Source organism: Parabacteroides sp. CAG:2 (assembly GCF_000436315.1).
GTDB lineage: Bacteria > Bacteroidota > Bacteroidia > Bacteroidales > Tannerellaceae > Parabacteroides > Parabacteroides distasonis.
The window spans coordinates 11,209-68,879 of sequence record NZ_FR885305.1 but is presented as its reverse complement, the minus strand read 5'-3'; the positions used below and the strand labels follow the sequence as shown (position 1 = coordinate 68,879).

55 protein-coding genes and 3 tRNA genes (1 of these 58 running past the window's edge) are annotated in these 57,671 nt (G+C 43.7%); 29 read left to right on the top strand and 29 right to left on the bottom strand.

The window, feature by feature from the left end:
- The 5 genes from aspT to QVP94_RS11660 form a co-directional block, all read left to right on the top strand.
- A protein-coding gene (gene aspT, locus QVP94_RS11680) for an aspartate-alanine antiporter (protein ID WP_022192660.1) crosses the window boundary here: on the top strand, nucleotides 1–739 show its 3' end. 959 nt of this gene lie to the left of the window's left edge; only the last 739 of its 1,698 coding nucleotides appear in the window; its start codon lies off the left edge, out of view; the stop codon is at nucleotides 737–739.
- Between the two features lie 12 nt (nucleotides 740–751).
- Nucleotides 752–2,401 (top strand): bifunctional aspartate transaminase/aspartate 4-decarboxylase, encoded by a 1,650-nt coding sequence (locus QVP94_RS11675; protein WP_005862319.1) that lies wholly within the window; start codon nucleotides 752–754, stop codon nucleotides 2,399–2,401.
- A gap of 270 nt (nucleotides 2,402–2,671) precedes the next feature.
- A complete protein-coding gene (locus tag QVP94_RS11670) occupies nucleotides 2,672–4,921 on the top strand; it encodes an aconitate hydratase (protein WP_022192659.1) in 2,250 nt (749 codons plus the stop codon).
- A gap of 24 nt (nucleotides 4,922–4,945) precedes the next feature.
- Complete coding sequence (gene icd / locus QVP94_RS11665; protein ID WP_005856984.1) at nucleotides 4,946–6,223, top strand: NADP-dependent isocitrate dehydrogenase; 1,278 nt, start codon at nucleotides 4,946–4,948, stop codon at nucleotides 6,221–6,223.
- 5 nt (nucleotides 6,224–6,228) lie between these two features.
- The gene (locus QVP94_RS11660) at nucleotides 6,229–7,572 is read left to right on the top strand and encodes a citrate/2-methylcitrate synthase (RefSeq protein ID WP_008772165.1); all 1,344 of its coding nucleotides are present in this window, start codon (nucleotides 6,229–6,231) and stop codon (nucleotides 7,570–7,572) included.
- Nucleotides 7,573–7,684: 112 nt separating this feature from the next.
- Here the strand turns inward: QVP94_RS11660 and QVP94_RS11655 are convergent, their stop codons facing one another.
- On the bottom strand, nucleotides 7,685–7,960 hold the full coding sequence (locus QVP94_RS11655; RefSeq protein ID WP_005856980.1) for a putative quinol monooxygenase: 276 nt from the start codon (nucleotides 7,958–7,960) through the stop codon (nucleotides 7,685–7,687).
- A gap of 101 nt (nucleotides 7,961–8,061) precedes the next feature.
- On the opposite strand from QVP94_RS11655, the gene QVP94_RS11650 reads away from it, so the two are divergent.
- Nucleotides 8,062–8,442 (top strand): GtrA family protein, encoded by a 381-nt coding sequence (locus QVP94_RS11650; RefSeq protein WP_005856979.1) that lies wholly within the window; start codon nucleotides 8,062–8,064, stop codon nucleotides 8,440–8,442.
- 146 nt (nucleotides 8,443–8,588) lie between these two features.
- Here the strand turns inward: QVP94_RS11650 and QVP94_RS11645 are convergent, their stop codons facing one another.
- Nucleotides 8,589–10,247: an amino acid permease gene (locus QVP94_RS11645; RefSeq protein WP_022192658.1), complete on the bottom strand. Its 1,659-nt coding sequence runs from the start codon at nucleotides 10,245–10,247 to the stop codon at nucleotides 8,589–8,591.
- 114 nt (nucleotides 10,248–10,361) lie between these two features.
- Between QVP94_RS11645 and QVP94_RS11640 the strand changes: the two genes are divergently transcribed.
- Nucleotides 10,362–10,694, top strand: a complete 333-nt coding sequence (locus QVP94_RS11640) for a DUF3795 domain-containing protein (RefSeq protein ID WP_008779878.1) — start codon at nucleotides 10,362–10,364, stop codon at nucleotides 10,692–10,694.
- Between the two features lie 34 nt (nucleotides 10,695–10,728).
- Here QVP94_RS11640 and QVP94_RS11635 read toward each other — a convergent pair whose 3' ends face one another.
- On the bottom strand, nucleotides 10,729–11,460 hold the full coding sequence (locus tag QVP94_RS11635) for an SDR family NAD(P)-dependent oxidoreductase (protein ID WP_008779879.1): 732 nt from the start codon (nucleotides 11,458–11,460) through the stop codon (nucleotides 10,729–10,731).
- 96 nt (nucleotides 11,461–11,556) lie between these two features.
- On the opposite strand from QVP94_RS11635, the gene QVP94_RS11630 reads away from it, so the two are divergent.
- The 7 genes from QVP94_RS11630 to QVP94_RS11600 all read left to right on the top strand — a co-directional run bounded on the left by QVP94_RS11630 (nucleotide 11,557) and on the right by QVP94_RS11600 (nucleotide 16,655).
- Nucleotides 11,557–12,702, top strand: coding sequence for an acyltransferase (locus tag QVP94_RS11630; protein ID WP_008779880.1), 1,146 nt, complete (start codon nucleotides 11,557–11,559; stop codon nucleotides 12,700–12,702).
- A 142-nt stretch (nucleotides 12,703–12,844) separates the two neighbouring features.
- Nucleotides 12,845–14,200 carry a dipeptidase gene (locus QVP94_RS11625; RefSeq protein ID WP_009017450.1) on the top strand — a complete coding sequence of 452 codons (1,356 nt, stop codon included), beginning with the start codon at nucleotides 12,845–12,847 and terminating at the stop codon, nucleotides 14,198–14,200.
- A gap of 11 nt (nucleotides 14,201–14,211) precedes the next feature.
- The gene (locus QVP94_RS11620) at nucleotides 14,212–15,468 is read left to right on the top strand and encodes an amidohydrolase (protein WP_022192657.1); all 1,257 of its coding nucleotides are present in this window, start codon (nucleotides 14,212–14,214) and stop codon (nucleotides 15,466–15,468) included.
- Nucleotides 15,469–15,479: 11 nt separating this feature from the next.
- Nucleotides 15,480–16,307: a purine nucleoside phosphorylase I, inosine and guanosine-specific gene (locus QVP94_RS11615; RefSeq protein WP_022192656.1), complete on the top strand. Its 828-nt coding sequence runs from the start codon at nucleotides 15,480–15,482 to the stop codon at nucleotides 16,305–16,307.
- Between the two features lie 78 nt (nucleotides 16,308–16,385).
- Nucleotides 16,386–16,458: transfer RNA gene (locus QVP94_RS11610), tRNA-Gly, on the top strand.
- A gap of 16 nt (nucleotides 16,459–16,474) precedes the next feature.
- Nucleotides 16,475–16,558, top strand: a tRNA-Leu gene (locus QVP94_RS11605).
- A gap of 13 nt (nucleotides 16,559–16,571) precedes the next feature.
- Nucleotides 16,572–16,655, top strand: a tRNA-Leu gene (locus QVP94_RS11600).
- Nucleotides 16,656–16,793: 138 nt separating this feature from the next.
- On the opposite strand, the gene QVP94_RS11595 is transcribed toward QVP94_RS11600, so the two are convergent.
- Nucleotides 16,794–19,352 carry an ATP-dependent Clp protease ATP-binding subunit gene (locus QVP94_RS11595; RefSeq protein ID WP_005856963.1) on the bottom strand — a complete coding sequence of 853 codons (2,559 nt, stop codon included), beginning with the start codon at nucleotides 19,350–19,352 and terminating at the stop codon, nucleotides 16,794–16,796.
- Nucleotides 19,353–19,556: 204 nt separating this feature from the next.
- Here QVP94_RS11595 and gyrA point away from each other — a divergent pair, with 204 nt between their 5' ends.
- Both gyrA and QVP94_RS11585 read left to right on the top strand, forming a co-directional pair.
- On the top strand, nucleotides 19,557–22,169 hold the full coding sequence (gene gyrA / locus QVP94_RS11590; protein WP_022192655.1) for a DNA gyrase subunit A: 2,613 nt from the start codon (nucleotides 19,557–19,559) through the stop codon (nucleotides 22,167–22,169).
- 42 nt (nucleotides 22,170–22,211) lie between these two features.
- Nucleotides 22,212–23,429 carry a tetratricopeptide repeat protein gene (locus QVP94_RS11585; protein WP_009017452.1) on the top strand — a complete coding sequence of 406 codons (1,218 nt, stop codon included), beginning with the start codon at nucleotides 22,212–22,214 and terminating at the stop codon, nucleotides 23,427–23,429.
- 297 nt (nucleotides 23,430–23,726) lie between these two features.
- Here the strand turns inward: QVP94_RS11585 and QVP94_RS11580 are convergent, their stop codons facing one another.
- From QVP94_RS11580 to QVP94_RS11555, 6 genes are read right to left on the bottom strand one after another with little or no spacing between them, the layout of a single operon-like run.
- Nucleotides 23,727–24,260: an ATP-binding protein gene (locus tag QVP94_RS11580; protein WP_005862300.1), complete on the bottom strand. Its 534-nt coding sequence runs from the start codon at nucleotides 24,258–24,260 to the stop codon at nucleotides 23,727–23,729.
- The gene (locus tag QVP94_RS11575) at nucleotides 24,253–24,999 is read right to left on the bottom strand and encodes a PHP domain-containing protein (RefSeq protein WP_008779888.1); all 747 of its coding nucleotides are present in this window, start codon (nucleotides 24,997–24,999) and stop codon (nucleotides 24,253–24,255) included. Before QVP94_RS11575 ends, QVP94_RS11580 begins: the two co-directional genes overlap by 8 nt.
- Nucleotides 24,996–25,340, bottom strand: a complete 345-nt coding sequence (locus tag QVP94_RS11570; RefSeq protein WP_022192654.1) for a DRTGG domain-containing protein — start codon at nucleotides 25,338–25,340, stop codon at nucleotides 24,996–24,998. Before QVP94_RS11570 ends, QVP94_RS11575 begins: the two co-directional genes overlap by 4 nt.
- Nucleotides 25,327–26,706, bottom strand: a complete 1,380-nt coding sequence (locus QVP94_RS11565) for a [Fe-Fe] hydrogenase large subunit C-terminal domain-containing protein (RefSeq protein ID WP_022192653.1) — start codon at nucleotides 26,704–26,706, stop codon at nucleotides 25,327–25,329. The genes QVP94_RS11570 and QVP94_RS11565 overlap by 14 nt, the downstream gene beginning before the upstream one ends.
- A 3-nt stretch (nucleotides 26,707–26,709) precedes the next feature.
- Nucleotides 26,710–27,135 carry an ATP-binding protein gene (locus tag QVP94_RS11560; RefSeq protein ID WP_005856948.1) on the bottom strand — a complete coding sequence of 142 codons (426 nt, stop codon included), beginning with the start codon at nucleotides 27,133–27,135 and terminating at the stop codon, nucleotides 26,710–26,712.
- 18 nt (nucleotides 27,136–27,153) lie between these two features.
- Nucleotides 27,154–27,498, bottom strand: coding sequence for a hypothetical protein (locus tag QVP94_RS11555; RefSeq protein WP_005856945.1), 345 nt, complete (start codon nucleotides 27,496–27,498; stop codon nucleotides 27,154–27,156).
- A 112-nt stretch (nucleotides 27,499–27,610) separates the two neighbouring features.
- Between QVP94_RS11555 and QVP94_RS11550 the strand changes: the two genes are divergently transcribed.
- Nucleotides 27,611–28,984: an aminopeptidase P family protein gene (locus QVP94_RS11550; protein ID WP_005856943.1), complete on the top strand. Its 1,374-nt coding sequence runs from the start codon at nucleotides 27,611–27,613 to the stop codon at nucleotides 28,982–28,984.
- 99 nt (nucleotides 28,985–29,083) lie between these two features.
- On the opposite strand, the gene QVP94_RS11545 is transcribed toward QVP94_RS11550, so the two are convergent.
- Together QVP94_RS11545 and QVP94_RS11540 are read right to left on the bottom strand one after the other, a co-directional pair.
- The gene (locus QVP94_RS11545; protein WP_005856941.1) at nucleotides 29,084–29,764 is read right to left on the bottom strand and encodes a hypothetical protein; all 681 of its coding nucleotides are present in this window, start codon (nucleotides 29,762–29,764) and stop codon (nucleotides 29,084–29,086) included.
- 241 nt (nucleotides 29,765–30,005) lie between these two features.
- On the bottom strand, nucleotides 30,006–30,506 hold the full coding sequence (locus QVP94_RS11540) for a thioredoxin family protein (protein WP_005856939.1): 501 nt from the start codon (nucleotides 30,504–30,506) through the stop codon (nucleotides 30,006–30,008).
- A gap of 694 nt (nucleotides 30,507–31,200) precedes the next feature.
- On the opposite strand from QVP94_RS11540, the gene QVP94_RS11535 reads away from it, so the two are divergent.
- The 5 genes from QVP94_RS11535 to QVP94_RS11515 are packed head-to-tail and all read left to right on the top strand — an operon-like array spanning nucleotide 31,201 to nucleotide 35,897.
- The gene (locus tag QVP94_RS11535; RefSeq protein WP_022192652.1) at nucleotides 31,201–32,028 is read left to right on the top strand and encodes an ABC transporter ATP-binding protein; all 828 of its coding nucleotides are present in this window, start codon (nucleotides 31,201–31,203) and stop codon (nucleotides 32,026–32,028) included.
- A 13-nt stretch (nucleotides 32,029–32,041) separates the two neighbouring features.
- Nucleotides 32,042–32,758 carry a hypothetical protein gene (locus QVP94_RS11530; protein ID WP_022192651.1) on the top strand — a complete coding sequence of 239 codons (717 nt, stop codon included), beginning with the start codon at nucleotides 32,042–32,044 and terminating at the stop codon, nucleotides 32,756–32,758.
- Nucleotides 32,755–33,123 carry a GntR family transcriptional regulator gene (locus tag QVP94_RS11525; protein WP_022192650.1) on the top strand — a complete coding sequence of 123 codons (369 nt, stop codon included), beginning with the start codon at nucleotides 32,755–32,757 and terminating at the stop codon, nucleotides 33,121–33,123. The genes QVP94_RS11530 and QVP94_RS11525 overlap by 4 nt, the downstream gene beginning before the upstream one ends.
- 8 nt (nucleotides 33,124–33,131) lie before the next feature.
- Nucleotides 33,132–33,539 (top strand): hypothetical protein, encoded by a 408-nt coding sequence (locus QVP94_RS11520; protein ID WP_005856931.1) that lies wholly within the window; start codon nucleotides 33,132–33,134, stop codon nucleotides 33,537–33,539.
- Nucleotides 33,540–33,584: 45 nt separating this feature from the next.
- A complete protein-coding gene (locus tag QVP94_RS11515) occupies nucleotides 33,585–35,897 on the top strand; it encodes a TonB-dependent receptor domain-containing protein (RefSeq protein WP_022192649.1) in 2,313 nt (770 codons plus the stop codon).
- A gap of 44 nt (nucleotides 35,898–35,941) precedes the next feature.
- Here QVP94_RS11515 and QVP94_RS11510 read toward each other — a convergent pair whose 3' ends face one another.
- A complete protein-coding gene (locus tag QVP94_RS11510) occupies nucleotides 35,942–36,514 on the bottom strand; it encodes a hypothetical protein (protein ID WP_008772150.1) in 573 nt (190 codons plus the stop codon).
- A 101-nt stretch (nucleotides 36,515–36,615) separates the two neighbouring features.
- On the opposite strand from QVP94_RS11510, the gene serB reads away from it, so the two are divergent.
- Genes serB through QVP94_RS11495 form a run of 3 tightly spaced genes read left to right on the top strand, consistent with a single transcriptional unit; the run spans nucleotide 36,616 to nucleotide 38,630 of the window.
- Nucleotides 36,616–37,842 (top strand): phosphoserine phosphatase SerB, encoded by a 1,227-nt coding sequence (serB, locus tag QVP94_RS11505; RefSeq protein ID WP_005856925.1) that lies wholly within the window; start codon nucleotides 36,616–36,618, stop codon nucleotides 37,840–37,842.
- A gap of 25 nt (nucleotides 37,843–37,867) precedes the next feature.
- Nucleotides 37,868–38,173 carry a Dabb family protein gene (locus tag QVP94_RS11500; RefSeq protein ID WP_005856923.1) on the top strand — a complete coding sequence of 102 codons (306 nt, stop codon included), beginning with the start codon at nucleotides 37,868–37,870 and terminating at the stop codon, nucleotides 38,171–38,173.
- Entirely contained in the window at nucleotides 38,160–38,630 is a 471-nt protein-coding gene (locus tag QVP94_RS11495) for a C-GCAxxG-C-C family protein (RefSeq protein WP_011966318.1), read from the top strand. The genes QVP94_RS11500 and QVP94_RS11495 overlap by 14 nt, the downstream gene beginning before the upstream one ends.
- Nucleotides 38,631–38,639: 9 nt before the next feature.
- On the opposite strand, the gene QVP94_RS11490 is transcribed toward QVP94_RS11495, so the two are convergent.
- Entirely contained in the window at nucleotides 38,640–39,344 is a 705-nt protein-coding gene (locus tag QVP94_RS11490; RefSeq protein WP_005856919.1) for an MgtC/SapB family protein, read from the bottom strand.
- A 136-nt stretch (nucleotides 39,345–39,480) separates the two neighbouring features.
- Here QVP94_RS11490 and QVP94_RS11485 point away from each other — a divergent pair, with 136 nt between their 5' ends.
- On the top strand, nucleotides 39,481–40,242 hold the full coding sequence (locus QVP94_RS11485) for an exodeoxyribonuclease III (RefSeq protein ID WP_036628709.1): 762 nt from the start codon (nucleotides 39,481–39,483) through the stop codon (nucleotides 40,240–40,242).
- 101 nt (nucleotides 40,243–40,343) lie between these two features.
- On the opposite strand, the gene QVP94_RS11480 is transcribed toward QVP94_RS11485, so the two are convergent.
- The 5 genes from QVP94_RS11480 to QVP94_RS11460 form a co-directional block, all read right to left on the bottom strand.
- Nucleotides 40,344–41,261, bottom strand: coding sequence for a dihydroorotate dehydrogenase (locus QVP94_RS11480; RefSeq protein ID WP_005856916.1), 918 nt, complete (start codon nucleotides 41,259–41,261; stop codon nucleotides 40,344–40,346).
- Nucleotides 41,249–42,034, bottom strand: a complete 786-nt coding sequence (locus QVP94_RS11475; protein ID WP_005856914.1) for a dihydroorotate dehydrogenase electron transfer subunit — start codon at nucleotides 42,032–42,034, stop codon at nucleotides 41,249–41,251. Before QVP94_RS11475 ends, QVP94_RS11480 begins: the two co-directional genes overlap by 13 nt.
- Before the next feature lie 65 nt (nucleotides 42,035–42,099).
- Nucleotides 42,100–42,549 (bottom strand): helix-turn-helix domain-containing protein, encoded by a 450-nt coding sequence (locus QVP94_RS11470; RefSeq protein WP_005856911.1) that lies wholly within the window; start codon nucleotides 42,547–42,549, stop codon nucleotides 42,100–42,102.
- 841 nt (nucleotides 42,550–43,390) lie between these two features.
- Complete coding sequence (holA, locus tag QVP94_RS11465) at nucleotides 43,391–44,413, bottom strand: DNA polymerase III subunit delta (protein ID WP_005856906.1); 1,023 nt, start codon at nucleotides 44,411–44,413, stop codon at nucleotides 43,391–43,393.
- A 19-nt stretch (nucleotides 44,414–44,432) separates the two neighbouring features.
- Entirely contained in the window at nucleotides 44,433–45,209 is a 777-nt protein-coding gene (locus tag QVP94_RS11460) for an AMP nucleosidase (protein ID WP_005856904.1), read from the bottom strand.
- A 55-nt stretch (nucleotides 45,210–45,264) separates the two neighbouring features.
- On the opposite strand from QVP94_RS11460, the gene QVP94_RS11455 reads away from it, so the two are divergent.
- Nucleotides 45,265–45,726, top strand: a complete 462-nt coding sequence (locus tag QVP94_RS11455; protein ID WP_005856901.1) for a type I restriction enzyme HsdR N-terminal domain-containing protein — start codon at nucleotides 45,265–45,267, stop codon at nucleotides 45,724–45,726.
- Between the two features lie 61 nt (nucleotides 45,727–45,787).
- Here QVP94_RS11455 and QVP94_RS11450 read toward each other — a convergent pair whose 3' ends face one another.
- The 7 genes from QVP94_RS11450 to QVP94_RS11420 form a co-directional block, all read right to left on the bottom strand.
- Complete coding sequence (locus QVP94_RS11450; RefSeq protein ID WP_009017466.1) at nucleotides 45,788–46,039, bottom strand: hypothetical protein; 252 nt, start codon at nucleotides 46,037–46,039, stop codon at nucleotides 45,788–45,790.
- Nucleotides 46,040–46,607: 568 nt separating this feature from the next.
- A complete protein-coding gene (nqrF, locus tag QVP94_RS11445) occupies nucleotides 46,608–47,882 on the bottom strand; it encodes an NADH:ubiquinone reductase (Na(+)-transporting) subunit F (protein WP_010182986.1) in 1,275 nt (424 codons plus the stop codon).
- A 40-nt stretch (nucleotides 47,883–47,922) separates the two neighbouring features.
- Nucleotides 47,923–48,540, bottom strand: a complete 618-nt coding sequence (gene nqrE, locus QVP94_RS11440; RefSeq protein WP_005856893.1) for an NADH:ubiquinone reductase (Na(+)-transporting) subunit E — start codon at nucleotides 48,538–48,540, stop codon at nucleotides 47,923–47,925.
- 25 nt (nucleotides 48,541–48,565) lie between these two features.
- Entirely contained in the window at nucleotides 48,566–49,195 is a 630-nt protein-coding gene (locus QVP94_RS11435) for an NADH:ubiquinone reductase (Na(+)-transporting) subunit D (protein ID WP_005856891.1), read from the bottom strand.
- Nucleotides 49,196–49,202: 7 nt separating this feature from the next.
- On the bottom strand, nucleotides 49,203–50,015 hold the full coding sequence (gene nqrC, locus QVP94_RS11430; RefSeq protein WP_005856889.1) for an NADH:ubiquinone reductase (Na(+)-transporting) subunit C: 813 nt from the start codon (nucleotides 50,013–50,015) through the stop codon (nucleotides 49,203–49,205).
- A gap of 13 nt (nucleotides 50,016–50,028) precedes the next feature.
- A complete protein-coding gene (locus tag QVP94_RS11425; RefSeq protein ID WP_005856887.1) occupies nucleotides 50,029–51,231 on the bottom strand; it encodes an NADH:ubiquinone reductase (Na(+)-transporting) subunit B in 1,203 nt (400 codons plus the stop codon).
- A 23-nt stretch (nucleotides 51,232–51,254) separates the two neighbouring features.
- Nucleotides 51,255–52,601, bottom strand: a complete 1,347-nt coding sequence (locus tag QVP94_RS11420) for a Na(+)-translocating NADH-quinone reductase subunit A (RefSeq protein ID WP_008772142.1) — start codon at nucleotides 52,599–52,601, stop codon at nucleotides 51,255–51,257.
- Between the two features lie 132 nt (nucleotides 52,602–52,733).
- Here QVP94_RS11420 and QVP94_RS11415 point away from each other — a divergent pair, with 132 nt between their 5' ends.
- Both QVP94_RS11415 and QVP94_RS11410 read left to right on the top strand, forming a co-directional pair.
- Entirely contained in the window at nucleotides 52,734–54,002 is a 1,269-nt protein-coding gene (locus QVP94_RS11415) for a type IX secretion system plug protein (protein WP_022192648.1), read from the top strand.
- Between the two features lie 44 nt (nucleotides 54,003–54,046).
- Entirely contained in the window at nucleotides 54,047–55,015 is a 969-nt protein-coding gene (locus QVP94_RS11410; protein ID WP_022192647.1) for a 4Fe-4S binding protein, read from the top strand.
- Here QVP94_RS11410 and guaD read toward each other — a convergent pair.
- The 3 genes from guaD to QVP94_RS11395 all read right to left on the bottom strand — a co-directional run.
- A complete protein-coding gene (gene guaD, locus QVP94_RS11405; protein WP_005862255.1) occupies nucleotides 54,980–56,320 on the bottom strand; it encodes a guanine deaminase in 1,341 nt (446 codons plus the stop codon). The genes QVP94_RS11410 and guaD overlap by 36 nt on opposite strands.
- 12 nt (nucleotides 56,321–56,332) lie before the next feature.
- Nucleotides 56,333–57,235 carry a cation diffusion facilitator family transporter gene (locus tag QVP94_RS11400; protein WP_008772138.1) on the bottom strand — a complete coding sequence of 301 codons (903 nt, stop codon included), beginning with the start codon at nucleotides 57,233–57,235 and terminating at the stop codon, nucleotides 56,333–56,335.
- A gap of 9 nt (nucleotides 57,236–57,244) precedes the next feature.
- A partial coding sequence (locus QVP94_RS11395; RefSeq protein ID WP_288213258.1) for an L-serine ammonia-lyase, iron-sulfur-dependent, subunit alpha occupies nucleotides 57,245–57,671 on the bottom strand: 427 nt, incomplete at its 5' end.

The window sequence follows — 57,671 nt, the reverse complement described above, 5'->3', positions numbered from 1 at the left end:
CGTGGGGAAAAAGATCTGCTATTTACGCAATCAATCGTTTATGCATGGTGTTAGCATCAAGTCCGTAAGGCGTGCGGGTATCAATATCCCGGTCTTGGCCGCTACGGTGATAGATTCCGGTGATATGTTGGAATTGGTGGGTATGAAATCAGAGGTAAATAAAGCGGCTACGACTTTAGGATATCCCGATCGCCCAACCAATCAGACCGATTTGATTTTCGTGGGTATCGGTATTTTCTTAGGGGGAATTTTAGGTTCGCTCGCGATTCATTTCGGAGGTGTCCCGATCAGCCTGAGTACGAGTGGCGGCGCTTTGATAGCCGGACTCGTCTTTGGATGGCTTCGTTCCAAGCATCCGACCTTCGGGCGTATTCCAGAGCCTTCCGTCTGGATATTAAATAATTTGGGACTGAATATGTTTATCGCCGTAGTCGGTATCACGGCGGGTCCCAGTTTCGTGACCGGATTGAAGGAAGTCGGTATAAGTTTATTTATTATCGGTGCTTTAGCGACATCTATCCCGCTTATCATCGGTATTCTGATGGGACGTTACGTTTTTAAGTTCCATCCGGCTATCACTTTAGGTTGCACGGCAGGTTCACGTACGACAACCGCCGCATTAGGAGCGGTGGAAGATGCCGTAGGAAGTGAGACTCCAGCCTTAGGCTATACCGTTACCTATGCGGTGGGTAATACTTTATTAATCATCTGGGGTGTCGTTATTGTGCTAATCATGTAATATATATAATGTATGGACAAGAAGAAAATACATGTCACGAGAGAATATGAGAAAAAGATGTCGGAGATTAGCCCTTTCGAGCTAAAGAACATCTTGATAGAGTTAGCGGATGAGAGCGCTCGTAAAAGTACGCACATCATGCTGAACGCAGGAAGGGGAAATCCAAACTGGATCAGTACGGTTCCACGGGAGGCATTCTTCCTATTAGGGCAGTTCGCCTTGGAGGAATGCCAGCGGGAAACCGAATTGGCAGATGAGATGGCCGGAGCCGCAGGGGTTCCCAACCGCAAAAGGATCGCGTCTCGCTTCGTACAGTTTCTAAAGAAACATGCGCAATCTCCCGGCGCTACTTTATTGAAGGGTACCTATGAATATCTGGTCACGGAAAAAGGTGTAGATGAGAATGAGCTTGTATACGAATGGGCGGAAGGTGTCATTGGTGATCAATATCCGGTTCCCGATCGTATCTTGAAATATACGGAAATGCTCGTGCGGGATTATTTAGACCAAGAATTATGTGATAACCAGCCCCCTGAGGGAATATTCGACCTTTTCGCTACCGAGGGCGGAACTGCCGCCATGTGTTATATCTTCGATTCCTTGCAACAGAATTTCTTGTTGAATAAGGGAGACAAGATCGTTCTCTTCGCTCCGGTATTCACTCCTTATATAGAGATTCCGGAACAGGCTCGTTATCTTTTTAATGTCATAGAGATAAAAGCCTTGAAGATGACAAAAGACGGCTATCACACATGGCAATATCAAGAAAAGGATTTAGATGTCCTGAAAGATCCTAGCGTGAAAGCCGCTTTCATAACAAACCCGAGCAACCCGCCTTCATACGGATTGACAAAAGCATTGATGAATAGGATCGTTGAGATCGTACGGAACGACAATCCCAACCTCATGATTATTACGGATGATGTGTATGCGACATTTATTCCGCATTTTCGCTCGATGATGGCCGAATTACCAAAGAATACGTTATGTGTCTACTCTTTCTCCAAATATTTCGGGGCAACCGGATGGAGATTGGCGGTAATCGCTTTACATCAAGATAATATTTACGACCGGATGATCCGTGAATTGCCAAGAGATAAACAGGAGCTTCTAAAAAAACGATATAGCAGTCTATCCTTACATCCCGAGGATATCCGCTTTATTGATCGTATGGTAGCCGATAGCCGTCAAGTAGCCTTGAATCATACGGCCGGTCTTTCCTTGCCACAACAAACACAAATGTCTCTGTTTGCGTCTTTCGCTCTATTAGATGCGGAAAATACCTATAAGAAAAGGATGCAGGATATGATCCACGAGCGTTTACACACATTGTGGGAAAGCACCGGATTCACCTTATTGGACGACCCTTTGCGTGCGGGATACTATAGTGAGATCGATATGCTTGTCTGGGCTAAGAAATTCTATGGGGATGATTTCGTGGAATATCTAAAAAAGAATTACGAACCTCTGGATGTCGTTTTCCGTCTGGCACAGGAAACTTCCTTGGTTTTACTGAACGGAGGAGGTTTTGATGCTCCCGAGTGGTCTATCCGCGCATCTTTAGCCAACCTTAAACGGGAAGATTATGTCCGGATCGGAGAGGGTATCGCATCTATTTTGCATAGTTATGCCCAAAGATGGAAAGAAAGTCTCGATAAGTAGAAAAAACAGCTCCAAGGCTTGAACAAAACGGGCTAATGGTACGTTTTATTAATAAACGTGCGATTAGCCCGTTTTTCTAAGTTATCCGGGAGATTATAAATAACCTCTATAACCTCATAGAAATTATCGAACAAATTGTATTTCATTATATTATATATTTGTTGATAATAAAAACAAAGACTCATTGGCAGATGTCTTATTTATTACATTTTAGCTGGTTATAGATAAATATATTTGCGAAAAGGCTTACAATAAAAAACGAATATGAATATGGTGTACGACATTGACATGCTTAGAAATTTCTATGCGAATTTCCCCAGAAGAGTGGACACAGCCCGCGAACGTATCGGTGGTCGCCCGATGACCTTGGCCGAGAAAATCTTATATGCGCATCTATACGATGAAAGCTCGACTCGCCTTTTCAAAAGAGGTGAGGATTATGTGAATTTCCGTCCCGACCGTGTGGCTATGCAAGATGCCACCGCTCAGATGGCGCTTTTACAATTCATGAACGCCGGAAAAGAAAAATCCGCAGTACCGGCTACCGTGCATTGCGACCATTTGATCCAAGCGAATATGGGAGCCAAGACGGATATCGATACGGCTACCAAAAGCAATAGCGAGGTCTATGATTTCTTGAAATCGGTCTCCGATAAATATGGAATCGGTTTTTGGAAACCCGGAGCAGGCATTATCCATCAAGTGGTATTGGAAAATTATGCGTTTCCCGGCGGTATGATGGTAGGAACTGATTCACATACCCCGAATGCCGGAGGACTTGGAATGGTCGCTATCGGAGTAGGAGGAGCCGACGCCGTGGATGTCATGACCGGAATGGAATGGGAACTGAAGATGCCGAAACTAATTGGTGTTAAGTTAACTGGTAGTTTGAATGGTTGGGCCTCGCCGAAGGACGTGATTCTTAAGCTAGCGGGCATCTTAACCGTAAAAGGTGGAACGAACGCTATCATCGAATATTTCGGTCCGGGCACCGCCTCAATCTCAGCGACCGGAAAAGCTACGATCTGTAATATGGGTGCCGAGGTAGGAGCGACTACTTCCTTATTCCCATTCGATAATACAATGGCTCAATATCTTCGTGCCACGGGACGTGACGAGGTAGCGAGCTGGGCCGAAGCTATCGGTGAATATCTGGAAGCGGATATGGACGTTCGTGCCGAGCCAGATAAGTTTTACGATCGTGTAATCGTTATTAACCTTTCCGAATTGGAGCCGCATATCAATGGTCCGTTCACGCCGGATGCAGCTACGCCTATCTCGGAGTTTGCCGCAAAAGTAAAAGCGAATGGCTATCCCCGAAAGATGGAGGTCGGATTAATCGGTTCCTGTACCAACTCTTCTTATCAAGATCTAAGCCGTGCGGCATCTATTGCTCGCCAAGCTTATGAGGATAAAATACCGGTAGCGGCACCCTTGATCATCAACCCGGGTTCCGAGCAAATCCGTTATACGGCAGAAAGAGATGGTATTATCGGTGATTTTGAACGGATTGGCGCAACCATTATGGCGAATGCCTGTGGTCCTTGTATCGGACAATGGAAACGTCATACGGATGATAATACCCGTAAGAATTCGATCGTTACTTCATTCAATCGTAACTTCGCTAAACGTGCGGACGGTAATCCGAATACACATGCTTTTGTCGCTTCTCCGGAACTGACACTGGCCTTGACCATCGCAGGTGATCTATGTTTCAATCCTTTGACCGATACCTTGAAGACAGAGGATGGTAAGGTTGTGAAACTGAAAGAACCGAAAGGCTCGGATTTTCCGCCGAAAGGTTTCGAGGTAAAGGATAACGGCTATCTGGCACCTACGGGTAAGAACGTAGTGGTGAACATCGATCCGGAATCCAATCGCCTACAGGTATTAAAGTCTTTCGCTCCTTGGAACGGAGAGGATTTCACGAATATGCCCCTTCTTATCAAGGCTGAAGGTAAATGTACGACGGATCATATCTCGATGGCCGGTCCATGGTTACGTTTCCGTGGGCATTTGGAAAATATATCGGATAATATGTTGATGGGAGCCGTAAACGCTTTCAATGGGAAGACAAACTCTGTATTGAATCAACTGAACAATGAATATGAAGCAGTTTCTGCCGTAGCGAAACAATACAAGGCAAATGGTATTTCCTCGATCGTCGTAGCGGAAGAAAACTATGGTGAAGGCTCTTCCCGGGAACATGCAGCCATGGAGCCTCGCTTCCTAAATGTAAAAGTGATCCTAGCCAAGAGTTTCGCCCGTATCCACGAGACAAACTTGAAGAAACAAGGAATGTTAGCACTGACTTTCGCCGATAAGGAGGATTATAGCAAGATCCGTGAGAATGACCATATCTCGATCATCGGATTGAAAGATTTTCAGCCGGGCAAACCGTTGACGGCCGTTCTTCTTCATGCGGATGGTACGCAAGAATCATTCCCGGTTAACCATACGTATAATGATTTACAAATTAAATGGTTCAAGGCGGGTTCCGCTTTAAATACAGCTCACTAAGACAAACAAAAAAATCTTGATATCATGAGTAAGATAACAAAGAAAGGTAATCATATTTTCGTTCCGGATCACGTGACGATCCCTTATATTGAAGGAGATGGCGTGGGGCATGAGATCACTCCCGTTAGCCAAAAGATAGTAAACGCTGCCATCAAGCAAGCTTACAACGGAACCCGTTCCATTGAATGGAAAGAGGTCTTAGCCGGTGAAAAGGCGTTTAAGCAAACCGGAAGTTGGCTTCCCGATGAGACTATGGAAGCATTCCGTGAATACATCGTCGGTATTAAGGGACCGTTGACAACTCCGATTGGTGGAGGTATCCGTTCATTAAATGTGGCCCTCCGTCAGACGTTGGATTTATATGTTTGTCTCCGTCCGGTTCGTTGGTTTAAAGGAGTCGTATCTCCGGTAAAGGAGCCGCAGAAAGTGAATATGTATATCTTCCGTGAGAATACGGAAGATATCTATGCCGGAATCGAATGGCAACAAGGGACTCCGGAGGCACAAAAGTTATTGAAGTTCCTCACCGAGGAAATGGGAGTGAAGAAAATACGTTTCCCGGAAACTTCCTCTTTCGGCATCAAGCCGGTTTCTGTGGAAGGTACGGAGCGTCTGGTGCGTGCCGCTATCGAATACGCGATATTGCATCAGTTACCGAGCGTGACTTTGGTACACAAAGGTAACATCATGAAATTCACGGAAGGTGGTTTCAAACTATGGGGATACGCTTTAGCGGAACGGGAGTTTGCGGATCTCACTTTCACATGGCCTCAATATGAGAAGATCAAGAAAGAGCAAGGCGAGGAAGCGGCCAATACCGCCTTAGTGGAAGCTTCAAAGGCCGGTAAAATCATTATCAAGGATGTCATAGCCGATGCTTTCTTGCAAAACACTCTATTAATTCCGGAAGAATATTCCGTGATCGCTACCTTGAACCTGAACGGCGATTATATCTCCGATCAATTAGCAGCAATGGTAGGTGGCATTGGCATTGCTCCCGGCGCTAATATCAACTATAACAGTGGTCATGCGATCTTCGAGGCAACACATGGAACCGCTCCGAATATCGCGGGAAAGAATCTCGTAAACCCCTCTTCCTTATTATTATCATCCGTGATGATGCTGGAATATATGGGATGGAGTGATGCGGCTAACCTGATTACATCCGCTATGGAGCAAGCTTTCTCCGCTGGAGAGGCCACTCATGACTTGGCTCGTTTTATGCCGAATGGCAAATCTCTCGGCACCAAAGAATTTGGTGATCGTATCATCTCTATTATCGAAACAATTAAATTAGTATAGTCATGTTGAAGAAAGAATATTTAATTTACAAATTGTCCGAGGCTGCCAGAGAGGCTTGCAAGATTGACAACGAACTTTTCCCGATGTATAATGTGAAACGTGGCCTTCGTAACGAGGATGGTAGCGGCGTGTTAGTAGGATTGACCCAAGTCGGTAATGTAGTAGGATACGAACGCTTGCCAGAGGGCGGTCTTAAAGCAATCCCCGGTAAGTTATTCTATAGAGGTTACGACGTAGAGGATTTAGCGCGTGATTTCATCAAGGAAAAACGGTTCGGTTTTGAGGAAGTGGCTTATTTATTACTTTCTGGTAAACTCCCCGATAAAGAGGAATTATCAGCCTTTAAAGAACTGTTGAACGATAATATGCCCTTGGAGCAAAAGACCAAGATGAATATTCTGGATCTGGAAGGACAGAACATCATGAATATATTGGCTCGTAGCGTATTGGAGATGTATACCTTCGACGCAAACCCGGACGACACCTCCCGAGATAACTTAATGCGCCAATCTATTGAATTGATCTCTAAGTTCCCGACGATTATCGCTTATGCCTACAATATTTATCGTCATAGCACACAGGGGCGTTCTTTACACATCCGTCATCCGCACGAGAACTTATCGATCGCAGAAAATTTCCTTCACATGCTGAAACGTGATTTCACGGATCTGGACGCACGTACGTTGGATTTGCTCTTGGTATTGCAAGCAGAACATGGTGGTGGTAATAACTCTACGTTCACGGTACGCGTCACTAGTTCTACGGGAACGGATACGTACTCATCTATCGCAGCTGGTATCGGCTCATTGAAAGGCCCGTTGCACGGAGGTGCCAATATTCAGGTAGTAGATATGTTCCATCATTTGAAAGAGAATATCGCGGATTGGAAGAACGTGGACGAGATCGATACTTATTTCATGCGGATGCTTAACAAAGAGGCTTATAACAAGACAGGCTTGATCTATGGTATCGGCCATGCGGTCTATACGATTTCCGATCCCCGTGCGGTCGTATTAAAGGAACTGGCTCGTGATCTGGCAAAAGAGAAAGGTCGCTCTGAGGAATTCGCCTTCCTTGAGTTATTAGAGGAAAGAGCGATCGAATGTTTCGCCAAGCATAAAGGAACTAAGAAACGGGTTTCCTCGAACGTGGACTTCTATTCTGGATTCGTTTATGAGATGATCGGTTTGCCACAGGAAATCTATACGCCTTTATTCGCCATGGCCCGAATCGTGGGTTGGACCGCTCACCGTATCGAGGAGTTGAACTTTGACGGAAAACGCATCATCCGTCCGGCTTACAAGAACGTTTTGGACGATAGGGAATATATCTCAATCAACGAGCGATAACACTAAAAAAATCATAGTTATGTTTTCTTTCATTCATAGTTATAAGTTGAAGGATTCATAACTATGATTTTTTAGCATGTTCAGGCTTATAATAAGATCCTACATAAAACCCTTAAAATGTAAATTTCTCAAGTTTCATCGCACCTAATCCTTGCAATTTAGGAACCAACGTTACGAAATGCTCAGCTTTTTCGTGAGCTGATAAGGATTCAGCGTCTTTCCACGTCTCACAAATCATCAATACATCACTACGAGTAGAGCTCTCGAAAATATCATAAGCTATACAGCCATTGTCTTTCAAAGACTTTTCAACCAATTCTTTCGCTGTCTCCAATGCGGCTGGACGATTCTCCTCACTTACTTGAATAAATACATTTAGTCTAATCATACTCATAATTGTTTTAAGAATGTTACATACTTGATCAAAAGTACAGCACAAATATAGAAATAAACCCGTATATTTGTCATTCGAAACGTATAATTAACAGCATGAAGGAATCTGTTCGTATTCTTCGTTTCGCCATTGTAGGTTCTTCTAACGCTTTGATCACCGCATTGGTAATCTGGATATTAATGGATATTCTGGATTGTAATTACTTGTGGTCGAACATGGCTGGATATGTGGCTGCCTTGGTGAATAACTTCTTTTGGAGTAAATACTGGGTATTTTCTTCCGGGAAAGGTAATTTCTGGAAGGAGATTCCTTTATTCCTAATCGCTTTTGGTTGCGCTTACGCTACTCAATTCATATTCTTGCTTTTAATGGTGGAGGTGATCGATCTAAATGAATATCTGGGTCAGTTCCTTGGACTTTTCGTTTACGGAGCCGTTAATTTTATGATGAATAAGAGGCTTACTTTTAAGAGCTAGAATCCGATAAATCGTATCAAAGGAAGTGGTATAGTACGCCATTAGTGGTGAAGGTCAACGCGACTACTCGCATAAGCCTTCACCACTAATGGCGTTGACCATCGGGACTAGTCGCGTGAACCATCGAGACTAATCGTGCTGAATCGCTAACGGGTAAGGCTCGTAAACTGCTTCCCGAGTCTGTAAAGATAGAAAGCTAGATGCGTAAAAGCGAATACGAATGAGATAATCAATAAGATTTTGCTCTCGCCCCATCCCACGGTTTGCTGGTGCCAAAGCCCCGTGATCACGCAAAGCACGGATAGGGTAATACCGATCATATCCAATGTGGTCTGTCCCGAGCGATGTTTCTGCATATGTTCCAGTTTGCTATGTTTGATTCCATAGCAGACATATATATCCAGACCGATTAACATCCATAATACCAAACGAATCCATGTATCAGCCGGGAGAAAAAGCATCATCACCAGACAAGTTATGATACCGGCGATAGGCACGAACGGAACCAACGGGGTCTTGAAAGACCGGGGAGCGTCCGGCATTGTCTTACGGACAATCAATACCCCGGCGCAAACTAGCGTAAAAGCGAACAAAGTCCCGATACTACACATCTCGCCCGCTACGCTCGCCGGAACGAAAGCTGCCAATGCACCGACCAATAACATAAACAGGAAATTACTTCGTGCCGGCGTGCGGAATTTCTCATGGATATGGGAAAATAGGGGAGGGAGCAGCCCATCCCGGCTCATACTCAAGAATACACGGCTCTGTCCTAATAACGTTACCATGATAACCGAGCAATACCCCAGTAAAATAGCTATTACGATCGCCCGATTCATCCAAGGGTAATCCGGACGAATCACACCAGAAGCATCCATTTGTCCCATATGATCGATAGCTATTGCCACAGGAGCGATTCCATTCTGGCCAGCAAAAGCGGAGTAATGTACGACTCCGGTCATCACGTGGGCAAACAGCATATATAATATAGTACAAACCACCAATGACATCAAGATCCCGATCGGCATATCCCGTTTCGGGTTCTTGGTTTCCTGCGCTGCCGTACTTACAGCGTCGAAACCGAGGAAAGCAAAGAATACGATAGCCGCCCCTCGTAGGATACCGGAAAATCCGAACTCGCCTAGAGTCCCTGTATTAGTGGGGATATAAGGCGTATAATTCTCCATACGGATATATTTCCATCCCAAGACTACGAACACCAAGACTACGGAGACTTTCAAGAATACGATGATCCCATTGAAGATAGAACTGCCTTCCGTTCCTCGTATCAACAAGATACTCATTAACACCACGATCACGAAAGCCGGGATATTCACGATACCGCCATCCCAAGGGCAAGCTGTCAAGGCTTGCGGTAAATGTACTCCGAATCCTTCCAGAAAAACGACCAAATACCGACTCCAACTTATGCTAACGGTCGTAGCGGCCACGCAGTACTCGAGCACCAAATCCCAACCGATAATCCAAGCGACCAACTCACCCATCGTGGCATACGAGTAGGTATATGCGCTACCTGCCACCGGGATCATGGATGCGAACTCGGCGTAACATAACCCGGCGAAACAACAGCCCAAGGCGGCGATAGCGAAAGATAAAGTAATGGCAGGCCCCGTATACCCGGCGGCCACCGCACCCGTAATGGAGAACAATCCGGCACCGATAATAACACCGACACCTAAGGCGATCAAACTCCACGGGCCAAGGATACGCTTCAGCGATTTACTGCCCGAATCATTTGCCTCGGTCATCAAATCCGCTAAAGGCTTCTTAATAAATAAACCCATCTGTATAGATTAAAAAATTAGTAATTGGGCGCAAAGGTAGGAATTTTTATTATGTTTGCCGAAAAGTAAAAGCAAGGACAGAAACAAACAAGAAAATAAACTGACAACTAAATAATGAAACAATTGATAGCCTGTTGCGGATTAGATTGCGAAAGTTGCGATGCCCGCATAGCCACAGTTAAGAATGATGATGAGCTAAGAGAAAAAACCGCCCAAAAGTGGAGCGCCATGAACAATGCGCCCGAAATTACAGCCGCAACTATAAACTGTATGGGGTGTCGTGCGGACGGAGTGAAATTTGCGTATTGCAGTGATTATTGTGAAATACGCAAATGTGTATCCGGAAAAGGCTTTAATACATGTGGCGATTGTGATGAATTAGATAGTTGCCAGATAGTCGGCGCAGTCCTTCAGCATGCTCCCGGCGCAAGAGAAAATCTAATGTAGAAGCAAAAAAGATAAATCTCTAACATACCCGATCCTAATTCCGTATTGGCAGCCATTCCCAAAGCCATTCAGGGATCAGTCTCCAGAAAAAGACAAGGATAGCGTATCTCCAATCGATGATCGCCCTTCTCTTTTTCCGGTCTATAGCGTTAGCGATACGCAAGGCGGCGTATTGGGGAGACATCAGCATAGGATAATTCCTGCCGTCTTTCAATAAATCCGTACGGACAAATCCCGGACGGATATCCGTAAATGTAATAGGCTGTTTCTCCATACGGGAAAGTTGGGCTAAAGCGTCTATATAAATATTTTGGTATCGTTTGGTAGCCGAGTAGGAGGGAGCGACACCTAATCCTTTGGTTCCGGCAATAGAGCTGATTACAGATATATGCCCACCACCTTGACTGGAAAAATAACGATAAGCAGCTAGTACCATACGTGTAAAACCCGTCACATTCGTCTGTATCGTAGCTTGTTCAATGGAAGTATCTAAGTATTTATTCTGGTTGCCGATCCCTGAACTAAGCAGGAAGATGTCCATTCCTCCTAAATCACGGATTAATTCGTCTAAACGATCAGCGGCATCCTCGGCGGTCACGTCCAACTGCTTTATCCGGATATGCTCCGGATCTTGCTTACGAAACTCCTCCAACCGATCAACCCGACGGCCAGCCAATCCCAGTTGATATCCTCGTTTCCAATAAATCTTAGCAACCTCATAGCCGATACCGGAGGTAGCGCCAATAATGATAATTCGTTTGACCATAATACTTGATACAATAAATTAACAATAAAGATAAACAAAATTCTCATACTAAGCTCTATCTTTGTCACCCATCTTTTAAATTTAACACATAAATCCATGAACAACGCAACAACACAGTCACATATCGTGTGGCTCGATGTAATACGAACCGTAGCTATGCTGATGGTTATCGGAGTACATTGTATAGATCCTTTTTATATCTCACCTACACTCGGAAGTTTACCGGAATATAAACATTGGGCCGCTGTTTACGGCTCTCTTTTACGGCCCTCTGTTCCTCTTTTCGTTATGATGACGGGACTTTTACTATTGCCTATACGGGAACAATCTTTAGGTGTTTTCTATAAAAAGAGAATATATAGGGTATTATTTCCTTTTTTGATATGGTCTGTATTATACAATATATTCCCTTGGGTTACAGGGCTATTAGGTTTGCCGAAAGAGATAATCGGTGAGTTTTTCTGCTATGTGCAAGGAAATGAGTCACAATCCTTATCCGACGCATTGAAAGACATCGCCATGATCCCGTTCAATTTCAGTTTTAAGGAAAACCATATGTGGTACATTTATTTACTCATCGGATTGTATCTGTATATGCCATTCTTCTCCGCATGGATCGAGAAGGCGGATCGTTCCAAAGAGAGGGTCTATTTAGGGATATGGTTCGTATCTCTTTTCTTGCCTTATATGTCTGCCTATATCAGCAAATATTTATACGGGGAAGCGACGTGGAATCAATTCGGCATGTTTTATTATTTCGCAGGATTCAACGGATATCTCCTATTAGGACATTACTTAAAACAAGGTAATAATTGGAATATTTGGAAAACCTTCGCTATTTGCGCAGCCATGTTTGTGGTTGGTTATGCCATAACCTATAGTGGATTCAGTTCGGCCGCAGCGAATCCCAAGGCAACAGAATTGGATATGGAGTTATTTTTCACCTTCTGTAGTCCGAATGTAGTCTTAATGACGGCGGCTGTATTTATTCTTCTTCAAAAGGTACGTATTCATAATACTCTCATAGCTAAAAAACTATCGAAAATATCCAAATATGGTTTCGGAATCTATATCGTACATTACTTTGTCGTAGGTCCGATCTTTATCTTGATCGGGAAGTTTGATTTACCGATACCTTTGCAAGTACCCATAATGGCACTTTTGATTTTCATAATCTCATGGGCGTTTACTTGGTTCATGTACCGTATATTAGGTGAACGAGCTAAATGGATCATGGGATGAAACTCTCTCGTATACTGCAATCCGCCTTGCCGTGTTACTGCACGCCTATTGCAGTAACACGGCTAAAATACCATAAAACTCCTTGCAATCCCCATCTGTTTCGTTATATTTGCTACAATTTATAAACATAAAATAAAACGCTATGTCAGTAAAATCTTATATCGAATCCAATAAGGATCGTTTTCTTGAAGAATTGTTCTCTTTAATCCGCATTCCGTCAATCAGCGCCAAGCATGAGAATAAGCCGGACATGTTGACATGTGCCCAACGTTGGACAGAGGTGCTGCTGTCTTCCGGTGCAGATAAGGCCGAGGTAATGCCTACGAAAGGCAATCCTGTCGTATACGCCGAGAAAATGGTATCTCCCAATGCTCCGACCGTATTGGTTTACGCTCATTACGATGTAATGCCTGCCGAACCACTAGAACTGTGGAAGAGTGAACCTTTCGAGCCGGTGATCCGGGACGGACGCATTTGGGCCCGTGGAGCAGATGATGATAAGGGACAGGGCATGATTCAAGTAAAAGGTTTTGAGACAGCGATTAAAGAAGGTTTGTTACAGTGTAACGTGAAGTTTATTTTCGAAGGAGAGGAGGAGATAGGTTCTCCTAGCTTGGAAGATTTTTGCCGGGAACATAAAGAATTATTGAAAGCGGATGTAATCCTCGTTTCCGATACAAGCATGGTCAGCGCTGAAACACCGTCGCTCACGACAGGCTTACGTGGTTTGGCTTACTGGGAAATAGAAGTAACCGGACCGAACCGCGATTTGCATTCCGGTCATTTTGGCGGAGCCGTAGCGAATCCGATCAATGTACTTTGCAAATTGATGGCAGATATCACCGACGTGGATGGACGCATCACGATCCCGGGTTTTTATGACGACGTGGAGGATGTATCTCCCGCAGAACGGGAGATGATCGCCCAAATCCCATTCGACGAGGAAAAATATAAGAAAGCGATCGGGGTAGACGCTCTTTTCGGAGAGAAAGGCTATTCTACGCTAGAACGTAATAGTTGTCGGCCTTCTTTCGATATCTGTGGTATTTGGGGCGGATATACGGGGGAAGGAAGCAAAACTGTATTGCCTTCAAAGGCTTATGCCAAGGTTTCCACTCGTTTGGTTCCACACCAAGATCATGCCAAGATCTCCCAAATGTTTGAGGAGTATATAGCTCGTGTGACCCCACCTTATGTTAAAGTGAAAGTTACGCCCAGCCATGGCGGGCAAGGATATGTTTGTCCGATAGACTTGCCAGCTTATCAAGCGGCAGAAAAGGCTGTTGGCATCGCATTCGGGAAGAAACCGTTGGCGGTTCGTCGCGGAGGTAGCATTCCTATTATCTCTACATTCGAGCAGGTATTAGGTATCAAGACCGTACTGATGGGATTCGGCTTGGAGCAAAACGCGATCCATTCGCCCAACGAGAGCCAGGAGTTGGATATCTTCTTCAAGGGAATCGAGTCGGTAGCGGAATTCTACCGTTTATATAAATAAGAAGGAAGAAGATGAGTATATTAATAAAGAATGTCCTGTTTAACGATAAAACGATTGATATCTATATCGAAGGAAAAGAGATCAAGCAAATAGGAGCGGAGCTGTCCTTTCCTGCCGATAAGATACTGGATGGTAGCCGTAAAGCCGTCATTCCCGGTTTCGTGAACGCTCATACGCATGCTGCCATGACTTTGTTCCGCGGCTTTGGCGATGATATGCCGCTTATGCCGTGGCTTGAGCAAAAGATCTGGCCGAATGAGGCGAAAATGACCCGTGAGGATGTATATTGGGGAGCGAAATTAGCGTGTTTGGAAATGATAAAAAGTGGCACGACCACTTTCTTCGACATGTATCAACGCCCTCGTGTCACGGCCGATGTGACGGAAGAGATGGGATTGCGAGGTATCATAGCCGGCGTTTGCTTCGATGGTTTTGATAAAGAAGAGGCGGAGAAATGCAAACGCCATAACGAACGACTGATCCAAGATGTGGATAACTACAGCAAACGGGTTCGCTTCTCGATCGGGCCGCACGCTATCTATACCGTTTCCGGTGAGCTTCTGAAATGGGCGCATCAGTTCGCCATGGAACACCAAATCCCTATCCATCTGCATCTGGCAGAGACAGAGGGGGAAGTGAAAGACTCTCTCGATAGATTCGGACTCACTCCCGTACGTTATTTATATGAGTTAGGTGTGCTTTCTCCACGTTTGATCATCGCTCATGGAATTTACATCGATGATGATGAGCTTCGTATGCTGGCCGATCATGAAGTCAAGGTCGTGCACAACCCGGCCTCCAACATGAAACTGGCTTCCGGCATTCATTTTAAGTTCAAGGAAATGCGCCAATTGGGTATTACCGTGGGATTGGGAACGGACGGTTGTTCCTCTTCCAATAACTTGGATATGATCGAGGCGATGAAGCTGGCTTCCCTATTAGGAAAAGCCTGGCGAAAGGATCCCGAAGCCTTGACCGCGAATGAGATGCTGCAAGCCGCTACGGCGGAAGGAGCCGCTATGTTCGGTTTAAAAGCCGGGCAGATCAAGGAGGGGCATTTAGCCGATCTATGCTTGATCGATCTCAACACCCCCGCTTTTACCCCGAACTTCAATTTCGTCTCTAATCTGGTATACGCCGCCAACGGTAGTTGCGTGGATACCGTTATCTGTGATGGTAAAATATTGATGGAGAATAAGAAGGTACCGGGAGAGGACGAGATTATGGAGAAAACGGCAGAGATAGCCTATAACTTAATGAAACGTTAAATTGATTAAATATGGAAATGATTAAAACCGAACAATATCGGGAAGCGGCCTCCTATTTAGCGAGCCGGATCGAAGGTAACCCGGAGACCGCCATTATCCTTGGTAGTGGCTTAGGCTCTTTAGCCGATCAAATAACAGACCCTATAGTGATACCTTATGCGGAGATCCCACATTTTATGAAATCTACCGCTACCGGGCATAAGGGGAATTTTATTTGTGGCAAACTAGGAGATAAGCAAGTCTTGGCTATGCAAGGCCGTTTTCATTACTATGAGGGTTACACGATGCAACAGGTGACTTTCCCCGTACGTGTAATGAAACTCTTAGGAATCAAGAACCTTTTGGTCTCGAACGCCGCCGGAGGTATCAATAACACCTTCAAGGTAGGCGATCTGATGATCATCCGGGATCATATCAATATGATGCCGAACCCATTGATCGGTCCGAACAATGAGGATTTCGGCACTCGTTTCCCGGATATGACCCGTGCTTATGATCGTGAATTTATCCGCTATGTGGAAGAAATAGCCGCCTCCCGATCTATCCCGTTAAAGAAAGGTGTATATGTAGGTTTGACAGGCCCTTCCTTCGAGACTCCTTCCGAGTATGCTTTCTATGGAAAAGTCGGGGGAGATGCGATCGGTATGAGTACGGTACCGGAAGTAATCGTGGCACGTCATGCGGGCTTGCGTGTATTCGGTATGTCTGTCATCACGAACGAAGGTTATCACTTCGCTGACGACTTTGTAAATGATGGTGCCGATGTTATCGTAGCGGCTAATAAAGCAGCATCTGTTATGACACAACTATTTACGGAATTGGTCAAAAAAATCCAATAAAAAAGTAGCGCAAAGGCTTGGTGGTTTCAATGAAATCACTACCTTTGCACTCGCAATCGAAACAAAGCGGTTGTATATGCGGAAGTAGCTCAGTTGGTAGAGCATAACCTTGCCAAGGTTAGGGTCGCGGGTTCGAGTCCCGTCTTCCGCTCTTTCTCGTATTGATTGCCCAGGTGGCGGAATTGGTAGACGCGCTCGTTTCAGGTGCGAGTGGTTTTGCGATCGTGCAGGTTCGAGTCCTGTTCTGGGCACCCTTCCTAAAATGCGCAGGTGGTGGAATTGGTAGACACGCTACTTTGAGGGGGTAGTGCCGGTTACGGCGTGTGAGTTCAAGTCTCATCCTGCGTACTTAAGTAAAAAAAGAAATAAGAGCATGATCTATTCTATTAGGTCATGCTTTTTTGCATGTCAAAATGACAGACGAATAAGATGGACGAACATAAAAAAAGCCGGACTCACGCCCGGCTTCTATATTCATAGACAAACTTATTCAGCATCTTTCTTTTTTATCGAAGTCGTGATTTTCTGCTCTTCCTTATCAAAGTCTACGATAATCGTATCGCCTTCACCTACTGAGGCACGGATAATCATCTCCGCCATCTCATCTTCCAGATACTTCTGGATCGCACGCTTCAACGGACGGGCACCGAATTGGACATCGTAGCCTTTTGTGGCGATGAAATCTTTTGCCTCGTCTGTGATCGACAACTCATAGCCCAGATTTGATACACGCTGATACAGACCCTGCAACTCAATATCGATAATCTTATGAATAGCGGCTTTATCAAGCTGATCGAACATAATGATATCATCCACACGGTTCAAGAACTCTGGAGCAAATGCTTTATTCAACGCTTTCTGGATCACGCTACGGGAGAAATCCTTATCCGGCTCACCAGCCATCTGGGTATTGAAACCAACGCCACGGCCGAAATCTTTCAATTGCCGGGTACCAATATTGGAAGTCATGATCAAGATCGTATTCTTGAAATCAATACGTCTACCCAGACTATCCGTCAAACGGCCTTCATCCAAGACTTGCAGCAGCAAGTTAAATACATCCGGATGCGCTTTCTCGATTTCGTCCAATAAGACCACCGAATAGGGCTTGCGACGTACTTTCTCTGTTAACTGGCCACCTTCCTCGTAACCAACGTATCCGGGAGGCGCTCCGATCAAACGGGAAACAGCGAATTTCTCCAAGTATTCACTCATATCGATACGTACCAAAGAATCCGCCGAATCAAATAGATATTCAGCAAGCTTCTTGGCCAAGTGAGTTTTACCTACACCCGTCGGTCCTAGGAACATAAAAGTTCCGATCGGCTTATTCGGATCTTTCAAGCCAACACGGTTACGTTGAATTGCCTTTACGATCTTTTGAACAGCATCATCCTGCCCGACCACCTTACTTTTCAATACGTCCGCCATTTCCAGAAGCTTGACATTCTCTGCCTTAGCGATACGTTGAACAGGCACACCGGACATCATGGCAACAACTTCAGCGACCTTCTCTTCATCAACGGTCTCCCGATGTTCTTGAAGCTCTTGTTCCCATTTAGCTTTCGCAGCCTCCAGTTGCAATAAATACTGACGCTCCTTATCGCGGAAACTTGCGGCTAACTCAAAGTTCTGAGATTTCACGGCCGCTAATTTCTCATTCTTCGTATCCTCGATCTTTGCCTCAAGCTCTTCGATACTTTTCGGAACAATGATATTAGATATATGTACACGGGAACCGGCCTCGTCTAAAGCATCGATCGCCTTATCCGGGAAATTACGGTCACTGATATATCTTTCTGTCAATTTTACACACGCTTGTAAAGCATCTTCAGTATAGATCACGTTATGGTGCTCCTCATAACGAGGTTTGATATTACGCAAGATCTGCAAAGTTTCTTCCGCCGTAGTCGGATCAACGATCACTTTCTGGAAACGACGTTCCAACGCACCGTCTTTCTCGATATTCTTACGATATTCATCCAAAGTAGTAGCGCCAATGCATTGAATCTCACCACGAGCCAACGCAGGTTTCAGCATATTCGCCGCATCCATAGATCCGGAAGCGGAACCAGCGCCAACAATCGTATGAATCTCATCGATAAAGAGGATGATATTCGGGTTCTTCGATAACTCATTCAAGATAGCCTTAATACGTTCCTCGAATTGTCCGCGGTATTTCGTACCGGCGACAATAGAAGCCATATCCAAGCTAATCACACGCTTATCGAATAACACCCGGGAAACCTTACGCTGAATAATGCGTAAAGCCAATCCCTCTACGATAGCTGACTTACCCACACCCGGCTCACCAATCAATACCGGATTATTTTTCTTCCTACGGCTTAATATCTGGGCCAAACGCTCGATCTCCTTCTCACGTCCCACAATCGGGTCTAGACGGTTTTCTGCGGCGGCACGTGTCATATCCGTTCCGAAGTTATCCAGAACAGGTGTATCATTAGGGGATTTCGGTTGAGCGGCTCCCGCTCCAGTACCGGAAGAGGGGCGAGATGCCTCACGACGAGAGGAGAAACCTTCGTCCTCGTCATCTTCGTCATCATCCGTATATCCGTCGCTGATCTCGTCGAATTCCTCCATATTATTCAAACCGGTTCCGCTTACTAATATATTATATGCGGAACGATAAGTAATACCCGCGTCGTTCAACACCTTGGCAGCGACATTAAACTCCTCTTTCAATATCGCCAATAGAAGATGTTCCGTATCGGTCTCATCTTCCTTGAATAAACGAGATTCCAGCATACTCATACGCAAGACACGTTCTGTAGTCTTACTTATAGCGATCTCATGCTGGACAGAATCCTCAGAATCGAATGTATTCTTTATTTCTTGCTCAATCTTGCGTTTAATATCCATCGGATCGGTATGTAGCTCTCGCAAGACACGCATTGCCTCGCCTTCGCCTTCCCGGATGATGCCTAGCATCAAATGTTCCGGCCCGATATAGCTATTCTGGAGCCTAGCCGCTTCTTCACGGCTATACTCAATCACGTCAATCAATCTTTTCGAATAATTTTTCATACTATATTATATATGTACTGATTACGCAAAGTTACATAATCTATTCCAACTATCATCAAATTTCGTGCCATTATTCCTTAATAAGCCTTGAAAAGCCCGGAGGCGCAAAATTTCAAGACAAATTCTTTCGTAGTATACGGAAAAACCTTACCTTAGTGCAATTTTTCAGAGGTGAGATATTGAGTGTAATTAATATAAAACTAAATGGTTGATCAAGACAGAATTATTAAGATTAACATCGAAGAGGAAATGAAATCGGCATACATTGATTATTCAATGTCTGTCATTGTTTCACGTGCTCTTCCTGATGTTAGGGATGGCTTTAAGCCGGTTCACCGCCGTATTTTATTTGGAATGAATGAACTGGGTAACACATCCGACAAACCTTATAAAAAATCTGCGAGAATAGTTGGTGAAGTTTTAGGTAAATATCATCCACATGGCGACTCGTCTGTATATTTCGCCATGGTTCGTATGGCCCAGACATGGTCTATGCGTTATCCGTTAGTAGACGGACAAGGTAACTTCGGTTCAGTGGACGGTGATAGTCCTGCCGCTATGCGTTATACAGAGGCACGACTGAGTAAACTCGCCGAAGAAATGCTCCGGGATATCGATAAGGACACGGTAGATTTCCAGCTTAACTTCGATGATACGTTGAAGGAGCCAACCGTATTGCCGACTCGTGTTCCTAACTTACTTGTAAATGGTGGATCGGGTATCGCCGTTGGTATGGCTACGAATATGCCGACTCATAACTTGAGCGAGGTATTAGATGGTTGTATCGCTTATATCGATGCCAAGGGAGATATCGAGGTAGAGGGCTTAATGCAATATATCAAGGCTCCGGACTTCCCTACAGGCGCTACAATTTATGGCTACGCTGGCGTGAAAGACGCTTTCGAGACGGGTAGGGGACGTATCATCCTTCGCGGTAAAGCCGAGATTGAGGTGGAGAATAATCATGAGAAGATTATTATTACCGAGATTCCTTATTTGGTAAATAAGGCTGAGTTGATCAAGTATATCGCTGACCTAGTAAACGAGAAGCGTATCGATGGCATTTCCAATGTCAATGACGAGTCCGACCGTAGCGGTATGCGTATCGTAGTTGACGTGAAACGTGACGCAAACTCGAGTGTCGTACTGAATAAATTGTATAAGCTTACGGCTCTGCAATCCTCATTCAGCGTTAATAATATCGCTTTGGTGAACGGCCGTCCGAGGTTGCTTAACTTAAAAGACTTAATCAAGGCGTTTGTTGAGCACCGTCATGAGGTCGTTATCCGGCGTACAAAATATGAATTGAGGAAAGCGGAAGAGAGAGCCCATATATTGGAAGGCTTGATCATCGCTTCCGATAATATAGACGAGGTAATCGCGATTATCAAGTCTTCCAAGAGCCCGCAAGAGGCTATCGAGCGTTTGATCGAACGTTTCTCTTTATCTGAGCTTCAAGCACGTGCGATTGTCGAGATGAGACTTCGTCAGTTGACAGGTCTGGAACAAGACAAATTGCGTGCGGAATATGAGGAGATCGAGAAGTTGATCGCTTATTTGAATGAGATTCTGGAGAATGAGGACCTTTGTATGAAGGTTATCAAAGATGAATTATTGGAAATCAAGGATAAATTTGGCGACGAACGTAAGACGGATATCGTTTACGCCTCTGAGGAATTAAATCCGGAGGATTTCTATGCGGATGATCAGATGATCATTACCGTATCTCATATGGGATATATCAAACGTACCCCGTTGAGTGAGTTCCGTGCGCAAGGCCGTGGTGGTGTAGGAGCGAAGGGTTCCGAGACTAGAGACGAGGATTTCGTTGAGTATATCTATCCGGCATCCATGCACGCGACCTTATTATTCTTCACGGCAAAAGGTAAATGTTATTGGTTGAAGGTATTCGAGATTCCGGAAGGAGCTAAGAACGCTAAAGGGCGTGCGATCCAGAATCTTCTGAATATCGAGCCGGATGATAAGGTACAAGCCTTTATACGTGTTAAGAAATTAACCACCGATACGGAATTCATTAATTCTCATTACCTATTATTCTGTACGAAGAAAGGCGTGATCAAAAAGACTTTGTTGGAGGCCTATTCCCGTCCTCGTCAAAACGGTGTGAACGCTATTACATTGCGTGAAGACGATGGCTTGATCCAAGTATGTATGACGAATGGCAACAACGAGGTGATCATAGCGAACCGTAACGGCCGGGCGATCCGTTTCCATGAAAGCGCGGTACGTGTAATGGGCCGTACGGCTTCCGGAGTGAAAGGTATGACTTTGGACGAGGATAATACCGATGAAGTCGTTGGTATGATCTGTATCAAGGACAAGGAAAAAGAGACCGTACTCGTCGTATCTGAGCAGGGATATGGAAAACGTTCCTCTATCGAGGATTATCGTATAACGAATCGTGGCGGTAAAGGCGTAAAAACCATTAATATCACGGAGAAGACCGGCAAATTAGTTGCCATCAAGAATGTTACGGACGAGAACGATTTAATGATTATCAATAAGTCGGGTATCGCTATCCGTATGAAAGTGGCCGATTTGAACGTAATAGGACGTGCTACTCAAGGTGTTCGTTTGATTAATCTAGAAAAGCGCAACGACGAAATCGCTTCTGTATGTAAAGTATTGTCTGAGAGTGAAGAGGAGATAGCCGAGCAAAAAGCGGAACAAGAAGCCAGACAAGAGAATGAGGGAAGAGAGTTGAGTGAGAATCAAGCTAGTCTAGGTACCGATGTTGATCTACCGGAATCAGAGGAGGATAACGAACAAAATGATAACGAAGAAATAACTGAATAATTTTAAACAAATAGAAATATTAATCTCAAAATTACTATCGCAATGAAACGAGTATTATTAACAGTGGCACTATGTGTCGCAGCATCGGTCTCTTTTGCACAGAAAAAAGCTGTAAATGAGGCTCAAAGTATAGCTAAGGGTTCAACTCCTGATTTCTCGGAAGCCAGAACTCTTATTAAAGGAGCTTTGGAAAATCCAGAAACAAAGGATGACGCTAAAACTTGGTATGTTGCCGGTTTTATCGAGGATCAACAGTTCAGCAACGAAAGAACTAAACAAGTCTTGGGCCAACAACCGGACGAGCCTGTTATGTACGAGGCATTGGGTAGTATTTTGCCATACTTTGAGAAAGCATATGAGTTAGATCAACTTCCTAATGAAAAAGGAAAAGTTAAACCTAAGTTCACGAAAGATATCAAAGGTATCCTAGGAGCAAACCACGTATATTACATCAATGGTGGTGCTTACTATTTCGATCAGAAAGATTATAACAAAGCTTACGATTTCTTCGAGCAATACTTGAAAATATCTGATATGCCGATGTTTAAAGGTGAGGCTGTCGCTGAAAGAGATTCAAACTTCATGACAGTTCAGTTCTATGCCGCTGTAGCAGCGACCCAACTTGGCGATTCTCAAAAAGCTATCGCAGCGTTAGAGCGTGCTAAAAATACGGATTATAGAGCAAGCGAGGTATATCAATACTTATGCTATGAGTATGAGCAAGCTAAAGATACCGTGAATTTAGAGAAGACTTTGGAAGAAGGTTTGAATAAATTCCCTGAGGAACAGTATTTCTTAATGAGCCTTATAAACAATTACATCTATTCTAATAGAAATGAGAAAGCTATTGAATATTTGAACACAGCTATCGCTAAGGATTCCAACAATCCACAGCTTTACGATGTAATGGGCCGTGTTTATGAGACTGGTTTGAAAGATTACGCTAAAGCTGAAGAGTATTTCAAGAAAGCATTGGCGATCAATCCGGACTATATCGAATCTCTCTCTAACTTAGGTCGTGTATATTACAACCAAGGTGTAAACAAGCAAGGTGAGGCTAATATGATCAACGACGCAAAACAATATCAAGAGGAATTAGGCAAAGCTAAGGAATTCTTTAAGCTAGCTCTTCCTTACTTTGAGAAAGCTCACCAAATGAAACCAGAAGAAAGAGAATATATGACCGCTTTAAGAGGTATTTACTACAACTTGAATATGGGTGATAAATTCGATGCTATTGAAGCAGAGATGAATAAGTAATTTCTTCTTTCAGAATAAATGGAACCGTCTAGTAATATAAGGTTACTAGGCGGTTTTTTATTTGTGTATCATGTATCGGAGTAGTCATTTCTTGATCGTTCATAATACTATTAAACATAATGGGAATTATAAAATTAATGGCAAGATAAGGATAAATTAGTGCATTCAAGCAAAGCTTGTAGCTGCTTTGAGTAAAGACACAGATCTTTTCACGGCTGTGAAACGTTTGTTTCATGGATGTGAAAAGATCGTATCACAGCTGTGAAAAGATCAGATCACCTATATGAAAAGATTAATTCAGCTTGACGCGACTATTTGATTCGCTATTAACTCCTTCAAATAAAGCATGACTTTCGGATGACTTAATGGCATGTCCTCTAGGATTTCTTTAAGCTCTCGCGTACTGATATCAAATGAAACCAGATCTGAATGATATGAGAAATGAATGTTTATGTCTGGATTACTGCCTATAAGCATAGCCATTGTACCCGCCAAATCTCCCCAAGGCGGACAATCAATATGAGATGAGACAAAACAAGCAACAACTACCGTACCTTTTCCCTGTATGGAAGATATTTCCACATTCCCGCCTGTTTGCTCCGCGTTTTGTATCAAGAAAGGTAAGCCTAGACCCACTTTTCGTGTCGTGCGAGTCGTATAAAACGGATTACGGATCAGAGAGACTGTTTCCGGATCCATACCACAGCCATTATCCGCGATACGAATACATATGGATGTGTCCTTTATCTGTATATCTATCTCTATATCAGAAGCTTTTGCTCTAATACTATTAGCGGTTATATCCGTGATATGAAACGAGAGATTATCCATGAGAGGCGAAAATTAAGTGATTGTCTTTTTGATCAAAAGCCTTTCGTAAGCCATCGAAGGTTAATTCCTCCGTTTGCCAAATGGAGGGCTGAGTACCTATTTGTTCGGGGTAATGAGCATCCGAGGCTGAGTATTGAGTCTGCTCTTTCAAATACCCGTGAATAGACAATAACTTACTGTATCTTTGCTGATTATTATATTCAATAGCATCTAAAGATAAGCAGGGGTCTATAAAACCTAATTGACTGATCAAGCTGAATGACGGACGTTCTACATGGGCGGCTACAAATAGAGCATCCACCTTACGTGCTTGAGCGGCTATTTGGTTTACGCTTTGATCCAAGGCGGAGAGCAAAAGATAGGGCACTTCTCCTAGAATCTCATTCTCCGCATTCACCCAAACTTGATCGCCAAAACGTTCCGGATCATTTGGAATTGGAGGGAGATGCTCTTCTAAATATCGTTGGAATCGCTTACGGGATTCATCGGTCGGGAAATAAACCAGACAATGCGCTTCCTCACGGGTCGTAACTTCTACGCCCGCAAAGACCCTTAGTCCGAATCTCTCGCCAAGGGATTGAATCTCCGGGCATTGTAAGGTCGTATTATGATCCGTAATGGCAATAGCATCCAAACCTTTCGCTAAGGAACGACGCACGATCTCCGATGGACTCATTTCCAGACTGCCGCATGGCGACAGGCAAGTATGGATATGTAAATCAGCTAAATACTGTTTCATCCATTCTCATTCTGTAATAAGCGGTAAATCATACCGGAAGCCTCGAATGCGGAGCGTGTAGTTCCTAAAAGAGGGACAGCCTCTTCCCTACCTTTTTGTAAGGTCTCATCATCCGGAGAGGTTCCGTTCACGATCAATACCGCGGAGACGTCTTTTAAAGTAGCCACGGCCAGTATATTCTGATGCGTTTGCATGGTAATCCATAGCATACCCTCCTCGATATGCCCCATGACATCACTTAGTAAATCGCTCGTATAGCCTCCGGTTATCTCTGTATCAAGGCCCTCTTCTCCACAAAATACAGTAAGATTCAACATCTTCACTAAATCACAAACCTTCATATTTAGCTCCTTTCTTATAACAATCCTTATTTAAACGATCTTTCCCCCATGTCTTCTCAACGATACGGAAGGCATGCTCTTGGTCTAGTTTACCGTGCTTCTCCATATTACGTTGCATAAATACGCAATCACTAAATTGAGCCTCGTGGCGTACGATATCCTCGGCCAAGCTTTGACAGTTCGGGCTGCCGCAAGCGCCACAATCGATTCCCGGTAGGTAGCACATCAATTTCCGCACTTGCTCCATTTTCTTCAGCATCTCATCGATCGTTCCTTCGTACAACCGTTTGGGATTCGGTTGCACCGGACGGATCGTAATATGCTGCCTCAAATAGGATAAAGCCTCGAAATTATCGGCGGCGTATATCATCGGTACTTTATCCCGGTTCATGGATCGCTTCATGATACGCTCGGCCGTGAGGAAACGGTTCGCTACGGCTAATACACCTCCGGCACAGCTACGGTCGCAAGCCCTCAGTTCCAGAAAGTCTACGTTACGTACCTCGCTGGTCGTTTCCATTCGTTCCAAGAAATCGATCACATTATGGATCTCATCGATCGCGAGGCAACGACCGGAGAAATGTTTGGCCTCCCCTCCTGTCTGGCTCCATCGCATCTCTTTTTTCGTTAATGGCGGAGGAAGCTCACATTCCGGCTCATATCCTCTCGGGCGATTCTTAAGAATATGGTATACCTTATTATATAGGGTATCCATATTTATCACGCCTTTGATCGTAGATGAATAACCTTCCGCTCCCTTCAACGCCGCGATTTTCGCCGCGCAAGGCGTAACATAAAAGATACCGATCTCTTCCGAGGGAACACCTTGCCCTTCCAATATCTTATGATAATAAGTGGCCGAGGCGTTTACCGGCGCTTTCACCAATAAGATATTATCCACCAGCGCAGGGAAACGGACTTGTATCAACCGGACGATAGCGGGGCAAAAAGAACTGATCACCGGCTTTTCCTCGGCGTTTTCCATCTGCCGTACCATTTCCTTATGGATCATATCGGCGGTAAACTCTACTTGGAAAACATGGGTAAAGCCCAGTTCCATAACGGCGCTGATAATTTCCTTCTCGGTCGTGTACTTTGAGAACTGCCCGATAAATACCGTGGGCATCAACGCTACCCTGCATTTATAATCAAATATACGCTGGAAGTCATCCTGCTCCACATAGATAGCCTCTGTCGGGCACGATTTCAAGCACTCGCCGCAATCCACGCACCAATCCTTATGGATCAAAGCCTTACCATCCCGGATACGGATCGCTCCCGTAGGGCACTCTTTCATGCAATGCGTACAGCCTATACAGCGGTCATTGTCAATCTTCAAGGCATGATAAAAATTAGCTTCCTCCATGGTCTACGCTCCTTCTTTATTAAACCATGTGACCATACGTACCGTGGTACCTACGTCTACTTGGCTCTCGATCGTTAATTCATCTACGTTCTTCTTCATATTTGGAAGTCCCATTCCGGCACCAAATCCCATTTCACGCACGGCCTCGGATGCCGTCGAATACCCTTCACGCATAGCTAGCGATATATCCGGGATTCCGGGCCCTTCATCCTTCAGTTCCAAAGATATTTTATCAGCGTCCAATTCAGCGACAACCGTTCCTCTCCAAGCGTGAGCCACGATATTCACCTCCGCCTCATAAAGCGCCACGACCACCCGCTTAATGATCCGGGGATCGATAGCCAATTGCTTCAAGACCTTCTTTATCTGGCTAGACGCATAACCCGCCTTCGAGAAATTACCACCCTCCAACTCAAACTTAAATAGCATATCTCACGACCTCCTTTCTTAATATATAGGAAGGAGCCCCGCACTATAAAGCTCTCCGACCGTATGATACATAGAATGATCCGTCTCCAGAAGAACCATATTGTTCTCACGAGCCAGCTCCAGCATATCCGGGGTTACTTTCTTCCCCCGCACGAAAAGTATATAAGAAACTTCCGCCATCTCCGCGGTACGGATCGTTTGCAAATTACAAAGTCCTGTCACCAACAGCACATCACCACAATCCAGCGTAAGCACGTCACTCATCAGATCGCTGGCAAAAGCGCACTGCACATCGTTCTCCCGTTTCTCTGAGCCACAGACGATGGAGGCATCGGTAAGTTCTTGAATTCTTTGAATCTTCATAAGGTACCAGAGGTTACATTTTACATGGGCTAATGTAAGAAATAATTTCGAATGTCGGCCTAGTATATTACATTAATTACTATCTTTGGTACACTAACAAAAAATAATCCTTATGTTCAGTAAAGAAACTTATATGGCCCGCCGGGCTAAGCTGAAACAAACCATAGGTTCCGGTTTGTTGCTATTCCTTGGAAACGACGAGAGTGGGATGAACTACGCCGATAATACGTATCACTTCCGTCAAGACTCTACCTTCTTGTATTTCTTCGGATTGCCATACGCCGGGTTATCCGCTATCATCGATATCGATAACGATAAGGAGATCATCTTTGGCGATGAGTTGACTATAGACGCGATTGTATGGATGGGTACGCAGCCCACCCTAAAAGAGAAGAGCGAGGCCGCAGGTATCAAGGAAGTCCGTCCTTTTAAGGAGATCGAGACTTATTTGAAGAATGCCCAGCAAAAAGGCCAGCCAATCCATTATCTGCCGACGTATCGTGCGGAACACCAGATCAAGTTATTCCAATGGTTGGGTATCGTACCCGGCGCGGAGAAACCTTCCGTGCCTTTTATCATGGGTGTCGTAAACCAACGGAATTACAAGAGCGAGGAAGAAATTGCCGAGATCGAGAAAGCCTGTATCGTAACCGCCGATATGCACCTGACTGCCATGCGTACCGTACGTCCGGGAATCCGGGAGTCGGATGTAGCGGCTGCCGTTGCGGAAGTCGCTTTCGCCAACAATTACCAGCTCTCCTTCCCTATCATCGCCACGATCAATGGGCAGACCTTGCACAACCATGATCATAGTCATATGATTAAGAGCGGTGATATGCTATTATTGGACGCCGGTGCCGAGACTGAGATGGGATATGCCGGAGATATGTCGTCCACCATCCCAGCCGACTCTAAGTTCACGACCCGTCAAAAAGACATCTATGATATTCAAGTAGCCGCCCATGAGGCTGCCGTAGCGGCTTTGCGCCCGGGTATTCCTTTCGTGGATGTATATGAGTTGTCTTGTAAAGTGATCATGGAGGGTTTAAAGGACCTTGGTTTCGTGAAAGGAGATCCGATGGAGGCCGTAAAAGCCGGTGCTCACGCCATGTTTATGCCTTGTGGCCTAGGCCACATGATGGGATTGGATGTACATGATATGGAGAATCTGGGAGAGGTATACGTTGGTTATGACGGACAGCCGAAGAGTACGGAATTCGGACGTAAGTCATTGCGCTTGGGACGTAAGCTGGAACCGGGTTTTGTCTTGACCATCGAGCCGGGTGTATACTTCATCCCTGAATTAATGGATTTATGGAGAGGCCAGAACAAGTTCACCGAATTCATCAATTACGAGAAGTTGTTTACATATAAGGATTTCAGTGGCATACGTAACGAGGAAGACTATCTGATTACCGAGAACGGCGCTCGTCTATTAGGAAAGAAGATCCCTTTGCGTACGGAAGAAGTAGAAGCAATTCGATAAATCCTATACATTATTATATATAAGCTTATGCAAAAGGGGGAGCCTTAAAAACAGCTCTCCCTTTTTGGGCTAAACGAGAAAGACAATGTATGAAACGATTTAAAACCGATATCCGATACTTAGAAAGAATGAATGCATAAAACGAATCCGAGGCATACTAAGCCTTTTCCCCTCTACAATGAAGTTTCGCCCTCCACTATATAAATCAAAATTCGAAAATATATACCCCAAAGAGAATATATACCGCTGGTCTATATCGAGGCTCAACATACTTTTAATATGATAAAATAACGATTTACCTCCCTTGTTCTTTATATGATCGAATTTTTGAGGTATCCATACCCCGGGAGTGTTTGGAACATAGCTTATATTAAACTCTTGATTGACAGGCAAAGGAATGGTTAATCCGGGTGAAACGACCAAAGAGAGTCCCGTATCCTTGTCTTTCCCGAATTTAAAAGCGGGAGTTACTAACTGGATGGCCGGACGTAACGCAAAGAAATGACAGCCCGGATTACTCTCATCTGAATCCCAGAACCACTGATTATCTCTTGAAAACCCCGTATAACTATCTTTCTCAATCGTATTACAGAAAAGCAACCCCATAGTAATTCCCACATAAGGAATCGGTAGATAAGTAACAGATGGCTCTACCTCCCATGCTGAATTATTATTCAAGGCACCGGAGAGTTCTACTTTCCACATATGGGATTTTTCTACCTCTTGCGCCTGTCCCTCAAAGGTAAAGATCAAACAAATAAAGAAAAGTATAGATCTCATTATTTATAGGATGTTAGTTGTTCATTTACAGTAAAGACAGAGGACCTTCTCAATCACCCTATCCATTAGGGTTAATAAATCAAAAAGAGTTAATAATAAACACGGACTTAAAAAGAAAGCGTACATTTCCTTCTCAGACTATACATGCTATTTCATCATCTCGAAACGAAAACTTGTGAATCGATAAAAAAAGGCTGTCCCATCTTGAAGTGGAACAGCCCTCTTTGCTAAATAATACTGATTAAATTGCTTTCAGAATCTCGGTCAGTTTTTCCGGGGTGACGTTGGCGGCGATTATCACTCCTTCGTCGTTAATCAAGAAGTTCTTGAAACCTTTTCTTAAATCATACTTCTTGTACAACTCTGACTCTTTACCCAGTCCTTCGTGAAATTGCGTTGACAGATCCAACTTGTCAATCTTTACCGTCTCGGTAAAAATAGATTCTTTCTCATCCATAGAGATCGAACACATCGCGATTTTGTCCGGACCAAACTTGTTAACCTCATTCGCCAATTGCACGTTACGAGCCCGCGATTCCGCATCGTAAGCCGCCCAAAAGTTGAGCAATGTATAACGTCCTAATTGGTTGTGGAAACTGGCTTTAGCGTCGTTTCCCAAAAACTCTATTCTCGGAGCTAGATCACCGGGGTTCACACCCTCGGTAAGTTTCGCCTTTTTCGAACCGGCAGACATTCCTAATAACGCTACCGATGCGATGAGAACATAAGCTCTTACCTTCATATTTTCAATTTTACGTTAAACTTAATCGGGGGAATCTCCCGGGGGATAAACTCCCGACTCCTGATTTTCAGGATCGTAAACAAGCATGTTTCTTTCGCTAAAGAGACACTTACTTGTCTTTAACGGGTGCAAATATAAAGCCAAATACTTCTTTCCACCAAATTATATAGCGATTTTCTGCAAATTAGCAAGCTTTTTTATATGTTTTAGCGCACACATCGATAAAAAATTAACTGTTTTGCAACATAAATTTAGAAGTAGAGTACCTTTTTCTCCCCGAGAGAACCGCAAAATCATCAAGAATCATTAGCTTCCCGCTCCCCTACCTTTAGACCGATAACAGGGAATCCTTAGCGATTTCATCTTTAAGTATAGATTATCCAACGGCTGTTGCATAATCTTTTAAGAATAGATTATCCACCGGCTGTTGCATAATCATCTAACAGTTGGTGCATGATCTTCCAACAGCCGTTAGAAGATCATGCACCAACTGAAAAATTAGCAATGCTTCAAGAGCAAACCGCTAATCCTTCTTGGAAAAGAGGCTAATAGCATTAAGAGATTCCCTTTAATCACCTTGTACTGCCATCTTGAAAAATAAAAGGAAAAAAATACCCTTCCCTCTTGTTTATTCAAAAACTTCCACTACATTTGCAGTGTACTATTAAACTAATACACTAAAGCAGCAAAACATATGATTACATTAAAAGAACTCTCATTCAGCTATAGCCGCAAAAAAGAGGTACTTGATCGTATCAATCTTGAGGTTGGATCGGGACACATCTGTGGCTTATTGGGAAAGAACGGTGAAGGAAAGACTACGCTTCTAAACCTTCTAAGCGGACAGATCTTTCCGGATCAAGGTTCTTGCCTCGTATTGGAGGAAATTCCTTCCGAGAGAAACGCTCGTTTCTTGCAGCAGATCTTCTTATTGCCGGAGGAAATCTCCATGCCGGAGGTCACCGCCATAGAATATATAAAGATGTACGCACCTTTTTATCCGACATTTAGGGACGATATCTGCAAGGCTTGCGTAGAATCGTTTGAGATCAATCTATCCGATCGCCTGTCGAAAATGTCTCAAGGGCAACGGAAAAAGGTGGCGATAACCTTGGCACTGGCCGCTCATACGCCCCTGCTTCTAATGGATGAGCCTACAAATGGGCTGGACATTCCCTCGAAAGCGACATTCCGCAGACTGGTAGCCTCTTTGATAGATGACAATCAGACGGTTATTATCTCCACGCATCAGGTCAGGGATCTGGAAAGCTTGATCGACACGGTATTGATCTTAGACCAAAGGCAAATCCTATTGAATAAGACGTTGAACGAGATCGGCGAGAAACTTTATTTCGGACCACTCCTGCCGGAAGAGAAAGCTCTTTATTCCGAGCCTACCCCGCAAGGGACAATAGGCGTCACCGCAAGAAATGGCAAGGAAGAGACGGCCGTATCCTTAGAGTTGCTCTTTAACGCGGCGATAACGTATCCCAAAGAGATCCAAAGAATCATGAACTCCTAAAATGCACATAGTTATGAAAACAGATTTCAGTATACAACGCATCAATCTTTTACTTCGCAAAGATTGGATAGAGAATAAGAAGAAATTAGCTTATGGGGTGTTGGTCATCCTCGGAGTCCTCCTTTTTTTCCTGTTATCCTCCATTTTATGGGCTACGAGATTCCGTACCTTTACATTATATGTATTGGGATCATTGGGAACTTTTATCGCTTTCTGTAGCTACGTAAACTTAATGATACACCGCCCTAGAGGATTGTTCTTAACGCTTCCCGCGAGCAACCAAGAGAAATTTGCCGCTATCCTGATCGAAGGTATCGTGGTATTCTTAACGTACCAAGTCACGTTTTGGATCGGGACGGGAATAGCCTCCATGCTTATTCATATACAGCCTGTAGCATTCAAGGACATTACCATGCCCTTGCAAGAGTTCACCATGCTGGCGTTTGTCGGTTCCTTGATGTTCCTCTCTTACGTCACATTCAAGAAGTATGCTTTAGGAATCGCTTGTGGCGGATATATATTGATAGTTGCCTCTATCATAGGGATTGTCTATCTATGTATAAGCACGTTGAACATCCAGTCGGGTATGGATAGATTCTGTTATGAGTCTTCCCCACTTTATACCGCCGTGTATTGGCTAAGTTTTGCCTTTACACCCGCATTTCTCATCGCTACCCTCGTGGTCTTGTACGTCGCTTATCTAAAACTTAAAGAAAAGGAACTAAGATGAACTACAATACGAATCAATCCATATTTATCCAGATAGCCGACCGGATTTGCGACCGAGTATTGAGTGGTAATTACAAAGCCGATAGCCGTATCCCGTCCGTACGGGAACTGGCAGTAGAGATGGAAGTGAATCCGAACACGGTCATGCGTTCCTTCGAACGTCTGCAAGCGAATGAAATTATTTACAACAAGCGTGGGATCGGCTACTTCGTCGCTTCCGACGCCGAGCAAAAAATCCGTGAGATGCGCCATAACCAGTTCGTGGAAGAGGTACTTCCCGCCGTCTTCAAGGAGATGCACCTGCTAGATGTAGGTATCGACGAGCTTACGAAAGCCTATACATTATATATATCTACCATTAAATAAAGACAATCATGAAAAAAAGTAATCGCGTGTTTATCGCCTTGATAGCGACATTATATATCGTTCCAGCCCTCACTTTCGGCGCTGCCCAGTTTACGTCGGAAAAATGCCTTACAGGTTTCACGCAAAAGTTTCAGATTATCCAGATAGATAATCCGGAGTTGAAAGCGGAAAACATAAAAGTCGATACGAGAACCGCCTCCGAATTTCCCCGGGGGCAAATACTGGAAGCAAAGGACCGGTCGTTACTCTATTACGAGGGAATGAAACGGTATTTGCCGGAAGTCAGCCGCCACGATTCTCTATTATTGGTTAGCGGGGCGAGGGACGCCGGGCAAGATAAAAATCTCACGTTGCATATCCGTATCAACAATATCCAGAAGATCCGTCTGAACGGAGAAGAGATTTGGACTAAGTAACAAGCACATACACACATTATTTCTTAATCATTAAATCGTACTATAATGAAACAAATCATTATGGCAGCCCTTCTTATATCCTTTTCTTGGGGTATTCGGGCACAACAATTACAGATCCGGGGGAAAGTCATTGATCTATCCGACAAGTCTCCTCTTGAGTTTGCGAATATCACGCTTCAAACAGCCGATTCCGCATTCATCACAGGGACGACGACGGATAGTAAAGGACTTTTCCGGATCGAGAAAGTCAAGGCCGGAGATTATCAAGTATCTGTTTCCTCCATAGGTTACAAGACCTCGGTAGTCTCCGTGCTGGGACTTTCCCAGCCTATAGATCTCGGTACGATCTCATTGGCATCCTCCTCTATATCCTTAGATGAAGTCACGGTCAACGCTTCCGCTATCCGCAATACGGCGGACCGTAAGATCACGTTCCCTACCTCTGAGCAAAAAGCGGCTTCCAGCAATGGCATCAATCTATTGAACGCCTTGATGCTTCCCCGTTTGGAAGTGGACCCGATCCGGAATAGCGTATCGCTATCGAATGAAGGGACTATTCAATTCTGCATCAACGGTATCAAGGTGGAGCTGTCTGATATCCGGGGCTTATCGCCACAGGAGGTAATCCGGGTAGAATATCATGATAATCCGGGCTTACGCTACGATAATGCCTCTGTCGTACTCGATTACATTGTACGGAGAGAAACGAGCGGTGGTTCTGTTAATCTAGACCTTAGTAATTCACCGACCACCTCTTTTGGAGACGATCAGGTATCGGCGAAGTTCAATCATAAGAAATCGGAGTTCGGATTGCAATACGCCGTCCGTTACCGGAATCCGTATCATATCTGGACGGAAGGAACCGAGACCTTCCGCTTTGAGAATGGCGAAACGCTGGAACGCACCTCGGAAGGTCTTCCGGGAAGAATGTCCGAGACCTCCCATAACCTCTCCCTTAATTATAATCTGGTAGATAATGACCACTATTATTTCAATGCCACGCTACGTTATTTCTTATCGGACGAGGATAAAGGTAGTAACGGTAAGAACCTGTATGCAAACAATCATCCCGAGGATAAGACATACGCTTGGAATCCGAATAGCAACTCAACCAAACGTCCTTCCCTCGACCTTTATTACCAACGCTCCTTACCACATAAGCAGACATTGATATTTAATATGGTAGGCACGTACATAAATACGAACGCAAACCAAATGTATCAAGAATGGAAAAACGATATCCTCTTGTCGGATATCTTGTCGAACGTGGACGGAGACAAATATTCCATTATCGGCGAGGGAATCTACGAACGGCAATTCGAGGCCGGTCGATTGGGCGGAGGGTTGAAACATACCCAATCGTGGACGGATAACACCTACGGCGGAACGGTTGGAGGACGAACCAAGATGAAACAATCGGAGACGTACCTCTATACGGAATTCAGCGGACGTGTCAAGAAGTTGAATTATACCGCCGGAATAGGTGTTTCCCGCTCATGGTTCAAGCAAGAAGGTGAGGAAGATTATCAATATTATACGTTCCGCCCAAAGGTATCCTTACAATATAACTTTACGGATAATATGTATTTCCGGGTGAACGGTAGCGTAAATAATGTCTCACCTAGCCTATCGGAGCTAAGCGCCATCGAGCAATACATCGATACGCTCCAGATACGCCGGGGAAATCCTTATCTGAAACCCTATAAGAGTTATGACATGCAAGCCAATTATCTATATAAAAAAGGAATATTCACCGGAGACTTAAACTTTTATTACAGCAATAGCCCGAACCGGATCATGGAGGAAGTGATACGGGAAAACAATAAGTTCATTCGCATTACCGATAACCAAAAAGGATGGCAGAAACTAAGCGGTGACTTGACATTACGTGTCGGCCCTATCATCAAGCGGATCGTAAGCCTATCCGTGACAGGTGGCGTTAATCGTTATATTAGCGAAGGAAATAGTTATTCGCATACCTATACCAATTGGTATTACCGGGCTTCCGTCATGGCTATGTACAAGAAGTTCATGGCTATGTTCCAGATACAAAGCAGCTACAACCGGTTTATCGGAGAGTTATTAAAAGGTGGCGAGAATATCCACATGTTTATGTTCCGGTACAATCAAGGTAAATTCGCCGTTGGAGCCGGACTGATGATGCCTTTCTCCAGCCAGTACAAACGGGTAGAGGAAAACTGGAACGCTTACGCTCCCAGCCATACGAACATGTATGCGAACGACTTCTCCCGGATGTTGATGCTAACCTTCTCTTGGAACTTCGATTTCGGCCGCAAGTTTAAGGAAGGCAAGAAGAAACTTTGGAATAGCGACGAGGATTCGGGTATCATGCGATGATCCTCAAAAAGAAAAGTCCGGTATTAATTACCAGACTTTTCTTTTCAATCTTCAGGAGGGGGAATTGGAACCCCTTCTTTAATAAACTCATCATATACGATCTTAGGATGGTCTTGCGGAGAAGCCAGTTGATATTCCGCGGTGAAATTATCCCGCCTAAAATTCTTCAGCTTAAGGTTTTCCACGCTGTAATTTCTCAAGGTCTCTTTCCTGTCACCAAACAAAGAGCTGTTCAATACCTCCGAATCCAGAATGTTTTCTTTCGGAGTCATTGTAGGCAAAAGGTTTTGCTCCAGCAATCCTCTATAAGCGCCAATGTATTCGCACCAAACAGAATTACCTTTTTGATAGATCCGATAGGTGTAGTTAGACCAAGCTGTCGTTACATGAATCTCATGCTCCCAGATATCGACGGATGCCTCTGAATCAAAGTAGGGATCTTTAATCGTCACACGTCGTAATCCATGATTCTCATCTCTCACTAAAGTCAGCCACTTATCTGAATGAAGTATTTCAGAAATAATGTCGGGCAACTTTTCCTTGATTTCAAATTGGATTCTCATACATTTCGCCTGCCGGTCAGGACTTTTTAAGGTTGCCAGGTTCTCATTAAACATTTTGTCGTTAATACGATAAAACAAATATAAGCAAAAATGTTTAATATATTATACTCTTTTTCGATAATTCTTACGTACTTTTGCCTAATAGAATGACAAATATGGCACAAAACGACGAAATAATACTGATAAATATCAATGGAGCGGATCGTCCGGGTGTAACGGCGGCTCTTACGGAGATTCTAGCCAAGAACAACGCTGTTATCCTCGATATCGGTCAAGCGGATATCCATAACCATTTATCATTGGGTATCTTGTTTCAAAGCACGGAAGGAAATTCCGGCGATATATTGAAAGAACTACTGTTCAAGAGTTACGAATTAGACGTCAATATCCGTTTCAATCCCATTACAGAGCAAGAATATAGTAAATGGGTAGGTATGCAGGGCAAGAACCGATATATCATCACGATATTAAGCCGAAAGCTTACAGCCAAGCAAATCGCGGGTGTTTCCCGGATCGTAGCGGAGCAAGATATGAATATTGATGATATCAAGCGGCTCACGGGACGTATCCCGTTGGACGAGAATGCCCGTACCCCCAAGGCGAGCGTGGAGTTTTCCGTACGTGGTACCCCGAAAAACAAGGAGTGCATGAAAGCGGAGTTCATGAAACTTTCCACGGAGCTTGAGATGGATATCTCTTTCCAAGAGGATAGCATGTATCGCCGTATGCGCCGTCTGATTTGTTTCGATATGGACTCTACCTTGATAGAGACGGAGGTTATCGACGAGTTGGCGATACGTGCCGGAGTTGGCGATCAAGTAAAAGCGATTACAGAGGCAGCCATGCGTGGAGAGATCGATTTCTGCGAGAGCTTCCGCCAGCGTTGTGCCTTATTAAAGGGGTTGGACGTATCCGTGATGCAGGAGATCGCCGAGAATCTACCGATCACAGAAGGTGTAGACCGTTTGATGCGTATCTTGAAAAAGGTGGGCTTCAAGATCGCTATCCTTTCCGGAGGTTTCACTTATTTCGGTAATTTCCTTAAACAAAAATATAATATCGACTATGTATACGCCAACGAGCTTGAGATCGAGAATGGCAAGCTAACGGGTAATCATGTGGGCGATATCGTAGATGGGAAGCGGAAAGCGGAATTATTACGCCTGATCGCGCAAGTGGAGAACGTGGATATTCGCCAGACCGTAGCGGTTGGCGACGGGGCGAACGACTTGCCGATGATTAGTATCGCCGGTCTAGGTATCGCCTTCCATGCCAAACCGAAGGTAAAGGCGACCGCCAAGCAATCTATCTCTACGATTGGCCTCGATGGTATCTTATATTTCCTTGGATACAAGGATTCGTATTTGGATGAACAGATGTAATATATATAATTAATGTATAGCGATTATGATCAGACATATTGTAATGTTTAAGTTGAAGGAGTTTCAAACTCCGGCTGAGAAGCAAGCCAAAATGCAAGAAATTAAGGATAAACTGGAAGCCTTAATCAATAAGATAGACGTATTGAAAATGATCCGTGTAGATTTTAATTGTAATCCGGCGGAGACTTGGGATATTATTTTAACTACTGAATTGCCTACCTTGGAAGATGTAAATACGTACGCTAATCATCCGGAACATGTAGCGGTCGCTAAAGGAATTATTGGCCCGGTAAAGGCGGACAGAGCTTGTGTTGACTATGAAATCCTTTGATATAGAGGAGCGTGTGAACCAAGCGGTCCACAACTTCGAGTCCGGATATAATTGCGCTCAATCTGTATTCCTCGCTTATTCGGATGTCTTCGAGTTGGATTTAGAGCTGGCGAAAAAGATGTCTGTATCTTTTGGAGGAGGTGTCGGACGCATGCGTGAGGTTTGTGGTACCGTAAACGCAATGGCGATGTTAGCCGGATTTAAGTATCCGGTATTTGATCCGCTAGATCAAGAGGCGCGTGCCCGCAACTATGGCATGGTACAAAAAATGGCGGCTTTATTCAAGGAGAAGCATGGGACGATCATTTGCCGTAGCCTTCTTCCTCCGGAAGAGACATCGACGAATCCCTCTCCTTCCGCACGCACGCAACAGTATTATGCCAAACGTCCTTGCGGTAAATACGTTAAGGAAGCGGCTCGTATCGCCGGGCATATGCTAAAGGGTGAACTTGAATAAACGGCATTGTCAAGCTAGAAGACGTATTTGTGAAATATAACCAAGTTTTCGAATCTCAGTGAATAACTCACTGTAAGAGGACTTGGATTTCACATTGACTTTATAGGTAATTGTCGACGTATTCTTGTCGTAATTATGCTCATAAGAAAGACTTACGATAAATATGCTCCTATTTTCCAAGATTTTCCGGATACCTTTAAGATCGGGAGTCGAGGTTGAGCAATTTATCGTAAGTATTTTATTAACACCATCCAAATACATACGTCGCTCCAGCCTTTCTAAAGAAACCAATACGAACAAGGTAAATGCCGTAGTGATAGAAGCGGCCAAGAACATGCCGGCACCAGCGGCCAAACCGACTACAGCCATTACCCAAATACAAGCCGCCGTAGTGAGTCCATGCACGCTTCCATGACTTTGAATAATAGCTCCTGCTCCCAAGAAACCAATACCTGTAAGGACTTGGGCGGCGATACGCCCCGGATCTCCATTCAAGAAATTCGGATAGGTTTGTGGTATCCAGATAGATATCAACATGGCGGCGGCAGATCCCATACAGATCAAGGTAAAGGTCCGCATACCAGCGTCCCTACGGCGAAATTGTCTTTCTACACCGATAATAGCGCCAAGCACGAAGCTGATAGCTAATCGTACGGCGGCGGTCGAGGCCGTTATCTGAGTATTCTCTAAAATATCGTTCAAATGTTCCAGCATAGTCTGTCATTCATTCTAAGTTATACAAATATAGAAAATTTCTATGTACCGATTATGGAATGAAAACAATGTAAAATCGTCAAAAGTTGTATCTTTGAGACAGAATAAAAGTCATTCACCTCTAAACTTAGAAAAATTGAAAATAATAACGTACAATACAAATGGATTAAGGGCTGCCGTAGGTAAAGGCTTGCCCGAATGGTTGGCTCAAGAACAGCCGGACGTGTTATGTATCCAAGAGACAAAGTTGCAACCAGACCAGTTCCCGTCAGAAACATTCGAGACTTTAGGATATAAGTCTTATTTGTTTAGTGCCCAAAAGAAGGGATATAGTGGCGTGGCCATTCTTACGAAACAGGAACCGGATCATATCGAGTATGGAATGGGAATCGAGAAGTATGATAATGAGGGACGTTTCCTCCGTGCTGATTTCGGGGATGTATCGATCGTAAGTGTCTATCATCCTTCCGGGACTAGTGGGGATGAACGGCAGGATTTTAAGATGATATGGCTGGAAGATTTCCAGAAATATGTCGTTGAGTTACAGAAATCCCGTCCGAACTTAATTCTCTGTGGCGATTACAACATTTGCCACGAGCCGATAGATATTCATGATCCGATCAGGAACGCAAAGAACAGTGGTTTCCTTCCGGAAGAACGGGAATGGATGACTCGCTTCTTATCCGCAGGTTTTACGGATACATTTCGCTTCTTGAACCCGGATAAGCAAGAATATACATGGTGGAGTTATCGCTTCAATTCCAGATCTAAAAATAAAGGATGGCGTATTGATTATTGTATGGTTAGCGACAATATGAAGCCGAAAGTTAAAGCCGCTTATATATTAAACGATGCCGTACATTCTGATCATTGTCCGGCCGTATTAGAGATCGAATAATTTTTCATAATAAAAAGAAAGGATGTGTTCTTTTTGCGTAAGCGAACACATCCTTTTTTATTATTGAAAAAATGGAAATAAAGTCTATAAATGAACTTAGATTATCTCTGAATATCCAATGCTCCGATCAACTCTTTTACTGATTTAAAACCATGTCGGTCACAATAGTCATTCAATCCATCAATAACCTTGATAGAAACAGTTGGATCTACAAAGTTATAAGTTCCGATCTGGATAGCACTAGCCCCAGCTAACATGAACTCCACGGCATCTTTCCAATTTGAAATACCTCCCAAACCTATAATTGGAATCTTTACCGCATGATACGTTTGCCATACCATACGTAGAGCTACAGGTTTTACGCAAGGCCCGGAAAGACCTCCAGTTATTGTAGATAATATAGGTTTACGTTTCTCTGCGTCGATGGCCATTCCAAGCATCGTATTAATTAACGAAACAGAATCCGCACCCTCCGCTTCAACAGCTTTAGCGATCTCCGTAATATCAGTTACATTAGGAGAAAGTTTTACAATAAGTGTCTTTGGATAAACCCTACGAACAGCCTTAACAACCTCTCCTGCACCACACGTAGTAACGCCGAAAGCCATACCACCTTGCTTTACGTTCGGACAAGAAATGTTCAGTTCGATAGCGGGAATCCTATCTAACTCTGCGATCTTTTCCGCACACTCGACATACGTTTCAACCGAAGACCCACTCACGTTTACGATCATATTCGTATTGATGTCCTTGATCTCCGGATAAATATGCTCAGCGAAATAATCGGCGCCTTTATTCTGAAGCCCCACGGCATTCAACATTCCAGAAGGACTCTCCGCCATTCTTGGATAATCATTACCTTCACGAGGTTGGATAGTGGTACCTTTCACGAAAATACCCCCCAAACGTGAAATATCCATGAAATCAGCATATTCTATACCATATCCGAACGTGCCGGATGCTGTCATTACCGGATTTTTCAACGGTAAATTCCCAATGTTTACATTTAATTCAGCCATGACAATTTCTCAATATTAAATACGGGACCTTCTGTACATACACACACATTATGACCTTCCTTGTTTTTCTCTACGCAGCACAAACAAGCACCTATGCCACAAGCCATCGTGTTCTCAAGAGAAACCTCGCAAGAAATAGCTTCCGCACCTGCGTATTTCGCTACCGCCACCATCATTGGTTTAGGACCACAAGTATAAATCTGGTCAAATCGGACCTCTTTAAGGATCGTATGGTTAGTCACATACCCTTTCTCGCCTAGCGAACCATCTTCGGTTGTGATATAAACCTTACCAAATCTCTGGAATTCATCTAATTGCAATACATCATCCTTAGAACGAGCTCCAAGTAGAAAAGTAGGCTCAAAACCGGCTTCTTTTAAACAAGCTCCTAGATATAACATCGGAGCGGTTCCAACACCACCACCAATCAGCAAAAGTCTTTTGTTCTCCTGTTCCTTGGAAGGAATTGTAAAACTATTACCCAGTGGTAGCATTATGTTTACAATATCACCGGGACGGAATTCTGCCATTTTTCTCGTGCCATCACCAACAAGTTGAATCAATAACCACAACTCATTTTTAGACTTATCTACATAGTTGACAGAAATCGGACGACGTAAGAATGTTGTAGGAGAGTTTTCTACATGAACCTCTACAAATTGTCCGGGAAGCATCTCTGGAAGATTCCCATCCGAGGTTAACTTTAGCAGGCAATAATTTTTATGAAGGTGACAGTTTTCAGTCACCTTCATGTCTAAGATGTACTTCTTCATATACACGATTACTCAATTTATCCGCAAAGATACATGAATATAACGTATATACCGAACAGTTTACCTTAGTCTTTCTTGTTTTTTTCAGGGACGAAAGTATCAAACGTATTGTCGGAGTAAAATATCATTATTTTACTAACATTTTTAGAAGGCTTTTCTTGGCATATAACTTGCTCTACAACAGGTTGTTTCTGGATGTTTACAGGTGTCTCAACCCCAATTTCCTTGCGATTTTCGGCAACAACTTGTACATTGGGACGATTTTCAAGCATATTTGTAAACAAATTAGGTTCAGTTAACACATGTTCTCGGATCATTTCGCCTTTGCCAAACAATAGCCAGTCAGAATCAACATAAGTGAACCGTTCCAGTATTTTTAGCAGAACATCCAAACTCGGATTATTTCTCCCAGATATAATATGTGACATTGCCGAACGCTGTATACCGATCGATTCGGCAAATTTAGAAGGGGTAAGTCCTTCACGTTCCATTATTTTTAAAATACGATCTCTCATATTCATATATATCTTAAATTCTTACTAGAATACTGCCATTATGACCGTTTACTAAGATAAATGTCCATAAAGCAAACTGGATACAAAGATAAATCAATATTTCCATTTGTGCAATTTATTTTTATAAAACTAAATTGATACATATGTGTCACACCGATACATATGTGATGGGTAGAACTGTAAACCGTGTTCAAGAAGGAGGTATAGAGTATTTAGAAAAACTTTAGAAAAATAGCATATATATCTGATCTATATGTAAATATAATAATACATATAATGTATAGTTAGGGGGTTTTTATACGTTTGTAGACGAAAAAACATGTTTAGTTAATGTAAACAATCAATATTTCTATATAAAAAACTGGTTATTTATAATTTATAGCAAATCTTACGTGGATAAAGAAATATATAGTAATCCATGATTTATATTAGTAATGTAAACATGATACATTTGTAACGTCTATATAATGATTACAAAAACCACCAACATTTGTAATCTACTCAAATACTTTTATTGTATATATGATTGTAAACATCCATTCCTCGGTTATATTTGTATACAATATAATTTTACTCTATTTATTTTACTGCCAACTTGTCTATTTTTCCTTTAACGGATAATGAAGGCAATCTATGGCTATACCGATTATAGCTTTAAGTATGGATTTCTTGGAATTTTTGAGGAAAGAAGTACGTGATTGAATAAATTTTAAAATCTCAGAGAGATAAAATATGCGTAATTAATTGATAAATAAACAAAAAGGCCTCTTTTTCCAGTTTGACTTTTTCATCATTCTAGGAAAAAAGGCCCTTTTGCCTGCACTAAGTCTATGATTTCTGTTTAATGTAAAATTTTGTAAAGTAATTCTTTTAGTAAATCTGCATCTGTCGCTGAAGAGTTTTCCACTCCCTTAGATCTTGCGTCAGTCGTTCGGATATCGCTGATCAAATTAAAAACTTTCATCGCTGGATAATTTTTCATCCCCAAAAGATAGTCCTTTACTTGATAAGTTCCCCGTAAACCAAGTGCGGTCATCAATCCTGATTCCGATCGATCCTTTGAATAATAACAAATCAGCAAGTTTGAAAAATAGTTAAATAATACAGGAAGTGTCATCTGTATCGGATTACTTTTAGGGTTTTTCTCAAAATACTGAGCGATCCGGTTAGCCTTTAATATATCCTTCATGGCAAGTGCCTTTATCAGCTCAAAGTTATTGTATTCTTTACTAATCCCTATATTTTGCTCGATCAATTCCGGTGTGATGCGTTTTGAGGCCTTTTCAGCCAAGATAATTGCCAGCTTATCTAATTCCTTATTGAGACGGTTTAAATCGTTTCCAAGGAAATCTGAGAGCATTTGAGCGGCTTTTGGATCGATACCGATAGAACGCTGTTGCATCAAAGAGGTGATAAAACTCGGCATTTTATAATCCGGGATCTTTTTTGACTCATATAAAATACCGTTTTTATCGGTTGCGGCCGCTAACGCACGACGGCGATCTAAAGTCTTATATTTGTAATTTATGACCAAAATAGTTGATGACAAAGGATTCTTCACATAACTGCTCAGCAACTCTATATCTCTCACTAATTGAGCCTCTCGAACAACGATCAATTGATATTCGGACATCATCGGAAAACGACGTGCCGCATTGATAATAGAAATAGCATCTGTATCTGCGCCGTATAGAATAATCTGATTGAAATCTCTCTCAGATTCCTCTAATACGCTTTTTAATAACAAATCTGTTATTTGATCGATGAAGAAAGGCTCTTCGCCCATTAACACATAAACAGGCTGAAACTTCCTTGCTGTTATATCCCTACAAATCTCCTCGAAAGTAATTTCTTTTTTTGCCATAAATTATGAGGTTTCGCTATTACCAACTAAAACGGATATGACGGATGGTTTTCTTACCATCCAAAATCTGTTGAAGAGCTTCAACTCCCAACATTACCTGTTCTCCTACAAATTGTTGAGTTACCTTCCGGTCACTCGCTTCTGTTTTTACACCATCTTCTTCCATCGGTTTATCCGATATCATCAACAATGCACCCGTAGGTATTTGGTTAGCGAAACCGGCAGTAAGCAAGGTTGCGGTTTCCATATCGATACCAGTGGCATGCGTACTACGAAGATATTCCTTGAAAGCATTATCGTATTCCCAAACCCTGCGATTTGTCGTGTAAATCGTACCTGTCCAATAATCTTTTCCATGATCACGTATGGCGGAAGAAATGGCACGAAGCATTGAAAAAGCGGGCAATGAAGGTACCTCAGGTGGTAAATACTCATTCGACGTTCCCTCACCTCGGATCGCCGCTATTGGCAATACATAATCCCCTAATACATTCGCTCTTTTTAATCCTCCACATTTACCGAGGAAAAGCACCGCTTTGGGCATGACTGCTGATAATAAATCCATGATTGTAGCAGCGTTCGCACTTCCCATCCCAAAATTGATAATGGTAATCCCTTCTGCCGAGGCATTGGGCATCGAACTTTTCAATCCCAAAATCGGGACATTAAAATGATCCGCAAATATCTCGACATATTTAGTAAAGTTAGTGAGTAATATGTGCTTAGTGAAGTCTTCTAGCTTTCGCTCGGTATAACGAGGCAGCCAATTTTCTACGATTTCTTGTTTTGTTCTCATAAATAACTACCTTTGAGGTGCATTTTAGTTAGAATATAAATAGCAAATATAGCAAATGCTCCCATTAAATCTACCAAAATTCTCAGTCAAAGTTACGGAGAAAGCAGGAAAGCCTTCTATTTGGGATCCTGTACGCCGAAAATTTGTCGCATTAACGCCAGAGGAATGGGTACGACAACATTTCGTGAACTATTTGGTCACGGAAAAAAACTATCCTCAAGAACTTTTAGCGAATGAAGTAGCGGTGAAACTAAACGGAACATCCAAACGATGCGATACCGTTGCATACAATCGGTTTCTAGCACCTCTAATGATTATTGAATATAAAGCTCCACATATCGAGATAACAAGCGCTGTATTCGATCAAATCGTACGTTATAACATGGTCTTACACGTAAAATACTTAACCGTAAGCAACGGCATCCGTCATTTTTGTTGCAAAATTGACTATGAGAAACAGACGTATGCTTTCCTCGAAGATATACCGGAATACAATCTATTGGAGAAAATCGTTTAATTATCTAAAATAAGTCCCCCTTATCCTTCTATGCACTCGCACGGATCAGATAAGGGCTTACTCAGCCCAACCAGTGAGTAGTTCTATCGATCAGGAATTTACAGCTTGCAGATAAGTCATCTTGTTCTATATACTCGACATCACCGGAAGTCTTAGAAGGTAGCACCATATCTGATACTTCTACCTCCTCATTTTCAAGGCTGGCAAACTTAAACAGATTATATATGCTTGATAGAAAGAGAAGAAAAAGAAACAGGAATGCCTTTGCGACACTTCCTGTTTTTTCTATATATTGAGTAGATTTCAAATCCATATCCCACGCATTAAAAGTTACATGGGCACAAACATAGCAATATTCGTCAAATAAACAAATATTTTAACACGAAAATTTTATTTCGTAAAGAGATAATCCTCCGGTTTTGCGATTCGTAAAATATATTCCGGAGTATTAGGGAGCCTTTTCGCATACAAAGTGACAGAATCACCCCTCTCAGGCATCGTAGAATTAGATTCCAACGATATCTGGTCAACATTACGCAATTTTATTTCATCATCTTTATCGAAAAAGAATGAGTATCCTAATAAAACCGCAAAAAAAGATAAAATCAATGGCTTCATGTCTAACTTGTTTTTATGACTATATAAGCTTAGATGCTTATAAAACGATAAACGCTGCATATTATTTCAAAATAATTACATTTTTAATGTGCCGACATAGAAGTACGACTTATTTCGTTAATGAAGTATATATCCTATGACACATGCAGTATATATCCTATAGCATTTGAAGTATATCTTCGTAAAGAGGAGTTTCAGGGCCAAAATAAAAAAGGCGAGGATCTTAACCCCCGCCTTCTATCTGTAGATATAGAAATCCTATTTTATCCACCGAAATCATCGAAGTGCAACATCTCACGAGGTACACCCAAGTTATCCAGCATATTTTCCACGGCCTTTGACATCGGGCCCGGACCACACATGTAGTATTCGATATCTTCCGGAGCCTCGTGATCCTTCAAGTAAGTATCATGGATTACTTGATGAACGAATCCAGCCGTATATTTAACACCCGCAGCATCAGCGGCAGGATCAGGACGGTCAAGCGCCAAGTGGAACGTAAAGTTTGGGAATTCTTTCTCTATTTCCAAGAAATCTTCCAAATAGAACACTTCGTTCAAGGCACGCGCGCCATAGAAGTAAGACATCTTACGATCCGTAGTCTTCAACGTCTTCGTCATGTGCATGATTTGGGCACGCAACGGAGCCATACCAGCACCACCACCAATCCACATCATCTCTCTCTTAGAATCGAAAATTGGGTGGAAATCACCATAAGGACCACTCATAGTCACCTTATCACCCGGTTTCAACGTAAAGATATAAGAAGAAGCGATACCCGGCATCACATCCATGAAACCAACTTGTGGTTTCGGTTTGAACGGCGGCGTAGCGATACGCACGGTCAACATGATACGGTCACCCTCAGCAGGATAGTTAGCCATAGAATAGGCACGGATAGACGGTGAGTCGTTCTTACACTTCAAACCGAATAAACCGAATTTCTCCCAAGCCGGCAGATACTCGGGGCCGATCAAGCTCTTATCGATATCCTTGTTATAATCCATTGAGTATGTAGGGATCTTGATCTGAGCGTAAGAACCCGGAATAAAGTCCATGTGCTCACCTTTAGGCAATGCAACGATAAACTCCTTGATAAATGTAGCGACGTTCTTGTTACTGATAACCTCGCATTCCCATTCCTTAACGCCAAATACCTCGTCTGGTACCTGAACGACCATATCCTCTTTCACCTTGCATTGACAAGCCAAACGCCAATGATCTTTCACTTGTTTACGAGAGAAGAAACCTTTCTCAGTAGGTAGGATCTCACCACCGCCATCAATAACTTGAGCACGGCACTGACCGCATTTACCACCACCACCACAAGCGGAAGACAAGAAGATGCCACCGCTCTGTAGCGCACCTAGCAAAGTTCCACCAATCGGGGTCTCTATATCTTTCTCTCCGTTAACCTTCAAGCTTACATTCCCTGAAGGCACCAATTTTGCTTTGGCGAACAAAAGCAAACCGACCAAGATCAGCGTGATCAATAAGAATACTATTGCGCTGACACCAATCGTAAGTCCGCCCGACATTAATAAAGTCATCTTTATATTTTGTTTAATGCGTTAATACTTAAATCTTCAGACCAGAGAAACACATGAATGCCATACCCATCAAACCCGTGATGATGAAAGTAATACCCAAACCTTTCAAAGCATTGGGGACATTTGAATATGACAATTTCTCACGGATAGCCGCCATACCTACGATAGCCAGCAACCAACCGATACCAGATCCTAAACCATAAACAGTGGCGACACCTACATTAGGGAACGCTTTTTGTTGCATAAACAGAGAACCACCCAAGATAGCGCAGTTTACAGCGATCAGCGGCAAAAAGATACCAAGGGAAGCATACAAAGACGGAGAGAATTTCTCGACTACCATCTCGACCAACTGCACGAAAGAAGCGATAACGGCGATAAAGATAATAAACGCCAAGAAGCTAAGGTTCACCTCCGCATATTCCGGGCCTAACCAACTTAACGCACCTTCTTTCAATACATAATTCTCAAGCATATAGTTAATCGGCAACGTACAGAAAAGTACGAATGTCACTGCTATACCTAATCCTAAAGCGGTCTTCACGTTCTTTGAGACAGCCACGAAAGAGCACATACCCAAATAGTATGCGAAGATCATGTTGTCAACGAAGATCGAGCGGACGAATGTGCTTAATAATTGTTCCATTCTATTATTCGTTTAATCGTTAACATTAATTTTCTTGAAGTTCCTTGTTCTTAGCACGATGAACCCAAATAATAACAGCGATCACGATCAACGCCATCGGAGGCAAGATCATCAAACCATTGTTCACGTAACCCAGATCATAGAATGCCTGCGGAATCACTTGGAAACCCAATAAGGTACCAGATCCTAGCAATTCACGGAAGAAACCTACGATAATAAGAATAATCGCATATCCCAGACCGTTACCAATGCCATCCAAGAACGATTCCCATGGGCCGTTACCCAAGGCGAACGCTTCCAGACGTCCCATCAAGATACAGTTCGTAATGATCAAACCGACAAATACGGAAAGCTGTTTGTTTACGTCATAAGCAAAAGCTTTCAACACCTCACTAACGATTGTCACCAAAGCGGCAACTACCACCAATTGCACGATAATACGGATACGGTTCGGAATCGTATTACGCATCAATGAAATGATCACGTTAGCGAAAGCCACAACAGCCGTCACCGAGATACCCATCACGATGGCCGGCTCAAGTTTTGATGTTACAGCCAACGCAGAGCAAATACCCAACATCTGAACGACAACCGGGTTGTTAGCGCTCAACGGGCCTAACAGAACTTCTTTATTCTTTTCAGATAATAATCCCATCTTCTACTTAATTTTGTGAGGTCAAAAATTTAACATAACCGCTCAAGCTGTTGAATAACATTTCATCCACACCTTTACTGGTAATTGTACCACCTGAGATACCGTCTACATAATCCTGTCCCGCTACGCTCTTACCCGGCTTAACAACAGCGACAGACTTGAATTCTCCACTCATGAAGATCTTCTTACCTTTGAACTCATTGCTGAACGCCGGTTTAGAGATCTCAGCTCCCAGACCCGGAGTTTCACCTTGGTGGCTGAAGTCAGCACCATAAATAGTATTCTTATCACTATCTACAGAGATATAACCCCATAACGGACCCCAAAGACCTGCTCCATGCAAAGCCATGATATATTTCGGTTGACCATCTACATTCGCGACGAAAACCGGATATTGATGCTCAGTGGCAGCCTTAACTACATCCGTAGCGAAAGCGTCGCCTTCAACCTTCTCACCATTCTCGTTTACCAAGAAAGCTTCCTTGATCAACTCGTTGTACTTGGTCTCAGCCTCAGAAGAAGAAACATTTACGTTGATAGAACGCAGAATTTGTTGTCTCTTATCGTTATCCTCGTTCTGTTTCTGAAAACTTCTCAATGATTGTGAAGTAAACGCCAATACGACAGCCACTAGCACAACCATCACAGCCGCATAAACAACCGTATAAACATTGCTATCCCGGTTTATGCCTTTCTTAGCGGCGCCCTCCTCCTTGATTTCCTCAAATTCGGAAGCAGGAGCGGAACATACCGGGCAAGTGTCAGGAGCCTTATTTCCCTCGTGGACATAGCCACATACCTTACATTTATATTTAGCCATATTCCTTCTTACTTTATTTTATTACACGTTTCAATCTGCGAGAGATATTAGCTTCCACAACATAATAGTCGATCAGCGGAGCGAACACGTTCATCAACAGGATAGCGAGCATCATACCCTCTGGATAACCCGGGTTCAACGCACGAATAATAATGGCCATAGCACCTACAAGGAAACCATAGATATATTTACCTGTCTCCGTACGAGCGGAAGTCACAGGGTCTGTAGCCATGAACACGGCACCAAAAGCGAAACCACCTAAGAACAAGTGATCCAGCGGAGATACGCACATAGCGACCGTTGTACCGACCATATTAAAGATCAATGACATGAAAGCACCACCCACGAACACGGAAACCATTGTCTTCCAACTTGCGATACCCGTAACCAACAAGATAACCGCACCGATCAAAATAGCCAATACGGAAGTCTCACCGATAGAGCCCGGGATCAAACCAATAAACGCGTCCCAAGTAGAGATCGGGTTGCCTAATACGTCAACAGCTTGGAAAGAACCGATCATCTCCTTACCAGCGATAGCGACTTGTCCCAGCGGAGTAGCTCCGGAAAAGCCGTCAACCACTTGGCCAGCCCCAATACCAAACGTATCAGCCGTACGAACGAACACTTGATCACCAGACATTGCTGCCGGGTAAGCGAAGAATAAGAACGCACGTGTAACCAATGCTACATTAAATATATTATATCCCGTACCACCAAATACCTCTTTCGCAAAAATAACAGCGAAAGCAGTAGCTACGGCGATCATCCATAACGGAGTATCGACCGGAACGATCATCGGAATCAAGATACCGGAAACCAAGAATCCTTCTTGAATCTCTTCCTTCTTCACTTGGGCGACAGCGAACTCTATACCCAAACCTACCACATACGAAACAATGATCTTAGGCAATACCGCCAAAAATCCAAAAATAAAAGTCATCAAAAATCCCGGATCAGCCCCCACAGCTAAATTGTGCTGATAACCGACATTATACATACCAAAAAGCAAAGCAGGCAACAAAGCGATGATAACCACGGTCATGGCACGCTTTGAATCAATACAGTCATGAATATGTACGCCCGTTTTAGAGGTCTCGTTCGGAACAAATAAGAATGTTTCGAAACCGTCAAAAACAGAACGGAACATCGCCAGCTTTCCGCCTTCCTCAAAGTTAGGCTTAATCTTGTCGAGATAATTCCTTAACGCTTTCAATGTATTATAAGTTTTTTATGTTATTAATTCATTTCCTTATACAACAGGTTCAATCCGTCGCGAACGATCTTTTGCAACTCGATCTTGGAAGTGTCCACGAACTCGCAAAGAGCGAAGTCCTCGGGAGCCACCTCATAGATACCTAAGTTCTCCATCTTATCGATATCGAACGCAATAATCGCTTTCAACAAATACTCCGGATAGATATCCATCGGGAACACCTTATCGTATTCATTAGACATGATCATGGCACGTTTACCACCTTTGATACGGGCGTCGATCACATATTCCTTGCTAGTACCTAACCAGCTAAAGTAACTATGGCTAGCGCTGAACTGGTTGAAACGAGGCATAGCGAAACCTAAGAACTCATGCGTCTCATCACCTTCCGGAATCACGGTGATCTGGTTATCATAAGCGCCTAGGTAACCATCCATATTTACCTTGGTACCTGTCAAAACATTACCGCTGATAATACGGATATGTTCCTGTCCTAACACTTTACCGTTAACCAAGCTCTTAATCGTACAACCTGAAATCGTTTTAACGTAGCCTCTCTCGGTAGTCTCGGAACCGGTAATAGCAACCATACGGCTGAAATCGGCGACACCCTTGTTAAACAAGCGTCCGATAACGATCACGTCTGCCGGATTAACCGTCCAAACTACCTCACCCTTGTTAACGGGCTTGATATGATTGATCTGCACGCCAACGTTCGCTGCGGGATGCGGACCTTCTACTTCCACGATCTCCACACCTTTCATTCCGCTCACAACAGAACCACTTCTTACACCCACATACACTTTTCCATTCGTTAATTTAGCTAGGGCGTTTAATCCAGTCTGGAAATCAGCCTCCTGACCTTTTACGATAAAATCGAAGTTTGGAGCCAACGGAGCGGAGTAAAAAGCCGAAACGAAGATATCACGCGGAGTATCCAATGGAGCGGCAACGATATCGTATGGGCGTTGCTTGATAAACGGCCACATACCAGCGTTCAGAAGTACCTCTTTCACCTCTGCTCCCTGTAGGGATGCTACGTTCTTCTTACCGAACTCCTCATACTCGATCTGCGCATCCGGCTTCACAACGATGCTTAGCACCTTACGCTTCTCTCCTCGGTTTACGGCAGTTACCTCGCCACTGACCGGCGAAACAAACTTGATCTCGGGGCGGTTCTTGTCAATCATCAGTACAGAACCGGCTTTGACTTTTTCTCCTACTTTCGCAACAACTTTAGGGAGAATACCGTTATAATAATCGGGGACGATCGCGTAAGACTCGCTCTTGCCGCCGTTTAACAGTACATCCGAAGCTTTGCCCTTCAGATTAATGTCTAAACCCTTTTTAATCTTAATCACATTTGCCATGATACAACTAAAATTGTTTATATGTAATTTTCCTGCAAAAGTAAACATTTTTTCATGCTTTAGAGCAGGGAAAGGCAAATAAATAGAGAAATAATTCCATAATTTTGCGTCGTTAAAGAAAGTAATAAGAAAATGAAAGTTTTTAAAATCCTATTTCTGCTGCTTATCACGGTTTTAGTACCGTTGAACGCTCAAGTGACTTACTTCACCAACGTTAGCGATAAGCAAATAAAGACCCTCCAAGTGAAGGTTGCCGGCGAGATGTTCTCCGATCCATTCATCGAACTGGGTGGTGAGAATCGTATCGAGGTTAATTTCGATGCTTTTAATCCGGGCTTCGGGCGATACGCCTATAATCTGGTTCATTGCAACGCCGATTGGACGCAATCGAATCTTTCCCCGATTGAGTATATGAATGGTTTCCAAGGGAGCACGATCGAGGATTTCGCCAATGCGATGGGTACTATGGTGCAATACACCAACTACCGATTACTTTTCCCAAACGATGACGTTCAACCGAAGGTCTCGGGGAATTATGCCTTGCAAGTATATAACGAGGATGATCCCTCCCAGATCGTATTTACCGCATGCTTTTCTATTTTCGAGCCGATGGTTAGTGTCGCCGCTACGGTGAGCGGAAATACGGATATCGATACCAATCAGTCACACCAACAAGTCAGCTTTGCGATCAATAACAAGAATTTCCCCATCACCTATCCTCAGACCGACTTGAAAATCTGGGTTTATCAGAATAACCGCAGGGATAATGCCGTAACAGGTCTTCAGCCTATGACTATTTTAGAAAACCAGATCTCTTATACGAACAATCAGAACTTGATCTTTCCCGCAGGAAACGAATATCGCCGTATGGAATTTTTGAGCAACAAATACAATGGCATGCACGTAGAAAGTATCTCGTTCCATAATCCATATTACCATGTAGAGTTGATGACGGACTATCGGCGTGACCAATTATCGTATCAATACGATCAAGACCAAGACGGCCGTTTTTTCATCCGTTGCAGTAATTGTAACGACCCGGATACGGAAGCGGACTATTACATCGTTCACTTTACCCTCGCCATGGACTTAATTCCCGATGGAAACGTGTATTTGAACGGCGAATTATATAATAATGTATTGGACGAGAAAAGTAAGATGGGCTATAATCCGGAGACGCATCAATACGAGAAATCCGTCTTACTGAAACAAGGCAGTTACAACTATCAGTACCTCTTTGTCCCTAACGGACAGACCGTAGGACAGACCGGCCCTATCGAGGGTAATTTCTTCCAGACGGAGAACGAATATAGCATTTACGTCTACTATTGTCCAATGGGAGCACGGTATGATCGTTTAATCGGTGTAACTAGTATCAGAAATACAATGCCCGTGCTATAATTATTCGCGTAAAAGGCATACTTTTACGCATAAAATAATTGAGCATGAAAACGAGACGTATTGTTATCAGTACCGTATTATTAGTCGGGGGACTTCTCTCGATCGTTCAAGTCATGCCTAAAAATCCACTGTTGATAGGCGAAAGGTTATTTCCGTATGGAGGATGGATACAAGTGATACTTGCCATGCTATACGGTGGTTGGCTCTGCTATAAGATGCAAGATCGGCAAGAACGTCCCAAATGGAGAAAACGAGCGTGGTTGTTATTCTCGATCGTTTTTTTCGGGCAACTTGCTCTAGGGATTTTTGCCGATCCTATTTTCCTTATGACCGGAAAATTGCATTTACCGATCCCTGCGGTAATCTTGGCCGGACCGCTTTATCGCTTCGAGGGATTATTCATGCCCATACTTTTTATCAGCACCTTATTACTATCCGGTCCCGCTTGGTGTAGCCAGCTTTGTTACTTCGGGGCATTCGACGCATGGAGTGCCCGGGGAAAATTGGAACGAAAAAGGTTCCCCTATCACAAGCAAATGCGATACAGCATATTATTTCTGGTTATGTTGGGGGCCATCCTACTCCGAATATTCGGAGCGAGCGGCAGGATAGCCACCGCTTTTGGAATAGCGGTCGGAGTTATCGGCCTACTTGTCATGCTATTGTTTTCCAGAAAGAGACGGAAGATGGTGCATTGCAGTAGTTATTGTCCGATCGGGACTTTAGTGTCTTTCCTCAAATACCTCTCTCCTTTCCGGGTACGACTGACCACGGATTGTTGCCATTGCATGGCTTGCACAAACGCTTGCCGTTACGATGCCCTACATAAAGAAGAGATCAAGAAGGGAAAGATCGGCTATACCTGTACCTATTGCGGAGATTGCCTCTCCGCTTGCAAGCACGGGGCTATAGAATATCATTTCCCGGGATTGCGCCCGACTACTGCCGAGCGCCTATGGATCGTCGTAACGGTCGTATTACATACTTGTTTCTTGATGATCGCACGAATCTGAGCCGTATACTTGCTTGCCCATTATATAAGTGCATACCGTATTCCGGTCATCGCCGAGGGTTTGCAGGCCAAACAGCTTATTCTCGATCGTCCATTTATCTCTCGAACGAAGATACTCCATACGCAATTTCTGGACAGAGGTAGCGGCATAATCCACGACTATGAAATCCGCTTCACGGCCAGGGAGGAAACTTCCGATTCGGTCGTCCAACGATAAGGCCCGTGCAGAGCCTAGCGTACATTTATAGATAGCCTCCAAAGCTGTCATCGGATAACCGTTCAACTGTTGTACCTTATAAGCCTCTCCCATCGTACGCCACATAGAGAAAGATGTACCCGCACCGACATCTGTCGCCAAGGTAGTACGTACGCCGTAACGGTTCGCTTCCCTCATATCGAATAATCCGCTTCCAAGGAAAAGGTTCGAGGTCGGGCAATGGGCGATAATGCCTCCCGTTTCTCCCAACCGCTTATATTCCCGATCGGTTAGATGGACACAATGCCCGAATATCGAACGATCGGTCAACAATCCGGCACGCTCATAGACCTCCAGATAATCCGCATGACCGGGACATAGCGATAATACAGATTCAATCTCTCCCAGATTCTCCGAAAGATGTGTCTGTATATAGGTACTGGGATATTCGGCATGTAAACGACCGGCAGACTTTAATTGATCCGGCGTACTGGTTATGGCGAAACGGGGCGTGATCACATAGTGATTCCGTCCTTTCCCGTCCCAATCCTCGATTAAGCTACGGCAGTCCAACTCACCCTGATGCGTGGTATCCATCAGATAATCCGGAGCGTTCCGGTTCATCATCACCTTTCCAGCCAAGATACACATATTATACTCCGTAGCCACGGAAAATAATGCGGTTACGGAAGCAGGATGAACCGTGGCATAAGCAGCACAAGTCGTAGTTCCGTTCTTCACCAGTTCCTTCACGAAAAAGCGAGCGATATCTTGTGCATATTCCATGGAAGAGAAAGCTTCCTCGGCGGGAAACGTATATTCGTCCAGCCAATCCAGAAGTTGCTTGCCATACATTCCCTGTATCTCCGACTGGGAGAAATGGATATGGGAATCAATAAAGCCGGGTGTAATCAATTTACCGGAATAGTCTGTCACCGGGAAATCCGGGTAACGGGAACGCATCGCCTCGAACGGCCCCGCCTCTACAATCTTTCCATCAACAACAGCCAGTCCCCCATCCTCAAAATAGCGGTAAGCCTCCACATGATCCAGCGGGGAAGCGATCAAATAGAACACTTCTCCCCTATATAAGTTCTTCATCATGGTCAAATAACAATTCGTTTATTTAATTGGTTCCACGTGCAAAGCGATGTGCGTAGCCTGACCGAACTTATCACGCAGATTCTGTTCGATCTCTTTCGTCAAGTCATGGGCACGAGTCACGGTTATCTGTCCGTTCACCCGTATATGCGCCTCGATAGCAAAATTATTACCGATGCGGCGGGTACGTAGATTATGCGGGCTCTTTACCTCGGGAACCTCACTAATGATCGCCAAGATCTCATCCTCCACCTCCTTCGGCAAAGATTTCTCCAATAAGTCATTAATCGCCGGGATCACTAGTTGTAAGGCTACTTTTACGATAAATAAACTGACAATCACAGCCGCCAACGGGTCCAGCACACGCCAATTATCCCCCAACAAAATCGCCCCTCCGATACCTAAAGCCGTACCGATCGAGGAAAAGGCATCCGAGCGATGATGCCAAGCGTTAGCGATAACGACTTGACTATTCTGCTTCCTTCCTACCCAAACGGTAATATGATACAGTAATTCCTTGATCACAATGGAGATAAGAGCGGCAACTAAAGCGATCATTCCCGGACTTTCCAACGGAATCCCCTTGAAATAAAAGTCATAAATCTTGTTCGCTCCCTCCCAGAAAAGGCCAAAACCTACACAAAGCAAGACGATACCGACAATTGAAGTCGCCAAAGTCTCGTATTTACCATGCCCGTAATCATGGCTCTCGTCCTTCGGCTTGGAAGATATATTGACAAAAAGAAGTACGATTATATCCGTTACGAAATCAGATAACGAATGCACCGCATCGGCGATCATAGCGCTACTATGCCCCCAGATACCCGCCACGAACTTGAATACCAATAAAACAAAATTAGCGAATGACCCTAAAAGTGTCACTCGCATAATCTCTTTTTTCCTCGCCTTTGGTGCCTCCTCCATAGAATCCCATTAACAAGATTTACCGGTCATGATGTCCAGCACCAGACGATCCGTCGCCTCCATTCCTTTAGAACCGATAGCGGTCAAGTTCGCGATCGATTTATCCACATCCTCATCGATGATACCTTCCACGGAAGTCACCACCTTATCCTCCATGGCCATCAAAGCGGAAAGCATCGCCGTAGATACGCCACTAGATACTTTCATCGCGCAACTCGGCTTGGCACCGTCACAGATCATTCCGGTAATATTACCGATCATATTCTTGATCGCATAAGAAATCCGCGCCTTATTTCCTCCCATCAAATAGGTGATAGCGCAACTCGCTCCCGTAGCGGCAACCACACAACCGCAAAGGGCGGACAAGCGTCCCAGACTTTGCTTGATATAGATCACCATCAAATGGCTTAACATCAACGCACGGATCAGTTGCTCT

Excerpts from the sequence above, each read along its gene's own strand:
- QVP94_RS11675 (WP_005862319.1), top strand. The coding sequence starts at position 752 with ATGGACAAGAAGAAAATACATGTCACGAGAGAATATGAGAAAAAGATG.
- QVP94_RS11670 (WP_022192659.1), top strand. The coding sequence starts at position 2,672 with ATGGTGTACGACATTGACATGCTTAGAAATTTCTATGCGAATTTCCCC.
- icd (WP_005856984.1), top strand. The coding sequence starts at position 4,946 with ATGAGTAAGATAACAAAGAAAGGTAATCATATTTTCGTTCCGGATCAC.
- QVP94_RS11655 (WP_005856980.1), bottom strand. The coding sequence starts at position 7,960 with ATGATTAGACTAAATGTATTTATTCAAGTAAGTGAGGAGAATCGTCCA.
- QVP94_RS11650 (WP_005856979.1), top strand. The coding sequence starts at position 8,062 with ATGAAGGAATCTGTTCGTATTCTTCGTTTCGCCATTGTAGGTTCTTCT.
- QVP94_RS11645 (WP_022192658.1), bottom strand. The coding sequence starts at position 10,247 with ATGGGTTTATTTATTAAGAAGCCTTTAGCGGATTTGATGACCGAGGCA.
- QVP94_RS11640 (WP_008779878.1), top strand. The coding sequence starts at position 10,362 with ATGAAACAATTGATAGCCTGTTGCGGATTAGATTGCGAAAGTTGCGAT.
- QVP94_RS11635 (WP_008779879.1), bottom strand. The coding sequence starts at position 11,460 with ATGGTCAAACGAATTATCATTATTGGCGCTACCTCCGGTATCGGCTAT.
- QVP94_RS11630 (WP_008779880.1), top strand. The coding sequence starts at position 11,557 with ATGAACAACGCAACAACACAGTCACATATCGTGTGGCTCGATGTAATA.
- QVP94_RS11625 (WP_009017450.1), top strand. The coding sequence starts at position 12,845 with ATGTCAGTAAAATCTTATATCGAATCCAATAAGGATCGTTTTCTTGAA.
- QVP94_RS11620 (WP_022192657.1), top strand. The coding sequence starts at position 14,212 with ATGAGTATATTAATAAAGAATGTCCTGTTTAACGATAAAACGATTGAT.
- QVP94_RS11615 (WP_022192656.1), top strand. The coding sequence starts at position 15,480 with ATGGAAATGATTAAAACCGAACAATATCGGGAAGCGGCCTCCTATTTA.
- QVP94_RS11595 (WP_005856963.1), bottom strand. The coding sequence starts at position 19,352 with ATGAAAAATTATTCGAAAAGATTGATTGACGTGATTGAGTATAGCCGT.
- gyrA (WP_022192655.1), top strand. The coding sequence starts at position 19,557 with ATGGTTGATCAAGACAGAATTATTAAGATTAACATCGAAGAGGAAATG.
- QVP94_RS11585 (WP_009017452.1), top strand. The coding sequence starts at position 22,212 with ATGAAACGAGTATTATTAACAGTGGCACTATGTGTCGCAGCATCGGTC.
- QVP94_RS11580 (WP_005862300.1), bottom strand. The coding sequence starts at position 24,260 with ATGGATAATCTCTCGTTTCATATCACGGATATAACCGCTAATAGTATT.
- QVP94_RS11575 (WP_008779888.1), bottom strand. The coding sequence starts at position 24,999 with ATGAAACAGTATTTAGCTGATTTACATATCCATACTTGCCTGTCGCCA.
- QVP94_RS11570 (WP_022192654.1), bottom strand. The coding sequence starts at position 25,340 with ATGAAGGTTTGTGATTTAGTGAAGATGTTGAATCTTACTGTATTTTGT.
- QVP94_RS11565 (WP_022192653.1), bottom strand. The coding sequence starts at position 26,706 with ATGGAGGAAGCTAATTTTTATCATGCCTTGAAGATTGACAATGACCGC.
- QVP94_RS11560 (WP_005856948.1), bottom strand. The coding sequence starts at position 27,135 with ATGCTATTTAAGTTTGAGTTGGAGGGTGGTAATTTCTCGAAGGCGGGT.
- QVP94_RS11555 (WP_005856945.1), bottom strand. The coding sequence starts at position 27,498 with ATGAAGATTCAAAGAATTCAAGAACTTACCGATGCCTCCATCGTCTGT.
- QVP94_RS11550 (WP_005856943.1), top strand. The coding sequence starts at position 27,611 with ATGTTCAGTAAAGAAACTTATATGGCCCGCCGGGCTAAGCTGAAACAA.
- QVP94_RS11545 (WP_005856941.1), bottom strand. The coding sequence starts at position 29,764 with ATGAGATCTATACTTTTCTTTATTTGTTTGATCTTTACCTTTGAGGGA.
- QVP94_RS11540 (WP_005856939.1), bottom strand. The coding sequence starts at position 30,506 with ATGAAGGTAAGAGCTTATGTTCTCATCGCATCGGTAGCGTTATTAGGA.
- QVP94_RS11535 (WP_022192652.1), top strand. The coding sequence starts at position 31,201 with ATGATTACATTAAAAGAACTCTCATTCAGCTATAGCCGCAAAAAAGAG.
- QVP94_RS11530 (WP_022192651.1), top strand. The coding sequence starts at position 32,042 with ATGAAAACAGATTTCAGTATACAACGCATCAATCTTTTACTTCGCAAA.
- QVP94_RS11525 (WP_022192650.1), top strand. The coding sequence starts at position 32,755 with ATGAACTACAATACGAATCAATCCATATTTATCCAGATAGCCGACCGG.
- QVP94_RS11520 (WP_005856931.1), top strand. The coding sequence starts at position 33,132 with ATGAAAAAAAGTAATCGCGTGTTTATCGCCTTGATAGCGACATTATAT.
- QVP94_RS11515 (WP_022192649.1), top strand. The coding sequence starts at position 33,585 with ATGAAACAAATCATTATGGCAGCCCTTCTTATATCCTTTTCTTGGGGT.
- QVP94_RS11510 (WP_008772150.1), bottom strand. The coding sequence starts at position 36,514 with ATGTTTAATGAGAACCTGGCAACCTTAAAAAGTCCTGACCGGCAGGCG.
- serB (WP_005856925.1), top strand. The coding sequence starts at position 36,616 with ATGGCACAAAACGACGAAATAATACTGATAAATATCAATGGAGCGGAT.
- QVP94_RS11500 (WP_005856923.1), top strand. The coding sequence starts at position 37,868 with ATGATCAGACATATTGTAATGTTTAAGTTGAAGGAGTTTCAAACTCCG.
- QVP94_RS11495 (WP_011966318.1), top strand. The coding sequence starts at position 38,160 with ATGAAATCCTTTGATATAGAGGAGCGTGTGAACCAAGCGGTCCACAAC.
- QVP94_RS11490 (WP_005856919.1), bottom strand. The coding sequence starts at position 39,344 with ATGCTGGAACATTTGAACGATATTTTAGAGAATACTCAGATAACGGCC.
- QVP94_RS11480 (WP_005856916.1), bottom strand. The coding sequence starts at position 41,261 with ATGGCTGAATTAAATGTAAACATTGGGAATTTACCGTTGAAAAATCCG.
- QVP94_RS11475 (WP_005856914.1), bottom strand. The coding sequence starts at position 42,034 with ATGAAGAAGTACATCTTAGACATGAAGGTGACTGAAAACTGTCACCTT.
- QVP94_RS11470 (WP_005856911.1), bottom strand. The coding sequence starts at position 42,549 with ATGAGAGATCGTATTTTAAAAATAATGGAACGTGAAGGACTTACCCCT.
- holA (WP_005856906.1), bottom strand. The coding sequence starts at position 44,413 with ATGGCAAAAAAAGAAATTACTTTCGAGGAGATTTGTAGGGATATAACA.
- QVP94_RS11460 (WP_005856904.1), bottom strand. The coding sequence starts at position 45,209 with ATGAGAACAAAACAAGAAATCGTAGAAAATTGGCTGCCTCGTTATACC.
- QVP94_RS11455 (WP_005856901.1), top strand. The coding sequence starts at position 45,265 with ATGCTCCCATTAAATCTACCAAAATTCTCAGTCAAAGTTACGGAGAAA.
- QVP94_RS11450 (WP_009017466.1), bottom strand. The coding sequence starts at position 46,039 with ATGGATTTGAAATCTACTCAATATATAGAAAAAACAGGAAGTGTCGCA.
- nqrF (WP_010182986.1), bottom strand. The coding sequence starts at position 47,882 with ATGTCGGGCGGACTTACGATTGGTGTCAGCGCAATAGTATTCTTATTG.
- nqrE (WP_005856893.1), bottom strand. The coding sequence starts at position 48,540 with ATGGAACAATTATTAAGCACATTCGTCCGCTCGATCTTCGTTGACAAC.
- QVP94_RS11435 (WP_005856891.1), bottom strand. The coding sequence starts at position 49,195 with ATGGGATTATTATCTGAAAAGAATAAAGAAGTTCTGTTAGGCCCGTTG.
- nqrC (WP_005856889.1), bottom strand. The coding sequence starts at position 50,015 with ATGGCTAAATATAAATGTAAGGTATGTGGCTATGTCCACGAGGGAAAT.
- QVP94_RS11420 (WP_008772142.1), bottom strand. The coding sequence starts at position 52,601 with ATGGCAAATGTGATTAAGATTAAAAAGGGTTTAGACATTAATCTGAAG.
- QVP94_RS11415 (WP_022192648.1), top strand. The coding sequence starts at position 52,734 with ATGAAAGTTTTTAAAATCCTATTTCTGCTGCTTATCACGGTTTTAGTA.
- QVP94_RS11410 (WP_022192647.1), top strand. The coding sequence starts at position 54,047 with ATGAAAACGAGACGTATTGTTATCAGTACCGTATTATTAGTCGGGGGA.
- QVP94_RS11400 (WP_008772138.1), bottom strand. The coding sequence starts at position 57,235 with ATGGAGGAGGCACCAAAGGCGAGGAAAAAAGAGATTATGCGAGTGACA.